We start from the raw sequence: 56,823 nt of genomic DNA on the forward strand, positions 1-56,823 counted from the left end.
TCACCACCACGCTAGGCCGGGTCACGACGCCCGACGCGGCGAAGGTCCGTCGACAGCCCGCGGGACGGGCGGACCCGGGCACGGGGGGCGGCGTCAGGCCGGTGGGTGCAGCACGTCCGCGAGGTGCGTGAGGTGCTCGCGGACGGCGACGGCGCCGCGCACCTGGACGTCGGCGAGGTACGCGGTGTGCTCGGCGACGAGCCCGGCGACGTCGTAGCGGGGCCGTGCGTGCAGCAGCAGCAGCGCGACCTCGGCACCCAGCGACGCGTACGCGTCGGTCAGGCGGGGCGACCCGGCCGCGGCGACGAGCGCGAGGTGCACGGCCGCGTGCGCGCCCTGCACGGCCGCCCAGTCGGCGGGGTCGGTGCCGGCGAGCTCGGCGACGGCCGCGCGTGCCGGCGCCAGCACGTGGTCGGGCCACGGCGCGCGGTGCCGGGCGGCGACCAGGTGCACCGCCTCGCACTCCAGCGCCGCGCGCAGGTGCTGCAACGACCTGACCTCGTCGTCGTCGAGGCGTGCGACGCGCACGCCGCGGTACTCCTGCGCGGTGACGAGCCGCTCGGCGGCGAGCGCCGCGAGCGCGGTGCGCACGGTGTGCCGCGAGACGCCGTGCTCGGCCGCGAGCGCCTCCTCGCGCAGGGGCGCACCGGGGGCGAGCGCGCCGCTGAGCACCTGGGCCCGCAGCGCGGCCGTGAGCGCGCGGGCGGCGGTGGGGCCGGTGGCGGTCGACCGGGCGCGCGGCGTCGCGGCGTCGCGCACGGACGGCCGCGGGTTCACGCGGGCACCTCGACGGGTCGGCGCGCGCGGGCGCCGAGCGCGAGCACGCCGAGCCCCGCGGCGAGCACGACGAGCCCGAGCGCGCCGACGGGCGGGATCCGCTCCCCCAGCACCGCGAGCCCGAGGACGGTGGCGGTGAGCGGTTCGGCGAGCGTGAGCGTCGCGACGGTGGGGGCGCCGAGCCGCGCGAGCCCGTACCCGAACAGCACGTACGCGAGCGTCGTCGTGACGAGCCCGAGCCACAGCACGGTGGCGACGCCCGCGGGTGACGCGAGGCCGGCGGCGCCGCGCACCGCGAGGACGACGACGGCGGCGGCACCGGCCACGCCGAACAGCACGCCCATGCTCGTGGTGGACGACCAGCCGGCGTCGATCAGCGCGGCGCCCGCGAGCGTGTAGAGCGCGTACGCGGCGCCCGCTCCGAGCGAGGCGAGCACGCCGAGCGCGTCGACCCCGCCGGTCGGCCCGCCGCCGGGGGCGAGGCCGAGCACGGCCACGCCGGTGGTGGCCAGGGCCGTGGCGAGCAGCCAGGAGGTCGGGGGGCGACGGCGGCGCACGGCCCACGCGAGCAGGCCCGTGACGACGGGCGCGGAGCCGAGCGCGACGACGGTGCCGACGGCGACGCCGTTGCGCGTCGTGCCGGCGAAGAACGCGGGCTGGTAGGCCAGCACGCCGAGCGCGCCGAGGGCGACGGCCCCGGCCGCGCGCCGCCGGCCGCCGGCGCCCGCGGTGCGTGGTGGCCGCCCGGCGCCCGCGGTGCGTGGTGCCGTCGCGCGCGGCGCGGCGCGGCGCGCGACGGCGGCCGCGACGGCCGCGAGCGCGAGGCCGCCGACGGCGATGCGGGCGGCGCCGAGCACGAGGGGGTCGGTGGTGGGGCCGAGCGCCTGCGCGGTGCCGGTGGTGCCGAAGCAGACGGCGGCGAGGAGGACGGCGAGGACGGCACGCACCCGCGGATTGTTACACAATCACCGGAATGGCGTCGCGGCGACGACGCAGCCCCCGGTAGCGTCGCCGCGCATGACCCCCGACGCACACCTGCGCCAGGTGGCCGACGACGCGATCGCGTCCGCCACGACCGACCCCGACGACGACACCGACGCCCTCGCCGGCGTCGTCGCCCGCGTGACCCGCACCGCGCCGGGCGCACCGCCCGACCCCGCGACGTCCGAGGTGCTGCTCGACGCCGCGTGGGGCGCCGCCGACCGGCGGACCCGCGCACCCCTGACGCCCGCGCACCGCGTGGCCATGGCGTCGGGGTCGAAGGGCCTCACCGCGCTCGCGACCCTCGCGCTCGTCGCCGACGGCACGCTGGCCCTCACCACCACCGCGCGGTCGCTGCTCGGCGACGACCTCCCGCTCGTCGCCGACGACGTCACGGTCGAGCACCTGCTCGCCCACCGCTCCGGCATCGGCGACTACCTCGACGACGACGCCGACCTCACCGAGCACCTCATGCCCGTGCCCGTGCACCGGCTCGTCGACCCCGAGGACTACCTGCCGATCCTCGACGGCCACCCGACGCTGTTCCCCGCGGGCAGCGACTTCGCGTACTGCAACGGCGGGTTCGTGCTGCTCGCGCTGCTCGCGCAGCGCGCCTCGGGCGTGCCGTTCCACGAGCTGGTGCGCACGCGCGTGCTCGAGCCCGCGGGCATGGCGTCGACCGGCTACCCGCGGTCCGACGCGCTGCCCGCCGACGCGGCGACCGGGTACGTGCTCGTCGACGGCGAGTGGCGCAGCAACGTGCACCACCTGCCCGTCGTGGGCGGCGGCGACGGCGGCGCGTACACCACGACGGCCGACGTCGAGCGGCTGTGGGGCGCGCTGCTGTCCGGGCGGATCGTGCCCGCGGACCTCGTCGCCCGGATGCGGGAGGTGCGCAGCGACACCGACGACGGCCGCTACGGGCTGGGCCTGTGGCTGCCCGAGCCGGACGGTGCGGTCTCGCTCGAGGGTCAGGACACGGGCGTGTCGTTCTGGTCGCAGCACGACCCGACGACGGGCCTGACGATCACGGTGGCCGGCACGACGGCCGACGCGGCCTGGCCGGTCGCCCGCGCGCTGCGGGAGGCGCTGGACGCCTGACCGTCCGGCCGACGCCGTCCGCGGGTGGGACGCCCGCGGGATACTCGTGCGACCGCGTCGAGAGGACCCCCATGACCACGCTGCGCTCGATCCTGCTGTTCGTGGCCGCCGCCGGGCTCGAGATCGGCGGGGCGTGGCTCGTGTGGCAGGGGCTGCGCGAGCACAAGGGCTGGGTGTGGGTCGGTGCGGGCGTCATCGCTCTGGGGCTGTACGGCGCCGTGGCGACGCTGCAGCCCGACGCGCACTTCGGGCGGATCCTCGCGGCGTACGGCGGCGTGTTCGTGGCCGGGTCGCTCGCGTGGGGCATGGTGGTCGACGGCTTCCGGCCCGACCGGTGGGACGTCGCGGGCGCGCTCGTGTGCCTGGTCGGCGTCGCGCTCATCATGTACGGGCCGCGCGCGGCCGCCTGACCCGGCGCCGGGCGCCCGGCGCGGGGCCGCCGCCCCGGCACGCGTGCGACCTGCGGCGTCGTGACGTTTGTGCGCGCGGGCGGCCGTGCACCAGGCTGGGCCCGACGGTCCGGGACGCACCGGCCGCGCGACGGCGGGAGCGGACATGGGCAAGCCCAGGCGGGTCGGGATCCTCACCGCGGGCGGCGACAGCCCCGGCCTCAACGCGGCGATCCGCGGGTTCGGCAAGACCGCCATCGCGCACTACGGCATGGAGCTGTTCGGGTTCCGCGACGGCGTCACGGGCCTGGTCGAGAACCGGTACGTCGAGCTCGACGGCAAGGCGCTGTCGGGGATCCTCACGGTCGGCGGCACGATCCTCGGCACGAGCCGCGACAAGGTGCACCGGTACGTCGTGGACGGCGAGCCGCAGGACATGGTGCCGCGCGTCGTCGAGAACTACCGCGCGCTCGGCCTGGACGCGCTCATCATGCTCGGCGGCGGCGGGACCGCGAAGAACGCGATGCGCCTGGTCGACGCGGGGCTCAACGTCGTGCACCTGCCGAAGACCATCGACAACGACATCGCCGAGACCGACACGACGTTCGGGTTCGCGACCGCCACCGAGATCGCCACCGAGGCGGTGGACCGCGTGCACTCGACCGCGCACAGCCACCACCGGATCATCCTCACCGAGATCATGGGGCACCGGGCGGGCTGGCTGACGCTCGCGGCGGGCATCGCCGGCGGCGCCGACATCATCCTCATCCCCGAGATCCCCTACACGATCGAGTCGGTCGCGGAGACGATCAAGCAGCGCACCGCGCGCGGCTCGTCGTTCTCCGTCGTCGCCGTCGCGGAGGGCGCGCGCGACGTCGACGACACCGCCGACTACGAGGCGGCGCAGCTGCTCGTGAAGTCCGCGAAGACCCCCGAGGCACGGCGCGCCGCGAAGACGCACCTCAAGCACGTCGAGGACGCGCAGCGCGAGCACTCGTTCAAGCTGGCCCGCGAGCTCGAGGCAGCGACGGGCCTGGAGTCGCGCGTGACGATCCTCGGGTACGTGCAGCGCGGCGGGGCGCCGTGCGCCGCCGACCGGCTGCTCGCGACGCGCCTCGGGGCGGCCGCGGCCGACCTCGTGCAGCGCGGCGAGTTCGGCGTCATGGTCGCGGCGCGCGGCGACGAGGCCGTGCCCGTGCCGCTCGCGGACGTCGCGGGCAAGGTCAAGCTCGTGCCCACCGACCACGCGTGGATCGCCGCCGCGCGGCAGGTGGGCACGGGCCTGGGCGACTGAGCGTCAGCCCGCGAGCTCGGCCACGAGCCGCTCGGCCACCGCGCGCGCGGCCGCGAGCGCGAACTCGTCCGCGTCGACCGCGGGGAACCCCTGCGGCAGGCCCGCGAGGACCTCGTGCAGCAGCGCGCGCCGCCGGGGTGCGCGCTGCGGCACGGGCAGGGTCTGCAGCGCGGCCGCGAGCCGGTCCAGCAGCGCGGCGGGCAGCAGCGCGTCCCACCGGTCGCGCTCGGCACCGCGCCCCCACGTGGTCGCCGCGCGCGGGGCGTCGCGCAGCGCCGCGGTCGCCGCGGCGTCGACCTGCCCGTCGACGACCGCCACGCCGTAGTCGCGGCGCGCGGCCTCGACCGACACGAGCCCGGAGACGACGTCCGCCAGCACGGCCGCGACGTCCCGCTCGAACGGGTCGCCGTAGCCGCCCGCACCGGCCGTGCGCAGCACCACGCGGTCACCGGGCGCGAGGGGCACCGTGTCGACCACGACGAGCCGCCGCTCGTCGGGGCGCCCGGGGTTGACCAGCAGCTCGGTGGCCGCGCCCGCGCCGCCGCCCGCGTAGCCCCACGGCCGGAACCGCGTGCGCTCGAGGCCGCGCGCCAGGAGCGACCCGTGCTCGAGCGCCTCGATCTCGAGCTCGAGGCCGCAGCCGCCGCGCCACCGCCCGGGACCCGCCGAGTCGGGGCGCACGTGGTAGCGCAGGACGCGCACGCCGACCGTGGCCTCGACCACCTCGACCGGGTTGTTGGCGAGGTTGGAGATGCCGCTGTCGCGCCCGTCGACGCCGTCGGCGCCCGCACGCCCGCCGGTGCCGCCGACCATCGGCTCGACGACCTGCACGGTCCCGCCCGCGGCCGACGCGAACACCACGGGCACGACCAGGCCGCTGGACGCCGCGGGCAGCACGTCGGGTGCGGCCTGCACGAGCGCACCGGACACGACGTCGTTGACGCGGGACACGGTCGCGTGGCGCACGCCCACCGCGGCGGGCTCGCGCGCGTTGAGCAGCGTGCCGTCGGGCGCGTGCAGGTCGACGACGTCCATGAGCCCGCCGTTGAGCGGCACGTCGGGGTCGAGCGTGCCGACGAGGGCGAACACCCGCGTGAGGACCCACGAGTGCGCGCGCCCCTGCGTGACCATGTTGAGCGCGGCCTCGACCTGCGGGTCGGTGCCGGTGAAGTCGAGGCGCAGGTGCCCGCCGCGCACGGTCGCCCGGAGCGCGACCCGCAGCGGCAGGTCGCTCACGGCGTCGTTGTCGAGGTAGTCGTCGAAGACGTACTCGCCGTCGGCGAGGCGGGACAGCGCGCGCCGGGCCCGCGCGGCCGTCTGCTCGCGCGCGTGCGCACCGATCTGCGCGAGCCCGTCCCCCGGGTGCGCGGCGACGAGGTCCGCGACGCGCGTGCGGCCGCGGTCGAGCGCCGCGAGCATCGCGTGCAGGTCGCCGTCGTTCTGCTCGGGCGTGCGGGAGTTGGCGCGCAGGAACGCGTCGACGGCGGGCACGACGCGGCCGCCCGCGACGTACTTCACGGGCGGGATGCGCAGCCCCTCGGCGTGCACGGTGTCGTTGCGCACGCTCACCGACGACGGCACGCGCCCCCCGATGTCGGACACGTGGATGAACGTCCAGCCGTACCCGACGACCTCGTCGCCGACGAAGTACGGCGCGATCGCGTGCACGTCCGGCAGGTGCGTGGACAGCGCCCCCGAGGTGTACGGGTCGTTGGTGAGCACGACGTCGCCGGGCGCGAGGCCCTCGCGCTCGGCGACCGTGCGGACCGCGTGGGACACGTCGAGACCGAGGAACCCGGAGACGCCGATGCCCTGCGGGTAGGCGACGAACCGGCCCGAGGTGTCGGCGATCGCGCACGCGAAGTCCGCGGTCTCGCGCACGTACAGGCTGCGGCTCGCGCGCTGCAGCGTGAGCGACATCTCCTCGGTCGCGGCGACCAGACGCGTCTGGCCGAGCTCGCGCTCAAGCACCGTGAGCACTGCGGTCCCCTCCCTGCGTGGTGGCCGTGCGGGTGAGCACGAGGTCGGCGGCGCCGTCGAGCGTGACGGTCCAGCCGGGCGGCACGACGACGCTCGTGTCGCCCTTCTCGACCACCGCCGGCCCGGGCACGGCGTCGGTCGTGCCGTCGGGCGCGGGGGCGAGCACGGCGGCGTCGTGCCAGCGGCCGTCGACCCGCAGCCGCCGGTGCGCGACCGTGCGCAGGCCGTCGCGGGCCCCGGTGCGCACGACCGGCGCCTGCGCGCCGCGCACGGCCACGCGGACGGCCTCGACGACGACCGGCACGCTCGGGTCGGCGAAGCCGTGGTAGCGCGTGTGCGCCTGCGCGAACAGGTCGGCGACGTCCGCGGCGCGCAGCGGCGGGAGCCCGGCGCGCACGTCCGGCGTGCCGACGTGCGCGACGTCGACGGTGAGCGTGGTCGGCTGCGCGTCGTAGCGGGCGTCGACCGCGACCGTGAGCTCGCCCTCCGTGCCGACGCCCTGCTCCTGCAGCCAGTCCACCGCGGTCGCGGCGAGCGCGCGCGCGACCGCGTCGACCTCGCGCGTGCCCGCGTCGTCGGCGCGCGCGTGGACCGAGCGCACGAGGTCGCGCCGCACGGGTGCGAGCGCCGCGCCCAGCGCGCAGAACGTCGCGGCCGCGGCGGGCACGACGACCCGCCGGACCCCGAGCTCGTGCGCGAGCAGCGCGGTGTGCGTGCCGCCCGCACCGCCGAACGCCACGAACGTGAACGCGTCCGGGACCTCGCCGTGGCGCGCGAGCACGGTGCGGACCCGGGTGGACATGCCGGCGGTCGCGGTGCGCAGCACGGCGTCGGTGACGCCCGTCGCGTCGTCCGTGCCGGGGTCCGCGAGCGCGGCGCCGAGCGCGTCGAGCGCCGCGGTCGCGGCGGCCGCGTCGAGCCGCATGCGGCCCTGCAGGAACGCGCCGTCGGCGATCGCGCCGGCGTGCACGTACGCGTCGGTGAGCGCGGGGTGCTGCCCGCCCTGGCCGTACGCGACGGGCCCGGGCACGGCGCCGACGCTGCGGGGGCCGACGCGCAGCGCGACGACCGCGCCCGACCCGTCGGCCCACGCGACGGACCCGCCGCCGGCCCCGATCGCCTCGACGTCGACCACGGGCATCGTGAGCGGGTGGTCGCCGATCGACGTCGTCGTGGTGACCGCGGGGTGCCCGGACCGCACGACGCCGATGTCGCTGCTGGTGCCGCCCATGTCGAGGGTCACGACGTCACGGTCGGGCCACAGCAGCCCCGCGGCCGACACGCCCGCGGCGGGGCCGGACAGCACGGTGGTGACGGGGCGCTCGAGCGCGGCGGCGAGCGACACCGAACCGCCGTTGGACGTCGAGATGAACAGGGGGGCGGTGAGGCCGAGCTGCGCGACCCGGTCGCGCAGCGACGTGAGGTACGCGGTCATGAGCGGCCGGACCTGCGCGTCGAGGACCGCGAGGACCGTGCGCTCGTACTCGCCGGACTCGGGCCACAGCGCGCCCGCGGACGTGACGGGCACCCCGAGGTCGGCGGTGAGCCGCGCGGCGAGGGCGGCCTCGGCGGCGGGTGCCGCGTACCCGCCCACCAGGCAGACCGCGACCGCCGCGGCGGTCGTCGCCGCGAGCGTGTCCCGGGCCGCGGCGTACGCGGGCTCGTCCAGCGTCGCGACGGGGACGCCGTCGGCGCCGAAGCGCAGGTCGACCTCGACGACACGGTCGCGCGGCACGAGCGGTGCGGGCGGCACCGCGTGCAGGTCGAACGAGCGGGGCAGCCGCGCGCGGCCGATCTGCACGAGGTCGCGGTGCCCGCGGGACGTGAGCACCGCGACGCGCGCGCCCCGGCGCTGCAGGATCGCGTTGAGGCCGATGGTCGTGCCGTGGGTGACCGACGCGACGTTCGCGAAGGCCACGCCGCGCTCGGCGAGGCCGCGCAGCCCCTCCTCGACCGCGGCGGCCGGGTCGTGGGGCGTGCTGGCGACCTTGTGCGCGACGAGGCGGGACAGGTCGTGGCCGGTGCGGTGCGTGGGCACGGCGACGAGGTCGGTGAACGTGCCGCCGACGTCGACGCCGACGCGCCACCGGGGTGCTGCGGTCATGGTGGGGTCCTAGAGGAAGCGGGAGATGCGCAGGGTGCGGTCGAGGACCGCGATCACCGCGACGGCGGCGACGAGCATGAGCGTGGAGATCGCGGCGACCGACGGCTCCATCTGCACCTGCACGGCGGAGTAGACGCGCACGGGGACGGTCACGGTGCGGGCGCCGGACACGAACACCGACACCGCGACCTCGCCGAGCGAGATGACGGCGGCGAGGAACGCGCCCGCGACGATCCCGGGCCGCAGCAGCGGCACGGTGACCGTGAGGAACGCGCGCAGCGGGGACGCGCCGAGGTCCTGCGCGGCGCGCACGAGGCGCGCGTCGAGCGCGGCGGCGCTCACGGCCACGACCCGCACGCAGAACGGGAACGTGACGACGACGTGCGCGAGCACGAGCCCCACGGCGGAGCCGACGAGGCCCGCGACCTGCAGCTGGTGCAGCAGCGCGAGCCCGAGCATCACGGACGGCACCATGATCGGCGACACGAACAGCAGCGAGAGCGCACGCCGGCCGCGGAAGTCCCCCGCGCCGACCGCGTACCCGCCGAGGGTCCCCAGCAGCACGACCACGGGCACGACGACGAGCAGGAGCCGCGCCGAGACCGCGAGCGACGACACCCACGCGGGGTTGCCGAGGACCTCGCCGTACCACCGCAGCGAGAAGCCCTCGGGCGGGAACCGGAAGCTGTTCTGCGCCGCGAACGAGCTGACGACGACGACCACGAGCGGCAGCAGCAGGAACGCGCACACCAGGGCGACGGGGACCGCGGCCGCGACGCGGCCGGCCGTGCGCCGGTGCGTGCGCGACCGGTCAGGCACGGGTCCCCCGTTCGGCGAGGCGCCCGACGGCGGTGACGACCGCGCACACGACGAGCGTCACGAGCAGCAGCACGAAGCTCAGCGCGGCCGCGCGGGGCTGGTTGAACGTCACCATCGCCTCGCTCTGCACGCGCAGGCCCGCGAGCGGCTGGTTCGCCCCGCCGACGAGCAGCGGGGTCACGTAGATCCCCATGGTGAGCGAGAAGACGATGACGGCGCCCGCGACCAGGCCGGGCGCGGACAGCGGCAGCACGACCCGCCGGAACGTCTGCGCGGCGGACGCGCCGAGGTCGGCCGACGCGCGCAGCACGGCGTCGTCGATGGCCCCGAGCGAGGCCGTCAGGGCGATGACCGCGAACGGCAGCAGCACGTGGACGACCGCGAGGAACACGGTCCACGGCGAGCGCAGCAGCGGCAGCGACGCGTCGGTGAGGCCGAGCGCCTGCAGCGTGCGGTTCACGGGCCCCTCGCCGGCCATGACGATGCGCCAGCCGAAGGACCGCACGACCTCGGACGCGAGCAGCGGCGAGAGCGTCACCGTGAACACGAGGGTCTTGCGCCACCCGTGCGCGGCGCGCGCGAGGTACCACGCGACCGGGTACGCCAGGACGAGGCAGGTCACGCTGACGCGCACCGCGAGCGACAGACTCTCCAGCAGCGAGCGGTACAGGTAGGGCGTGGTGAGCACCTCGCGGTACTGCCGCAGGCTGAACCCGGGCAGCGCGAAGTTGAACGCGTCGGTGGGTCGCAGCGACAGCACCAGGAGGCCCGCGAGCGGCAGCAGGAACGCGACGAGCACGAACACGGTCGGGAGCACGGCGGGCACGACGCCCGGGCGCACGCGGGGCCACCGCCGTGCGCGGGGCGCCGCCGCGACCGCGCTCACGCGGCGCCGTCCTCGTCGGCGAGCGGCACGACGGCTCCGGGCTCCCAGTGCAGCGCGACCGACGTCCCGACGGGGTGCGGCGCGGTGTCGGCGGGGGGCGAGACCAGCAGCGTCCGTCCGTCCGCCGTGCGCACGCGGTAGTCGTACCGCTCGCCGCCGAAGCCGACGGACACGACCGTGACGACGGAGCCCTCCGGGTCGGTGCCGGTCACGGCCCGCAGCCGCAGCACCTCGGGCCGCAGCGCGACGCGCGCCGGCGCGGGCGCGGCGACGTCGTAGGGACGCCCCAGCACCCGGGGCTCGCCGCCGGGCCCGGTCCGCACGTCGAGGACGTTCGCCGCGCCCACGAAGTCCGCGACGAACGCGGTGCGCGGGCGGCGGTACAGGTCCTCGGGGGTGCCGACCTGCTCGAGCCGGCCGCCCGCGAGCAGCACGACCCGGTCGGACGTCGCGAGCGCCTCCGACTGGTCGTGCGTGACGAACACCATGGTGGTGCCGACCTGCTGCTGCAGCTCGCGCAGCTCGTGCCGCATGTACCGGCGCAGCTTGGCGTCGAGGTTCGACAGCGGCTCGTCGAGCAGCAGCACGCGCGGGCGGGTGACCAGCGAGCGCGCGATCGCGACGCGCTGCTGCTGCCCGCCGGACAGCTGCCGGGGGTACCGGCCGGCGAAGTCCTCGAGGCCGACGAGCGCGAGCGCCTCGGCGACGCGCGCGTCGCGCTCGGCGCGCGGGACCTTGCGGGCGCGCAGCCCGTACTCGAGGTTCCGGCGCACGGTCAGGTGGGGGAACAGCGCGTAGCTCTGGAAGACCATGCCGGTCTCGCGGCGGTGCGGCGGGACGTGCGTGACGTCCTCGCCGTCGATGTGCACCGTGCCGGCCATGGGCTCGACGAAGCCCGCGAGCGCGGACAGCAGCGTGGACTTCCCGCACCCGGAGGGTCCGAGCACGGAGACGAACTCGCCCGGCTCGACGGTGAGCTCGTCCAGCGCGAGGACGAGCTCACCGTGGTAGCCGAGCCGCAGGTCACGGACCTCGACGCGTCCCGACGTCATCAGCCGAAGATCTCCTGCCAGCGCGCCTGCAGGTCGGCCAGCTGCGGCGTGATCGCCTCGTAGTCGACCCACACGAAGTCGTCGTACGCGCCGGGGCCGCTGGTGATCTGCTCGGCGAACTTCTCGGGGTAGACGTTGGTGTCGTTCGACGCCGCGTACCAGGTGCCCTCGGAGAAGACCGGCTGGTGCTCGGGCGACGCGAGGTAGTCGAGGAACGCGTACGCGAGGTCCTCGTGCGTGGTGCCCTCGGTGACGAAGAACGAGGTCAGCGCGCCGACGGAGCCCGACGCGGGGTACGCGTAGCCGATGGGCAGGCCCTGGTTCTGCTGGACGAACGCGCGGCCGTCCCAGTGCGCGGAGATCCACGCGTCGCCGTTGGCGAGCGCCGTCTCGACGGACGTGCCGTCCGCCGGGAACGCGGACGCGCAGTCGGCGAGGTCCTGGAGCCGGTCGAACGCGGCGTCGACGTCGGCCGGGTCGGTGAGGGAGCCGCCGGCCTCGTTGACGAGACCGGCGAGGAACTCGACGCCCGTGTTGAAGGTGAGCGGCGAGACGCCGACGTGGCCGCACAGCTCGGGCCGGAACACGTCCGACCAGTCGGTGGGCGGGTCGGTGACGAGGTCGGTGCGGTAGGCCAGGCCGGTCGACCCGACGGTGAGCGGCAGCCCGTACTGCACGTCGCCGACGTTGCTCTGCGCGACGAGCGTCGTGTTGAGGTCGGCCCAGTCGGCGACGCGGTCGGTGTCGAGGGGCTGCACGACGCGCGCGGCGACGGCGCTCGGGATGACGTTCGGCGTGAACGCGACGAGGTCGTAGGCGGGCTCGCCGCCGGACGACGAGCGCAGCGCGGTGAGCCACTCGGCGGGACCGCCGGGGACCAGCTCGACGGTCGCGCCGGTGGCCTCCTCGAACGGCTCGACGAACGCCTTGGTGAACGACTCGCCCCACGAGCCGGCGTACGCGGCGACGGTGAGGGTCTGGCCGGACAGGTCGCCGTCGGCGGTGGCGTCGCCGGACGTGCCGGTGCCGCCGTCGGTCGAGGCGCCGCAGGCGGTGAGGGTGAGCGCGGCGACGGACAGCACGGCGCCGGTGCGCAGCGCGGTGAGAGAGGTGGCGCGGGAGGTGGTGAGGGAGGTGGTGCGGGGGGACATGGCGACGTGCTCCTGGGGTGGGTCGACGGGTCAGCGGGGCGCGACGGACGGACATCGGTCCGTCCAGCGCAGCTGCTCCTCGAGGTCCCGGCCGACCTGCAGCAGCAGGCCGTCGCCGCGCTGACGCCCGACCAGCTGGACGCCCAGCGGCAGCCCGTCGTCGTCGACGTGCGTCGGCAGCGACAGCGCGGGCGAGCCGATGACGCTGGGCACGGTCGTGAAGGCGAGCGTGCGCTCGTAGACGGCGCAGGTGCGCGACGTCGGGCCCCCGGCGGCGAGGAGCTCGGCGCGGACCTCGCCGACCGCGGGGACGCGCGTCGCGGTCGTGGGGGTCACGAGCAGGTCGAGGTCGTCGAACAGGTCCGCGACGATCTGCCGCGCGAGCTCCTGGAAGCGCAGGACCTCGCGCACGTAGGTGGTCGCGTCGATCCCGGCGGCGTGCGCGAGGTGCCGCTGCACGTGCGCGGGCAGCAGCTCGGGCCGCGGCGGCGGGTCGAGCGCGAGCCACGTCGGGATGATCGTGCGCGGGTAGATGTCCATGACCTCGGCGGTGGCCGCGCTCGGGTGGACGTCGACGACGTCGTGGCCCGCGGCCCGGAGCCGGTCCGCGACGCCGCGCGCGGCCGCGGCGCACGCGGGGTCGACGTCGATCGCGGGGTCGAACGCCTCGGTGAGCAGGCCGACGCGGAGCGCGGGCGTGGGGCGCTCGAGCGCGGCGACGAGGTCGGGCGCGGGCCCGCCGCGCAGCGTCCACGCGTGCCGGTCGTCGCGCGCGAGGTGCGTGTGGACGTAGGCGCTGTCGCGCACGGTCCGCGTGATGGCGCCCTCGACCGCACCGCCGGCCCAGCCCTGCACGCGCGTGGGCAGCAGGCCGCGGGACGGCTTGAGGCCGACGACGCCGCAGAAGGCGGCGGGCACGCGGATCGAGCCGCCGCCGTCGCTCGCGAGCGAGACGGGCACGATCCCGGCGGCGACGGACGCCGCGGAGCCGCCGCTGGACCCGCCGGGCGACCGGTCGAGGTCCCACGGGTTGCGGGTCACGCCCCAGCGGTCGCTCTCGCCCGACGTGGTCATGCCGAGCTCGGGCGCGGCGGCGCGCCCGACCTGCACGAGGCCCGCGTCGACGGCGGCGTCGACGAGCAGCGCCGAGCGGGGTGCGGGGTCGTCGTCGTACGCGAGCGACGCACGGCCCTGGGGCTGACCGGCGACGGCGAAGAGGTCCTTGACCGTCATCGGCACGCCCGCGAGCGGGGGGACGTCGCGGCCGTCGGCGACGAGCGCGTCGAGGCGGGCGGCGCGCGCGAGCGCGGCGTCGTCGTCGCGCCAGACGACGCTGCGGACGTCCTGGTCGAGCCGGTCGATCGCGTCGAGCGCGCGCTCGACGACCGCCACGGCGCTCAGGGCGCCCGAGCGCACGCGCTCGGCGATCCCCGTCACCGAGTTATCTAGCGGATGATTTCCCGACACATTTGGTGAAGATAGTGGAGACCTGGTCGGGCGTCCATCGGCCTCACGCGACTCTCACCTGCTGAGATCGCCCCGGGCCGCAGCGGCACGAGCGCCACGGGGTCGCGAGCCCGTGCGCACGGACGGCCTCGCACGCGGCACCGGGGTACCGCTATGTTCTCGGATGTTATGGCCCAGGGACCGACGCGCCAGGGGGCGCCACGCGAGGACGTCACCGACCTCCTGCTCACCGACGTGCAGGGGCTGCCGCCGCGCGCGCTCACCGAGCTGCTCGTCAGCCGCATCACCGACGGCTCGCTGCCGCCGGGCACCCGGCTGCCCACCATCAAGGACCTCGCCGCCGCGAGCGGCGCGAGCACGTCCTCGATCGCCGCCGTGTGGGCGCGCCTCGTCGAGAAGGGCCTCGTGCGCACGCGCCGCCGCGGCGGCACCGTCGTCGTCGGCGCCGACGCGTGGCCGCAGGCCGCCGCCCCCCGCGAGTTCGACGGCTGGGCGTCCGTCGACCTCACGAGCGCGCACCCCGCCGCCGAGGACCTGCCCGACCTGCGCCGCGCGTTCGAGCTCAGCCTCGCCGAGCCCCGCACCCACTCGCTCGCGCGCGAGCACATCACCGACCTGCTGCGCACCGCCGTCGAGGGCGAGTGGCCGTTCCCCGCGCAGGAGTGGAGCACCGTCTCCGGCTCGGGCGAGGCCGCGCTGCTGACCTGCGAGGCCGCGACCCCGCCCGGCGGGACCGTCGCCGTGCAGGAGCCCACGACCCCGGGCACCGTCGCCAACCTGCGCTCGCTCGGCTACCGCGTCGTGCCCGTGACGTCGGACGAGCGCGGGCCCGAGCCCGGCTCGCTCGCGGCCGCGCTCGCCGCCGGCGCGACGACCTTCTTGCTGCAGCCCGAGGGCACGCTCACGGTCGACAGCGTGCTCGACCCGCACCGCGCCGCCGAGCTCGCGGACGTCCTGCGCACCCGGGCGCCGCACGCCTGGGTCGTCGAGGAGGACGTCCTCGGCACGCTGCACCCCGGTGGCACCCACACGCTCGGCACGCTCCTGCCCGACCGGGTCGTCCGGCTCGCGTCGTACTGCCGCGCGTTCGGCCTCGACCTGCGCACCACCGTCGTCGGCGGCGCGCGCGAGCTCGTCGAGCGCATCCGCCTGCTGCGCAGCCACGGGATCCTCGCGCAGAGCCGCATCCTGCAGAACGCGCTCGCGCACATGCTGCTCGACCCCGCCGCGCGCGCGTTCGCCGACGCGGCGGCCCGCGACTACCTCACGACCGCGCAGAACCTCGTCGCCGCGCTCGCGGACCTCGGCACCGACGCCGTCGTGTCCCCCGGCGGCCTGCTGGTCTGGCTGCCCGCGCACGACGAGGCGCAGGCCCTCGCCGAGCTCTCCGGCCACGGCATCACGCTCGTCGCGTCGGGCCGGACGTTCGTCGGCGCACCCGCGCGGCCCCTGCTGCGGGTCGCGAGCCCGCAGCTGCCCGCCGACGCGCACCTCGCCGAGCTCGCGCGGCTGCTGGCCGACGCCGCACGCTCCCAGGTCGCGGCCACGTGACCCCCGCCGAGCGCGTCCGCGCGACCCTCGCGGGCGAGCGACCCGACCGCCCCGCCGTGACCGTGTGGCGGCACTGGCCCGGCGCCGACCAGGACGCCGCCGCGCACGTCGACGCCGAGGTCCGGCACCGCGACGCGCTGGACCTCGACGTCCTCAAGCTCACGCCGTCCGCGGCCTACCTCGCCGAGGGCTGGGGCGCCCGGACCGTCGACCGCGGGGACCCCCTGGGCGTCCGCGACTACCTGCACCGGCCCGTGAGCGAGCCCGCGCACTGGCACGCGCTGCCCGAGCTCGTGCCGGCCGACGTCGTGAGCCTCGCGCGCGAGATCACGACCGTGCGCCTCGCGCGCGCACGCGTCGGCCCCGACGTGCCGGTGCTCCCGACCGTGTTCAGCCCGCTGTCCGTCGCCCGGTACCTCGCGGGCGAGGACGTGCTGCTGACGCACCTGCGCGACGACCGCGCGGCCGTCGTCGCGGGCCTCGCGACCATCACGCGGACGCTCGTCGCGCTCGTCGAGGCGCTCGTCGACGCCGGGGCCGACGGCGTCTACCTCTCGCTGTTCCCCGCCTCGCACCGCCTGGTCGACGCCGGCACGTACCGCGAGGTCGCGCTCGACGGCGACCGGCAGGTCCTCGAGGCCGCCTCCGCAACCTGGCTGCGCGTCGTGCACTTCCACCTCCCCGAGCCGCTGCTCGAGGTCGCGCCCGCGCTGCCCGCCGAGCTCGTCAGCTGGGAGCACACCGGACCCGGCCCCGCGCTGGCCGAGGGCATGCGCCTGACGGGACGCCCGGTCCTCGGCGGCGTCGACCAGGTCAGCGTGCTGCGCGACGGCACGCCGGCGGACGTCCGCGCGGCCGTCCGCGCGGCGTGGGCGGCCACCGGCGGGCGCCTGGTCGTGGCACCGGCCTGCTCGTACCCGCTCGCCGTGCCGCCCGCCCACCTGCGGGCCCTCGTCGAGGAGACCCGGGCCCTCGGGGGCTAGGGTCACGGCACGGGAGGTGGTGTCGTGAGCTGGGTCGAGCACGTGATCTGGTGGCACGTGTACCCGCTGGGTGCGGTCGGCGCTCCGGTCCGTGAGCCCGACGACGCGCACGAGCCGCACCGCCTCGACCGGCTCCTCCCCTGGCTCGACCACGTGGTCGAGCTCGGTGCGAACGGCCTGCTGCTGGGCCCGGTGTTCGCGTCGTCGACGCACGGCTACGACACGACGGACCACTACCGCGTCGACCCGCGCCTGGGCACCGACCAGGACCTCGACCGGCTCGTCGAGCAGGCCCACGCGCGCGGGCTGCGCGTCGTTCTCGACGGCGTCTTCAACCACGTCGGCGCCGAGCACCCGGTGGTGACGCAGGTCCTCGCCGAGGGCCGCGACGGCCCGCGCGCGGGGTTCGTGCGCGTCGACTGGGACCACCCCGACGGCCCCCGCACGGCGGACTTCGAGGGGCACCGCGCGCTCGTCGCGCTGAACCACGACGACCCGGCGGTGGCCGCGTACGTCACCGACGTCATGACGCACTGGCTGGACCGCGGCGTGGACGGCTGGCGGCTCGACGCCGCGTACGCGGTGCCGCCCGCGTTCTGGGCGCGCGTGCTGCCGGCGGTGCGCGAGCGGCACCCCGACGCGTGGGTGGTCGGCGAGGTCATCCACGGCGACTACGCGGGGGTCGTGGCGGCGTCCGGCATGGACTCCGTGACGCAGTACGAGCTGTGGAAGGCCGTCTGGAGCAGCCTGCTCGACCGGAACTTCTGGGAGCTCGACCACGCGCTCGGGCGGCACGCGGAGTTCCTCGAGGCGTTCGTGCCGCAGACGTTCGTCGGCAACCACGACGTCACGCGGATCGCGACGCAGGTGGGGCCCGAGGCGGCCGTGCTCGCGCTCGTCGTGCTCATGACCGTGGGCGGCGTTCCGTCCCTGTACTACGGCGACGAGCTCGGCTGGACGGGGCTGAAGGAGGAGCGCGAGGGCGGCGACGACGCGATCCGACCCGCGCTGCCGGCGTCGCCCGCCGACGTCGACGCGCACGCCCACGACGTGCTGGCCGTGCACCGCGAGCTCGTCGCGCTGCGCCGCCGGCACGCGTGGCTGCACACCGCCCGGACCACCGCCGACGAGCTGTCGAACACGCGGTACCGGTACACCGCGACGTCGGCCGACGGCGCGCACCGCCTGCACGTCGAGCTCGACGTCACCGACGCACCGCACGCGACGGTGCGGGACGCCGACGGCACGGTGCTGTTCGCGCGCTGAGCGCGAGCTCCGCCCGGTCGCGCGGCGCACCGACGTCAGACGCGGACGACGACCTTGCCGCGCACGTGCCCGCCGGCCACGAGGTCGTGCGCCGCGGCGGCGTCCGCGAGGTCGAAGACCTGCGCGACGTCAACCTTCACGGCGCCGTCCTCGATGAGCGCGGTGAGCGCGTCCAGGTCGGCCGTGCTGGGCCGCACCCACACGTAGTGGCCGCCGAGCTCGGTGCGCGCGTCGGCCGAGACGATCGACGCGACCGTGCCGCCGTCGGCGAGCACCGCGCGCGTGGTGGCGACGAGGTCGTCGCTGCCGTAGTCGAGCACGACGTCGACGCCCTGCGGCGCGAGCGCGCGCACGCGGTCGACCAGGCCCTCGCCGTACGTCACGGGCTCGGCGCCCAGCGCGCGCAGGTGGTCGTGGTTGCGCTCGGACGCCGTGCCGATGACGCGCACGCCCCGGGCCCGCAGGATCTGCACCGCGAACTGCCCCACGCCGCCGGCGGCGGCGTGCACGAGCGCGGTCTGCCCCGCGGCGACGCCCGCGCGCTCGATCGTCTGGAAGGCCGTGAGCCCGGCCAGCGGCACGGCCGACGCCTCCTCGAAGCTCAGCGACGCGGGCTTGCGCGCGAGCGTCCGCACGGGTGCGGCCACGTACTCGGCGAACGTGCCGCCGTGCAGCCAGTCGCGGCGCACGTACCCGTAGACCTCGTCACCCACGGACAGCTCCGGGGTGTCGAGGCCGACGCGCTCGACGACGCCCGCGACGTCCCAGCCCGGCACGGCCGGGAACTGGATGTCCATGATCGGGTCGAGGTACCCCTGGCGGACCTTGAAGTCGACGGGGTTCACGGACGCGGCGCGCACCCGCACGAGCACGCTGTCGGGGCCGACCTTCGGCTCCGGGAGGTCGGTGAGCTGCAGGACGTCGGAGCCGCCGAAGCGGTCGTAGGTGATGGCACGCATACCGAGGGCAACCACGCCCCGGGGCCGTCGTGTTCCCGCTCCCCGCGCGCCGTCAGGGCGACGTGGGCCACTCGCGCGCGAGCACCGCGTACCGGTAGGCGTCGTGCCACACGGGCGTGCCGTCGGGCGCCGTGCGGAACGTCGCCGTGGCAGACCGCGACGAACCGCGGGTCGTCGGCCCGCTCGGCGGCCTGCCGGTCGCACACCGCACGGTCCTGCGGGCCGGAGGGCTCGAACCGCACGACGTCGGGGTCGCCGAGGTACGCGTGCAGCACCGCACCGTCGTCGGGGCGGAAGTCGCGCAGGGTCAGGCGCTCGGTCGTGATCGGGTCCACCCCGGCAGCGTCCCGTCCACCGCACCGGCCGCCGCGGGACGTCCGTCCCCACCGCCACCCGCCGCAGCCCCCACCGCCGCCGCACCCACCCCGCCCCCATCCCCCGCGCGTCCGCCCCCCGTACCCCCGCGCTCCCGCACCGCCCACGGACAGCGGCACGGACGACAGACAGCGGCACGCGGGTGTCCGTCGTGCCGTGCCGCTGCCCGTCGAGGAGGACCGGGCGAGGTGGGGCTCGGCGCGGGGGTCACGCGAGCAGGTCGAGGACGAGGGTCGTCGCGATGGTCGCCATCACCGCAGCGATCACGGCGTCGAGGACGCGCCACGCGGCGGGGCGCGCGAACACGGGGCGCAGCAGCGCGGCGCCGTACCCGAGCGCGGTGAACCAGACGACGCTGCCGACGCACGCCCCGGCGGCGAACCACCACCGGGCGTCCCCGTGCCCGGCGGCCACGGACCCGAGCAGCACCACGGTGTCGAGGTACACGTGCGGGTTGAGCCACGTGAGCGCGAGGGTCGTCGCGACGACCGCGCCGAGCCGCACGCGTCCGCCCGGCCGCGCGCCGGTGGCCGTCGTCCCGGTCCCGCCGTCACCACCCCGTTCGCGCGCGGCCCGGCCGTCACCGGTCGCGGCCGGGAGCGCCGCGCCTGCGTCGACCGCCGCCTCGGCCGCCAGGTCACCGCCCCCCGCCCCGACGGCGACGAGCGGCGCACCGCCGGGTGCCGCACCGGCCGCGACCGGCACCGGCTCGACCACGAGCGTCTCGCCGCCGCGCACCGCGCGCCGGGCCGCGAGCGCGCCGTAGGTGAGCAGCACCCCGGCGCCCAGCACGGTCATGACGACCGTGAGCGCGCGGCTGGCGGCGATGGTGCCACCGACGCCCGCGGTGCCGACGACGATCAGCACGACGTCGGACGCGGCGCACACCGCGACGACGGCGCCGACGCGCTCGCGCCGCAGGCCCTGGCGCAGCACGTGCGCGTTCTGCGCGCCGATGGCGACGATGAGCGCGAGGCCGAACCCGAGGCCGGCGAGGGCGGACGTCCACATGCGGACGACGCTAGGCACCGCGCGACCACCAGTACAGCGAAAGTTCTGCACGGACCGTTAGCGTGGCTGCATGGCCGACTGGGACCTGGGGCAGCTGCGCGCGCTCGCCGCCGCGGTGGACCTCGGCACGTTCGACGCCGCCGCCCGCGCGCTGCACGTGACGCCGTCGGCGGTCAGCCAGCGCATCAAGGCGCTCGAGCAGCGGGCCGGCGCGGTGCTGCTGCGCCGCGACCGGCCCGTGCGCCCGACGGCCGCGGGCGAGCCGCTCGTGCGCCTCGCGCGCCAGCTCGACGCCCTCACGGCCGACGCGACCCGCCACCTCGCGGGCGACGCGACGGTCCCGCACGTGACGCTCGCGGTCAACGGCGACTCGCTGGCCACGTGGGCGCTGCCCGCGCTCGCACCGCTGGCCGGGGACGTCGCGCTGCGGCTGGTCCGCGAGGACCAGGAGCGGTCGGCCGACCTGCTGCGCGACGGGTCCGTGATGGGCGCGGTCACGTCGCAGGCCGTCGCGGTGCAGGGGTGCACGGTCGAGCCGCTGGGCGTCATGCGCTACCGGCCGATGGCCGCGCCCGCGTTCGTCGACCGCTGGTTCCCCGACGGCCCGCGCGCGGCCGCGCTCGCCGTGGCCCCCGTGGTCGTGTTCGACGCCGCCGACCGCCTGCAGGACCGCTGGCTGCGCGCGCGGCGCGTCGACCCCGCGCGTCCGCCGCGCCACCTCGTGCCCGCGTCGGCGGACTTCGCCGCCGCGGTCCGGCTCGGGTTCGGCTGGGGCATGCTCCCGGCGCAGCAGTCCGACGCCGACGAGCGCGCCGGCCGCCTGGTGCCGCTGACCGACGACGCGGTGGACGTGCCGCTGCACTGGCAGCAGTGGTCGCTGCGCACGGCGGCGCTCGACGCGGTCGCGGACGCGCTGCGGGCCGGGGCCCGGGCCGCGCTGGCGACGCCCGTCTGACCGACCGCCCGAGCGCCCGTCCGAGCGCCCGCCTGCCCGACCGTCAGGGTCGGCGGGCGAGCAGCCGCCGCATCGCGTCGCGCACGACCTCGACGTCCGCCCCGCCCTCGACGAGCGCGCTCGCGCGGTGCACCACCGCGGTGACGAGCTCGGCGACGACCTCGGGCGCGTCGAGGTCCGCGTCGCGCAGCGCGTCGAGCAGCGGGTCCATGAGCCGCCCGTGCATGTCGGCGACCCACGGGTCGCTGAACGCACGGGGGTGGAACGTCGCGAGCGACGAGATCACCGCGTGCTCGCCGTCCGCGACGAGCGTGAGGTTCGCGTCGGCGTAGGCGACGACCTTGTCGAGGGGCGTCCCGGCGGCGTCGGTCGCCGCGGTGACGGCCTCGCGCCACCGCGGCAGGGCGTCGACCACGACCGCCCGGAACAGGTCCTCGCGGGACGGGAAGTAGTGGTAGATGCTCGAGCGCCCCAGGCCGGCCCGCGCCGCGACGTCCGCGAACGTGGGCTCGACGTCGGGGCGCTCGGTGAGCAGCGCGCGCGTGGCGTCGAGGATCGCCCGGCGTTGCGCCTCGCGGTGCTCCGGGACCGATGCTGCGGTGATCCGGGGCACGCGTCCTCCTCGTGTCAGGCGGGCGACAGGCGCCCGTCCACCATCTCCAGCACGCGGTCGCAGTGCTCGAGCACGTCGTGGTCGTGGGTGACCATCACCGTAGCGAACCCGCGGTCGTGCGTCTGGCGTGCGAGCAGCTCGACGATCTCGTGGCTGCGGCGGCGGTCGAGCGCGGCGGTCGGCTCGTCGACCAGCAGGACCGACGGCGACGCGACGAGCGCGCGGGCGATGCCGACGCGCTGGCGCTCGCCGCCCGACAGCCGCCCGGGGCGCCGGTGCGCGTGCGGGGTCATGCCGACGGCCTCGAGCAGCTCGGCGGGCGGGGTCGCGGCCGGGCGGCCGGTGATCTTCTCGACGAGGCGCAGCTGGTCGATCGCCGTGAGCGCGGGCACGAGGTTGCCGGACTGGAAGACGAAGCCGAGGTGGTCGCGGCGGAACCGGGCCAGCGCGCGGCCCGAGAGCTGCGTGAGCGCGGCGTCGTCGACCGTGACGCGGCCCGAGGTGGGGCGCGTCAGGCCGCCGGCGACCGCGAGCAGGCTGGACTTGCCGGCGCCGGACGGGCCGACGACGGCGACGATCTCGCCCGGGGCGACCGCGAGGTCGACGTGGTCGAGCGCGGCGACCTGCGTGTCGCCGTCCCCGAAGGTCAGCGTGACGTCGTGGAGGCCGAGGCCGGTGCGGGTGGTGGAGGTGGTGGTGGTCATCGGTTCTCTCCCAGCGCGGTGACCGGGTCGACCCGGGCGATGCGGACGGTGGCGACGCCGGCCCCGGCCAGGCCGAGGCCCAGCAGCAGGACCGCGCCGGTGACGATCGGGCCCGTCTCGAGCGCGAACGGCATGCCGGTGCCGGTGACGAGCGCACCCAGGCCGAGGCCGATGCCGAGCCCGACGCCGACGGACGCGACGAGCAGGATCGCGGCCTGCGCGAGGCCGTCGGTGACGAGGTAGCGCGTGGACGCGCCGATGGCGCGCATGACGGCGAGCTCACGCGTGCGCTGCACGGTCCAGAGCGTGAAGAACGCGCCGACGACGAGCGCGGAGATCGCGTACAGGAACCCCTGGATGAGCTGCATGGTCATGATCTCGGCGCTGTAGCCGGGCGAGGAGTCGAACGCGTCCTCGACGGTGCGGGCCGCGGTGCCGGCGGCGGCGTCCCCCGCGGCGAGGTCGGGCAGGGCGCCGTCGACGCCGCGCAGCGCGACGACCGAGGCGGTGTCGTACGTGTCGGCGGGCAGCGGGCCGCCGTCGGGCACGCCGGCGTGCACCTCCTGCCAGGTGCGCAGGTCGAGGAAGCCGATGTCGACGTGCCCGAAGGTGCGCTGGTCGGTCGTGAAGCCGACGACCTCGAGCTCCGTGCCGACGCGGTCGACGGTGAGCACGTCGCCGATCTCGACGCCCTCGTCGCGCGCGGACGACGAGAGGACGACCTCGCCCTCGCCCGCGAGCGCGCGGCCCTCGCCGGTGGCGGGCTCGACGAAGCCGCCGCGCTCGACGCCGAAGAGCGTGAGGTCGACGGGCGTGCCGTCGTTGTTGCGGGCGTTGACGATGGCCGTGCCGAGCAGCTCGGCGTCGGCGACGTCGTCGCGCGCGGCCCACGCGTCGCGCTCGGCGGAGGTCACGAGGCTGCGGGTGAAGGCGGAGTCGGTGCGGGTGCCGTCGGCGAACGCGACGGCGGTGATGGGGCTGCGCAGCAGGCCCGAGACGCCGTCGACGACGAGGCCGGAGGACAGCCCGGACAGCAGGACCATGAGGACGGAGATGAGCGCGACGACGGCGCCCATGAGTCCGAAGCGGGTACGCGCGAACGCGAGCTCGCGCAGGGCGAGGAACACGGTGAGACCTCTCGACGTGGTGGCACGCGCCTTTTGTCGACGCTCTGTCGATATCTTATCGACGCGATGTCGACAAACCCCCGGCGCACCGCGTGGCCGTGATCACACCCCGCACGCGGGCCCCCGACGTCCGGGACGACGCCGGAGGCGGCGGACCGACCGCCCGCCCGGAAGGCGGCCGACCGGGCGCGGACCTACCGTCGCGACATGAGCGACGACGACACCCCCGCCCTCGACACCACGATCACCGAGCCCCCGCTCGACGCGGGCGAGGTCGACCACCTGCTCTTCATGCTCGAACGCTCGCGCGCGACGTTCGCCTGGAAGGTCGGCGGCCTCGACGCCGCCGCGCTGCACCGCGCGTTCCCGCCGTCCGCCATGACCCTCGCGGGGCTCGTCAAGCACCTCACGCTCGTCGAGGACGACGTCGTCGCGACCCGGCTGGGCGCCGGGCCGTGGGTCGAGCCGTGGACGGGCACGACGCCCGACGACTGGCCCGGGTGGGACTGGCGCTCCGCCGCCGACGACTCCCCCGCCGAGCTCTACCGCGGCTGGCAGGCCGCGGTCGCGCGGTCGCGCGAGGCGTGGGCGCGCATCACCGCCGACGGCGGCCTCGACGCGCCCGCGGACGTCGAGTGGCCGGACGGCCGGCCCAGCCGCCGCCGCGTGCTGATCGACCTCAACGCCGAGTACGCGCGGCACCTCGGCCACGCCGACCTGTTCCGCGAGGCCGTCGACGGGCTCGTCGGCGAGGACCCGCCGCAGCCCTGACCCGCGCTCCCGCCACCCGCACGCCGTGCGGCACCGCGGGACCCGCAGCACACTCGAGGAGGGGGCGCGACTGCCGGCCGTGCGCCCCGGCAGTGCTCATCCGCGGGAGCCACCGCGCACGGTGCGGGCCCGCGGCCCCACGCGCAGCGAGGACACGCCATGAGCGGCACCACGCACCCCCCGACCGACGCGGGCGCACCGGAGCTCGTGCTGTCCCGCGGCACGGTCTACGTCATCTTCAGCGCGCTGCTGGCGGCGATGTTCCTGTCCGCCCTCGACCAGTCCGTCGTCAGCACCGCGCTGCCCACGATCGTGGGCGACCTGGGGGCGGCCGACCGCGAGGGCTGGATCGTCACGGCGTACCTGCTGGCCATCGCGGTCGTCATGCCCGTGTACGGCAAGGTCGGCGACCTGTGGGGGCGGCGCACGCCGTTCCTCGTCGCGCTCGTGCTGTTCCTCGTCGGCTCGACCGGCTCTGCGCTGTCCGGGTCGTTCGCGGAGCTCGTGGTGTGGCGGTCGGCGCAGGGCCTGGGCGCCGGCGGCCTGGTCATCCTCAGCCAGGCGATCATCGCCGACATCGTCTCCGCGCGTGACCGGGGCAAGTTCATGGGGCCGATCGGTGCGGTGTTCGGCGTGGCCACGGTCATCGGCCCGCTGCTGGGCGGCTGGTTCACGGACGGCCCAGGCTGGCGCTGGTGCTTCTGGCTCAACGTGCCCGTCGCCGTGGTGGCGCTCGGCATCGCGTGGTTCCGGCTGCGGCTGCCCACGCGCCGCGCGCCGGCGCGCCTCGACGTCCTCGGCGCCGTGCTGCTGACCCTGACCACCTCGGGGGTCGTCTTCCTCACGAGCTGGAGCACGATCACCTCCGAGCGCCGGTACGACTGGGGCGACCCGGCGTTGTGGGCGCTCGTGGCGGGGACGGTCGTCGCGCTGGTCGCGTTCCTGGTCGCGGAGTCGCGCGCGGCCGACCCGCTGATCCCCCTGCACCTGTTCCGCAGCCGCACGTTCACCGTCTCGGTGACCATCGCGCTGCTGTTCGGCACGACGATGTTCGCGGCGCTGTCGTTCCTGCCGACGTTCCTGCAGATGGCGCGCGGCTCCACCGCGACCGACGCCGGCCTCATGATGCTGCCGATGACCCTCGGCCTGATGATCACGGCGCTCGGCTCGGGTCTGCTCATCACGCGCACCGGGCGCTACAAGCCCTACCCTATCGTGGGCATGGGCGTCGCGACGGTCGGGCTGGCCTGGCTCACGCGGCTCACGCCGGACATCTCGACGGTGACGTTCGGCGCGATGATCTTCGTCCTCGGGCTCGGCCTCGGGTTCGTCATGCAGACGATCGTCATCGCGGTGCAGAACTCGGTGACCCCCGACCTCGTGGGCGTCGCGACGTCGACCAACAACTTCCTGCGGGAGATCGGCGCAGCCGTCGGCACGAGCGTGTTCTCGACCGTCTTCACCGCGCGCCTGGTCACGCAGCTGGGGGACGCGCTGCGCGACGCGCCCGCGGGGGACGTGCCGCGGGGGTTCGGCGCGCAGTCCCTGACGCCCGACGCCGTGCGCACGCTGCCGGGCGCGCTGCGCGACGTCGTCGTCGACGCGTACGCCCACGCCCTCGCGCCCGCGTTCTGGTACCTCGTGCCGCTCGCCGTGCTGGGTCTCGTCGTCGCGTTCTTCATGAAGGAGGTGGCCCTGTCCGACAGGTCCGGGCTGGAGGCCCGCGGGATCGCCCGGGTCGAGTAGCGGGCGCGAGGGCGCGGCCGGCCCACGGCTCAGAGCAGCAGCGCACCGCCCGCGAGCAGGCCCGGCGCGACCGCGAGCGCACCCATCCGCACGCTCCGCCCGGCTGCGCACGCCGCGACGAACGCACCGCCGCGCATCCGCGAGGAGCCCGCGCACACCGTGACCGCGAGCAGCGGGGGCAGCCCCACGGCACCGCTCAGCACGACCACGAGCGGTGCCGCCGGCCGTCCCATGGCACGGGCCGTCCACCGCTGCACGGGCCCGACCCACGCCGCGGTCCGGGCCGCGAGCCCCGACCACCACGCGTCGGCGCCCCCCGCCTGCCCCTGCGCGCCGCGCGCCACCGCGACCCGCACCGCCCGCACCGGCGCCCACCGCGGCGCCGCGCGGACCGACGCGAGCACGGCCGCCTTGCCGAGGGTCTGACCCACGACCACGGCGCCCGCGACCGCGAGCGCGACGGGTGGCGGCTGCGCGAGCGCGACGCCCACGACGTACGCCTCCGCGGCGAACACCGGCGCGAACGACCCGACCAGGCTCATGAGCAGCCCCGTCACGACGAGCCCGACCACGAGCCCCGTCATCAGTCGTCCCGGCGCGCGCCCGGCCGCACCAGCCCCGCCTCGTAGGCCGCGATGACGAGCTGCACGCGGTCGCGGCAGCCGAGCTTGCGCAGCGCCTCCGACACGTGGGACTTCACGGTCGGCTCGGTGATGAACAGCTCGGCACCGACCTCGGCGTTCGACAGCCCGCGCGCGACGGCCGCGACGACCTCGGTCTCGCGCGGCGTCAGCACCGCCAGCGACCGCGCGTCACCGCGCGCGGCGAAGTCCTCGACGAGCCGCCGGGTGACGCTCGCACCGAGCAGCATCGAGCCGTCGGCCACCGCGCGCACGGCCTCGACGAGCCGCGAGGCCGGCACGTCCTTGAGCAGGAACCCCGACGCGCCGGCGCGCAGCGCGTCGAACACGTACTCGTCGAGGTCGAACGTCGTGAGGACGAGCACGCGCGTGCCGGGGTGCGCGGCGGCGATCGCGCGCGTCGCCTCGATGCCGTCCATCACGGGCATGCGCACGTCGACCACCGCGACGTCGGGGCGCGGCGCGGCGACGACGTCGAGCAGCACGGCCCCGTCGCCCGCGTCCCCGACGACGTCCACGTCGGGCGCGGCCGCGAGGATCGCCGCGAAGCCGGCCCGGACCACGGCCTGGTCGTCGGCCACGACCACGCGGATCACGGCGCCACCGCCACGGGCAGGCGGACGTCCACGACGAACCGCGACGCGGTCGCGTCGGCGCGCAGCTCGCCGCCCAGCGCGTCGACGCGCTCGCGCATGCCGACGAGCCCGCGACCGGGACGCACGGGCTCCGCCGGTCCGGTCAGCGGCTGCGACACGCGCAGCCCCACCTCGCCGGCGCGCTGCACGAGCTCGACGTCGACCGGCGCGCCGGGCGCGTGCCGGCGCGCGTTGGTCAGCGCCTCCTGCAGCGCCCGGAACAGCACGTACCCCGCGGCGTCGGGCACGTGCGACCACTCCCCCACGACCCGCACGTCCTGACCCGCGGCGCGCGCGTCCGCGACCAGCCCGTCGACGTCGTGCGCGGTGGGCTGCGGACGACGCGCGACGGACGCGTCGTCGTCGGTGCGGCGCAGCACGTTGAGGGCCTCGCGCAGCTCGCCGAGCGCCTCGCGCGCGTCGCGCGCGACGTCGGCGAGCACGGCGCGCGCGTCGGCGTCGAGGTCGGGGTACTGGTACGGCGCGCTCTCGGCGCGCACCGCGATGAGCGACACGTGGTGCGCGACGACGTCGTGCAGGTCGCGCGCCATGCGGGCCCGCTCGCGCGCGAGGGCGTCGGTGGTGAGCGCGCGCTCCTCCTGCTGCTGCGCGAGCGCCTCGCGCCGGCGGGTCCGCTGCCGGGCGCCGAACGCGAGCGCGACCAGCACGGCACCCGTGACCCACACGACGTACAGCGCGAACGTCAGCCACCGGAACGGCGGGCCGCTCCCGGACGTGACGGCACCGATCGGCGTGAACCCCACGAGGTTGCCGCCGCAGTACACGGCCGCCAGGCCCAGCGCGGCCGCGTACGGCGGCAGCGCCGCGCGCCACGTGCGCAGCGCCGCGACCAGCGCGACGCCGACCAACGCGAGGTACCAGCCGACCATGAACCACCCGGTCCACGGCAGGAACGCGAACGGTGCGGCGGCCACGACGGTCGCGAGCACGGGCCGCCACACCGCGAGGACGACCGCGGCGACGACCACCACCCCCGCGACGCCGGCGACGGCTCGCGCGTCCGCCCCCGGCGTCAGGTCCACGACCCCCGACCACGAGTACCCCATGATCGGCGTGGCCAGCTGGAAGGCCGCGACCAGCACGGCGAGCACGACGGCGGTGCCGAGGCGTTGCCGGTCCGCGCGCACGCGGGGTGCCGCGGCGGTCGGGGCCGAGGCGAGCGGGGTCGACGGGTCGGGCATGTCCCGATCCTCGCGGGCCGCCCACCGGACCTTCCACCGCCCTGGGACGGAGACGACCCGCGACGACCGGACGACGCGCGTCGACCCGGCGCCGCGGGTTCCGCGCGTGGGCGGCGAGGGCTAGCGTCCGGAGCACGGGTGGGCGCCCGCCCACCGACGGGTCGAGGGGGACGGTCATGGCGCACGGCGACATCACGCACGTCGACATCCCGGTCGCGGACACGGCGGCCGCGACGCGGTTCTACGAGGGGCTGTTCGGCTGGCAGATCCGGGAGATCCCGGGCTTCGAGGGGTACCCCATGTGGTCGGCGCCGAACGGCGTGAGCGGCGGCGGGCTCGCGCCGCGCTCGGAGGGCTTCACGCAGCCGCGCAGCTACGTCGAGGTCGACTCGATCGACGACGTCCTGGGCCGTGTCGCCGACCTGGGCGGTCGCGTGCTGCACGGCAAGGAGCCGATCGACGCGACGAGCTGGTGGGCGGTCGTCGCCGACGCGGACGGCAACCACGTGGGGCTGTTCGAGGGCCGCACGGGCGGCGAGGGCTGAAGGTCACGCGCCGCGCACCCCGCCGGCCCGGCGCCGCGGGCGCGCGCCGGCGGGGTACGACGGTCAGCCGCGCAGCGGCAGCACGAGCCGCGTGACGTTGGCCGCGGGGTCGCCGCCGGGCTCGGGGTCGGTGACGTACTCCTCCCAGAAGTCGCCGCGCCCGTCGACGCCGAGCGCGACGCGGTCGCCCTCGACGCGCGCCCACGCGTCGGGCAGCGCGTCGTACGGGCCGGTGTGCGTGAGCACGAGCGCGTCGCCGCCCGGCTGCTCGACGACCGTCACGTCGCCCGAGGTCGCCCCCGCCGCGGCACCCTCGACCGCGAACCCCGCCGCCAGGTCGACCGTGTCGGTCGGCATGCCGTGGTACCAGCCGACCGCCGGGCCGGTGATCGTCCACCCCTCACGCGCGGCGGCGTCGGCGACCTGCCGGTAGGCGGCGTCGTAGAACGCGGGCAGCCCGGCCGTCGGCACGGTGCCGCGCACGGCGGCGAGCGTGACGGTCGGGAGGGTGGTGCGGGTGCTGTCCATCGGGGCCTCTCCTCGCAGGTCCGGCGCCCGGGCGGGCGGCGGTGGCGGTACCGACCGTGCGGGGCGCCCGGACTCACCGGCCACCGTCCCAGGGGACCGTCCCGCCGACCGCCGCGCGGGTGTCGTCCGGCGTCCGTACCGTGGGTCCGTGAGCCTCGCCGCCCCCGTCCGCCAGTGGCGCGCCCGCGCCGGCAGCGCGCTGTTCCTGCGCGTCGCCGGGCCGCACGGGCACCGCTCCCGCGAGCGCATCCACCACCGCGAGGGGCCGCGCTGGTTCGGGCCCGACGCGGCGGTGCGGGTCGTGCACGGGGACGCGTCGATGTTCGTCGGCGGGATCCGGTCGCTGCTGCTGCAGTCGCTGCACCCGGCCGCGATGGCGGGCGTCGCGGGGCACTCGGCGTTCCGCGAGGACCCGTGGGGGCGGCTCGCGCAGACCAGCACGTTCCTCGCGACGACCGTGTTCGGCACGGCCGACGACGCGCAGGCCGCGATCGACGCGGTCCGCACGATCCACGCGCGCGTGCGCGGCGTGAGCCCCGAGGGCATCCCCTACGCGGCGGACGACCCGGACCTGCTGCGCTGGGTGCACGTCGCGGAGATCGAGTCGTTCCTCGACGCGCACACGCGCTACGGCCAGCACCCGCTGAGCCCGGCGCGGGCCGACGAGTACGTCGCGCAGACCGCGCGGATCGGCCGCGCGCTGGGCGCCGTCGACGTGCCGGAGACGGTCGCCGACCTACGCGCGGCGCTCGAGGGCTACCGGCCCGTGCTGCGTGCGACGCCCGCGGCGCTCGACGCCGCGACGTTCCTGCTGCGCGAGCCGCCCGTGCCGTGGACGCTGCGGCCGGGGTACACGGCCCTCACGGCGGCGGCCGTCGAGTCGCTGCCCGCGTGGGCGGCCGACGGCCTGGGTCTGCGGCGGCGCGGCCGCGTCGGGACGGCGCTCGCGCGCGGCGGCGGGCACGTCGCGACCCGCACGGTCCGCTGGCTGCTCGCGGGCCAGCCCGACGGCTGACGCGCGACCGCCGTCCCAGAGCGTGAGGGGTTGCCGCCGGGAGACGGCGGCAACCCCTCACGACCCGTGCGTCGCCGGTCAGCCCAGCGTGACCCGGCGTGCGGCGAGCCAGCCCGCGAGACGGTCCGGCCGGTCGGTGATGATCTCGTCGACCCCCACCTCGACCGCCGCAGCCCAGTGCGCGGGCTCGTCGAGCGTCCACACCGCGACCCGCAGCCCGGCGGCGTGCAGCCGGTCCACGAGGTCGGGGTGCTGCAGGAGCAGCAGCCCGTGCGGGTTGGCCATCGTCACGTCGAGCGCGGCGCACGTCTCGAGCAGGTCGTCGCCGACCTCCGCGAGCAGCAGCCCGCGCCGCATCTGCGGGTCGGCGACGCGCAGCGCCTCGACCGTGCCCGGCCAGAAGCTCTGCACGACCGTGCGGTCCGCGAGCCCCGCGTCCCGCAGCGGCCCCGTGACGCGCGCGACCTCGTCGGCCGTCCACTCGCCCTTGACCTCGCACAGCAGGTCGAGCGACGGGTGCCGGTCGAGCAGCTCGACCACCTCGGCCAGCAGCGGGACCCGCTGCCCGGCGTACGCGGGCGCGAACCACGCCCCGGCGTCGAGCTCGCGGACGGCCGCGAGCGGCGTGTCCTTGAGCCAGCCCGTGCCGGAGGTCGTCGCGTCGAGCGTGTCGTCGTGGATCACCACGACGTGCCCGTCGGACGTCAGCTGCACGTCGAGCTCGATCGAGTCGGCGCCCGCGCGGGCGGCCGCCTCGAACGCGGCGAGCGTGTTCTGCGGTGCGACGGCCGAGTTGCCCCGGTGCGCGACGACCCTGGTCACAGGTACGGCTCCACGTTCTCACGGTAGGCGGTGTCGAGCTTGGGCGCGATCGACGACCACGCCTTCTGCGGGTCCTCGCCGCGCAGCACGATCTGCTCGATGCCCTCGGTGAGGACCTGGTCGGCACCCGGCACGAACACCCGGATCCAGTCCTGCGAGCGGGCCTTGTCGGCGAGCTGGTCGACAGCGGTGCGGAACTGCGGCGTGGACGCGTAGACGGCCTTCATCGCGTCGGACTCGACGGCCGACGTGCGGACCGGCATGTACCCGGTGTTCTGCGAGAAGTACGCGGTCTGGTCGGTGTCGGTGAGGAACTGCAGGAACATCGCCGCGGCGAGCTGCTGCTCGGGCGACTTCGCCTTCGGGATCGCCAGACCCGTGCCGCCCGTCGGCGTGCCGCCGCCCTGCGGGCCGTCCGGCAGGTACGCCGTGCCGACGTCGAACGTGGCCGCGTCGAGGATGCCCTTGAGCGAGCCCGTCGACCCGATGGTCGCCGCGACGACGCCGGACGAGAAGTCGACGGCCGAGTCCTCCGAGACGGTCGCGTAGGCCTCGTCGCCGTGGAAGAGGTCCTGGAGGAACGTGCCGCCCGCGACCGCCTCGGGCGTGTCGAGCGTCGTCGTCCACTCGTCGGAGTACTGCCCGCCCTGGCCCCAGATCATGTTCTCGAACCACCACGCGGCCCACGACGGGCCGGTCGACAGGCCGAGCGGCTTCGAGTCCGCCGGAACCTGGCCGGCGAGCTTCGTCGACCACTCCTGCATCTCGGCCCACGTCTCGGGTCCGCGGTCGGGCAGGCCCGCGGCCGCCCACTTCTCCTTGTTGTAGTAGAAGAGCGGCGTCGAGCGCGCGTACGGCGCGGCCCAGTGCTGGCCGTCGTACTCGTAGTCGCCGTACAGCGCGGGCACGAAGTCGTCGGCGTCGGCGTCCAGGTGCTCGAACACGTCGTCGAGCGGCATGATCTGGTCGTTCAGGTGGTACCGGAACCACCAGACGTCGGACGAGATGACGAGGTCCGGCAGCTCGGACGTCTGCGACGCCGCCTGGAACCGCTGCGCGACCTCGTCGTAGTTGGCGCCCGCCGTGACGAGCGTGACCTTGATGTCGGGGTGCTCGGCCTCGAAGCGCTTGATCAGCTCCTCCTCGACCGGCTTCGACGCGCCCGGGTGGTTGCTCCACCACGTGATCTCGGACGCGGGGGTCACGGTCGACCAGTCGACGGCGTCGGTCGCGGCGGGCTCCGCGGCCTGGCCGGTGGCGATCGTCGGGGTGGTGCAGGCCGTCAGGCCCAGGGCGCCGACGGCGGCCAGGGCGAGCGCCGCGAGGCCGCGGCGGGTCGGGGCGGCACGGTGGGACACGGGGTCTCCTCGGTGTCGGGGGGCGCACGCCACCGGTCGGTGGGCGTGCCGGGGGCCGGGTCCGCGGGGGCGGGTCCGGTGGTCGAGTGGGTGGTGCGGTGCGGGTCAGCCGGTGACGGCGCCCGCGGTGAGGCCGGCCACGAGCCGGCGCTGCAGCACGAGGAACACGGCCAGCACGGGCAGCGTCACGACCGTCGTCGCGGCCAGCAGGACCCCCCAGTTCGTCATGCCGTCGACGTTCTGCAGCAGCGTCAGACCCACGGGCAGGGTCATCTTGCGGGGGTCGTCGACCACGAGGAACGGCCACAGGTAGTCGTTCCACTCGGTGACGACCGCGACGAGCCCCACGGCCGCGACGGTCGGCAACGACATCGGCACGACGAACCGCCACAGCCGCCGCCAGTGACCGGCGCCGTCGAGCTGCGCGGCCTCGAGCACCGAGGTCGGCAGCGACAGGAAGTGCTGGCGGAACAGGAACGTGCCGAACGCGCTGGCCAGGCCCGGCACGAGGATCCCCTGGTAGGTGTTGAGCCACCCCAGGCTCGCGACGAACGTGTAGTTGGGGATGATCGTGATCTGCGGCGGGATCATGAGCGCCGCGAGCACGACCACGAACACGGTCCGCCGGAACGGCACGTCGAGGAACACCAGCGCGTACGCGCAGCACAGGCCGAGCACGACCTTGAGGCCAGCGCCCGCGACCGTGAGGCCGACGCTGTTGGCGAAGAGCGTGCCGAGCGGGACGGTCTGCGCGGCCTGCGCGTAGTTGCCCAGGTCGAGGCCCTGCGGGAGCCACTGCAGCGGCACCGCGTACAGCTCGTCGGGGCGCTTGAGGCTCGCGAGCAGCATCCACAGCAGCGGTGCGCCGAGCACGAGGGTCGCGGCGACGAGCGTCGTGACGCCGGCCGCGTCGAGCACGAGCGCGCGGGGCGGACGGCGGCGCCGACGCGCCGCAGGAGCCGGCGCGTCCGGTGCGGCGGGCGGCTGGGACGCCGGGGCGGGGGTGGACGGGCGGGCGACCCCGGGCGCGCTCATGCGTAGTGCACCTTCCGCTCGACGAACCGCAGCTGCACGGCCGTCACGGCCAGCAGCAGCAGGAAGAGGATCGTCGCGCCGGCCGACGCGTAGCCCGCGCGGCCGTTGACGAAGCCCTCGACGTAGATCTGGTACATCAGCGTGGTCGTCGAGCCGAGCGGGCCGCCCTGCGTCATCGACCGGATGATGTCGAACGACTGCAGCGACGCGAGCAGCATCGTCACGAGCAGGAAGAACGTGGTGGGCGCGAGCAGCGGCAGCACGATCGAGCGCAGCGTCCGCGCGGGGCTCGCGCCGTCGAGCGCGGCGGCGTCGCGCAGGTCCTGAGGCACGGCCTGCAGGCCCGCGAGGTAGATGAGCGCGACGTACCCGAGGTGCTTCCACAGGTAGACGACCACGACCATGACGAGCGGCCAGGGCTCGGCCGTGTACCACTGCGGCGACGTGGCGCCGAACCAGCCGAGCACGGTGGACATGAGCCCGTAGCGCGGGTCGAAGATGAACAGCCACAGGATGCCGACCGCGTACCCGGACAGCACGTAGGGCGCGAACGCGACCGTGCGGGCCAGGCCGCGGCCGGGCAGGCGGCGGTCGAGCAGCAGCGCGAGCGCGAGGCCGAGGACGAGCGCCCCGCCGACGGTCGTCAGGGTGAACACGGCCGTGGTCGTCAGGACCCGGGCCGTCGAGTCGGCCGTGAACCACTCGACGTAGTTGCCGAGGCCGACGAACCGCGCGACGGGCGACCCGAGGTTCCACTGCATGGTCGACAGGTAGAGGCTCTCGAGCAGCGGCTTGTAGACGAACAGCGCCAGCAGCGCGACGTTCGGGCCCGCGAGCAGCGCGAACCAGCCGAGCGCGCGGCGGCGGCGTGCGCGGGCGGCGGCGCCGGGCCGCGCGGCGGCGGGCCGTGACGGGCGCGTGGCCGGTGGCGCGGCGGACGGGCCCGCGCCGGGCGGCGGGGCGAGGACGGCGGTCATGGTGCTCCGGGCGGTCGGGCGCGTCCGGGGGGACGTCGGCGCGGCGGCGACGACGGTGGTCCGTCGTCGTCGGCCCCGGGGTGGGGCCGGACCGTGCTCGAAACTAGGCCGCCCGGTCCGGGCGAATCGCCCACGCGCGGCACCGTTGCCGGAGCGTTCGGCGAGTGTTCACGCAGGTCACCGCCCCGCCACCGGCCGTCCCCCACCTGCCGCCCGGACGTTCACCCACCGTCCGCCACCCGTTCCCCACCCACCGCCGCCACCCGTCACACCCCGGACGCCGAACGCGGACCTCTGCCGGTCATGGAGCTGCAGAACCGGCATAACTCCGCGTTCAGCGGTGCGCGGTCGACTCCCGGGGGACGCATGCCGAACGCGGACCTCGGCCGGTCGTGGAGCTGGAGAACCGGCAGAGGTCCGCGTTCGGCGGCCTGACGTCCGAGGGGGTGGGTGTCAGGCGAGGGTGAGCGTGAGCGTCACGTAGGAGTGCGAGGGCACCTCGACCTCGAGGCCGCGCGCGTGCGGGCGGGCGCCCTCGAACGCCGTCGGCGCGACCGCGTCGGGCTGGTCGGGCGTGTTGTGCGCGTGCAGCGTCCCCGCGGTGAGCACGCGGCCCGCCACGTCGGTGACCTCACGCCCGCGCAGGTCGAGCACGAGCGTCGTCGGGGTCTCGGCGTCCATGTTCGACAGGGACACGAGTGCCGTGCCGTCCTTGGTCGACGCGGACACCGACAGGGTCGCCAGCGCGGAGCCGTCGACCGTGCGCGTGGGCAGGTCGCCCTTGAAGCGGACGTCGAGCGAGCCGGCGTCGTGGTGGCCCGTGTTCATCTCGAACACGTGGTACGTCGGCGTGAGCACGAGCGCGCCCGAGTCGGGGTCGGTGAGGATCATCGCCTGCAGCACGTTGACGGTCTGCGCGATGTTCGCCATCGAGATGCGGCGCGCGTACCGGTGGAAGGTGTCGAAGTGCGTCGAGGCGACGAGCGCGTCGCGCAGCGTGTTCTGCTGGTACAGGAACCCCGGGTTGGTGCCCTCCTCGACGTTCCACCACGTGCCCCACTCGTCGACGACGAGGCCGATGCGCGCGTCGGGGTCGTAGGCGTCCATGACGTTGGCGTGCCCGCGCACGAGCTCCTCGATGCGGCGCGCGCGCTTCATCGTGAGGTACCACTCGTCGGTCGTGAACGACGTCGCGGCGCCCTTGTCGGCCCAGTCGCCGCTCATCGTGTAGTAGTGCATCGACACGTGCTGGAAGAAGCCGCGCGGGTCGCAGCCGCAGCCCAGCTTGGCCGAGACCTTCATGAGCGCCTCGGTCCACGCGTAGTCGTCGGCGTTGGCGCCGGCGGCGATCTTGTCGACCGTGTGGCCACCGTGGTTGCGGATGTACGTCGCGTACTGGCGCGCGAGGTCGGTGTAGTGCTCGGCGGACATGTTGCCGCCGCAGCCCCACGGCTCGTTGCCGATGCCGAAGAACGGCACCTTCCACGGCTCGTCGCGCCCGTTCGCGCGGCGCAGGGACGACATGGGCGAGTCGTCGCCGCGCGTGAGGTACTCGACCCACTCGCTCATCTCGCGCACGGTGCCCGAGCCGACGTTGCCGTTGACGTACGGCTCGGCACCGAGCAGCTCGCACAGGTCCATGAACTCGTGGGTGCCGAAGGAGTTGTCCTCGACGACGTCGCCCCAGTGGCTGTTCACCATGCGCGGCCGCTGGTCGCGCGGGCCGATGCCGTCGCGCCAGTGGTAGTCGTCCGCGAAGCAGCCACCGGGCCAGCGCAGGTTGGGGATCGAGATCGCGCGCAGCGCGTCGACGACGTCCGAGCGGATGCCGCGGACGTTCGGGATCGGCGAGTCCTCGCCGACCCAGAAGCCGCCGTAGATGCAGCGGCCCAGGTGCTCGGCGAAGTGGCCGTAGACGTGGCGGCTGATCGTGGCGCCGGGCAGGTCGAGGTCGATGACGGCGGTCAGCTGGTCGGACACGGGGCTCCTCGGGTGGTCGGTGCGGTGCGCCGACGCGCGTGCCGCCCGGCCCTCGGGTCCGGTTTATCGATACACGCCGTGGTGCAGGGTCGAATATGCTCGGTCGCGCGCCGCACGTCAAGGAGCGGCGCGCCGCCCGACGACGCGAGGAGGGGTCCATGCGACCCGCTGGCGCCCCGACGCTCAAGGACGTCGCGCGCGCCGCCGGCGTCTCGGTCATGACCGTCTCGAACGTCGTCAACGACCGGCCGCGCGTCGGGCCCGAGACCCGCGCCCGCGTGCTCGACGCCATCGCGGACCTCGGCTACGAGGTCAACCTCACCGCGCGTCGCCTGCGCGCCGGCCGCTCCGGCACGGTCGCGTTCGTCGTGCCGCGCGTCGACCACCCGTACTTCGGCCAGCTCGGCGCACAGCTCACCACCGCGCTGCGCGCGAGCGACCGGCACCTCGTCATCGAGCAGACCAACGCCAGCAAGGAGGGCGAGCTCGGCGCGCTGTCCCAGGCCCGGCTCCAGATGTACGACGGCGTGCTGCTGTCCGTCGTCGGCCTCGCGCCGGACGACGTCGACCGCCTGCAGACCCAGCTCCCCCTGGTGCTGCTGGGCGAGCGCCCCATGCCGCCACGGTTCGACCACGTCATGCTCGGCAACGTCGACGGCGCACGCCTCGCCACGGCGCACCTGCTCGCGCGCGGTGCGCGGCGCGTCGCGATCGTCGGCGGCACGCTCGACGACGACCCCGGCGTCTCCGGCTCCCGCACCCAGGGCTGGCGCGAGGCGCACGCCGCGGCCGGCGTCCCCGTCGACGAGCGGCTCGTGCTGCCCGCGCCGTGGCTCGAGGCCGCGCAGGGGCGGCAGGCCGTCGACGACGCGCTCGCGCGCGGGCTCGACCTCGACGGCGTCTTCGCCGTCACCGACCAGGTCGCGATCGGCGCGATGGCCGCGCTGCAGGACCACGGCCGCACGATCCCCGGCGACGTGCAGGTCGTCGGGTTCGACGCGCTCGCGCTCGGCGAGCACGTGTGGCCCGGGCTGACGACCGTCGACCCGCACCACGAGCTGCTCGTCGAGCACGCCGTGCGCCTGCTCGACCTGCGCACCGCGGGCGAGGACGCGCCGCCCGAGCAGATCGTGCTGCCCGTGAGCCTGCTGGAGCGCGGCACGACCCGCTGACCGCGCCCCGCGTCAGGCCCGTGCGGCGTTGCGGCGCCCCCGCCGCCGGAAGGCCACGCACCGTGCCGCGACCCCGGGCGGTCGGCGCGTCGAATCGCTTCACCCGGTGCGGGCGCGACGCGCGGGACGGTAGCAAGACGGGGTCGCCCGTCCCGGTGCGACGACGTCCGTCGAGAGGATCCCCGCGTGCGCCCGTCGCGTGCCACCGTCGTCGCCGCCGCGGTCGCGGCCTGCGTCGCCCTGCTGCCCGTCGCCGCGGCCGCCACCCCCGGCGCCGCACCCCCGCTCGCACCGTCCGGAACCGCCGCGGCGACCTCGCTCGCCGACACCGTCCGCACCGCCGGGCGCGTGCTCCCCGTCGCCGGCACGTGGCAGCACGCGTGGCCCGGCGTGTACTTCGAGGGGCGGTTCCGCGGCACGGGCGTCGGCATCGTGCTCGACGACGCGACGGGCGACTACGACGTCCAGGTCGACGGCCGCACGGTCGAGACGCTCGTGGCCCCCGGCGCGACGACGCACGTGGTCGACGGCCTGCCCGCGGGCGAGCACGACGTGCGCGTCGTCAAGCGCAGCGAGGCCCCGTGGGCGACCAGCACGTTCGGCGGGTTCGTGCCGCACGACGGCAGCGTCGTGCTGCCCGCGCCCGCACCGCGCGGCCTGCAGATCGAGTACGTCGGCGACTCGTACACCGTGGGGTACGGCAACACGTCGACCAGCCGCACCTGCACGGGCGACCAGGTCACCCGCACGACCGACGCGGACCTGAGCTTCGGCGCCCTCACGGCGCGCGCGCTGGGCGCCGACTACCAGCTCAACGCGTTCTCGGGACGCGGCATGGTGCGCAACTACGCCGGCTCCGACGCGGGCACGAGCTACCGCACGTACTACGACCGCGTGCTGCCGTTCGTCCCCGGCACCGCCGGCGGGCCGGCCGCCGGGTGGGACCCCGACGCGGTCGTCATCGGCCTGGGCATCAACGACTTCTCGACCGCGCTCGGCTCGGGCGAGGCGTGGGCGACGCCCGCCGCGCTGCGCGAGGCGTGGGTCGCGGCGTACCACGGGTTCCTCGACGACCTGCGCGACCGCTACGGCGACGACACCTGGCTCGTCGTCTCCGCGACGTCCGTGCACACCGGCACCGACCTGAAGGACCTCGCGCAGCGCGTGGTCGACGAGCGGCGCGCGGCCGGCGACGACCGCGTCGTGTCCTGGTACTACGGCAGCGAGGGCCTCGACTACGGCGGCTGCGACTGGCACCCGTCCGTCCGGGACCACCAGGTGATCGCGGCGCAGCTCACCGACCTGCTCGAGGGCCTGGGGCTCGGCGGCGGGCCGACGCCGTCCCCGACCCCGACGGTCTCCCCCACCCCCACCCCGACGGTCTCCCCCTCCCCGACGCCGACCGCGTCCCCGACGCCCACGCCGAGCCCCACGAGCACGTCCGCGGCCGCGTGCCGCGCGACGCTCACGGTCGGCAGCACGTGGCCCGGCGGCTACCAGGCGACGGTCGACGTGACCGCCGGGACGGCCCCGCTCACGCGCTGGACGACGACGTTCACGCTGCCGGGAGGCGGCGCGGTGACGCAGTCGTGGTCGGCAGCGGTCGCGACGACGGGCTCGACGGTCACCGCGACGAACGCGGCCTGGAACGGTTCGCTCGCGGCGGGCGCGACGACCGCCTTCGGGTTCGTCGGCTCGGGCACGCCACCGACGTCCGGCCCGGTCCCCTGCTCGACGTGACCCGGTCACGACGGGTGTGAGGGGTTACCGCCGCGAGCCGACGGCAACCCCTCACACCCCCGCGCCCGTCGCGCCGGGGCGGCGGCACGTGGCCGGCAGATCAGAGCCCGACCGTCACCGCCCCGGTCGACCCGTCGGCGTACGTGACGTCGAGCTCGACGCCCTGCGCGTTGGCGTCCCGCAGCTCGTCGCCCGGGAACCACAGCACGAACCGGCCGTCGCGCACGCTCGCGTCGACGTCCCCGACGCCCGCGGTCCGCAGCCGCACGCCCGTGACCTCGTCACCGACGCTCCCGGCGACGAGCGACAGGTCGCCGGCCGACGTCGAGCCCGTGCCCAGGTCGGTCACGACGACCCCGCGCGCGGACGGCGCCGGGACGGCGGCGACGCCCGCCGAGCCGAACATCGAGTCGAACAGCCCCGCGGACCCGTCGTCGACGCAGAGCCCGCCGAACCCGCCGTCACCCGCGAGCACGACCGTGGTCCAGGTGCCGCGCTGCTCCGCGACCGCGACCGACGCGCCCGCGAGCGCGTCGGCGTCGGTGGGGGCGATCGACCGGGCGAGCGCGTCACGGCACGCCTCTCCGGCGTCGGCGCGCTGCACGACGGTCGCCTCGGCGGGGGTCGCGGTCCACGTCGCGTACGCGGCGTCGCCGCCGCCCACGAGCGACGGCACCACCACGGCGCCCGCGGCGAGGGCGGCCACGGCGCCGGCGGCGAGCGCGAGCCGTCGCGCGCGGGGCCGGGCGGTGCGGACGTCGGGCCGGGCGTCCGGGTCGGTCTGCACGATGCGCTGCATCGCGGCGCGGGCGCGCGGCGAGCGGGGGTCGACGTGCGGGTCGGCGACGTCGAGCGTGCGCAGCAGGGTGTCGGTGTCGGTGCGGTTCACGGTGCGGGGGTCCTCTCGCGCGGTGTCGTCGCGGGGGACGACGCGGGCAGGTGGTCGAGGTGGGCGCGCAGCGCACGGCGCGCGCGGGACAGCCGCAGGCGGTACGCCACGGCCGAGATGCCGAGCACGCGCGCGGCCCGGGGTGCGTCGAGGCCGTCGAAGACGGTCAGCGCGAGCGTCTCCTGGTGCGCGGCCGACAGCCGCTGCCAGGCACGCCCCAGGTCGACGCGGTGCGCGACGAGGTCGACGTCCTCGTCGGTGACGAGCGGCGGCCCGAGCTGCGCGACGCGCACGGCGAGCGCGGTGCGTCGCTCGTCGCCGCGGCGGTGGTTGAGCATGACGTGGCGGGCGATGCCGAACAGCCATGCACGGGCGTCGTCGGTGTCGGCGGGCAGCTCGTCGAGGCGCCGCCACGCGACGAGGAACGCGTCGGCCGCGACGTCCTCGGCGTGCGTGCCGGCACGGCGCTGCGCGAACCGGACGACGTCGCCGTAGGCGCGTGCGTAGAGGTCGACGAACACGGGGGCTCGGGGGTGGCTCATGCTGCGTTCCTGTCCGGCAGGGGCGCGGGTGTGTCGCCGTGGGTCCAGGATCTCCCGGCGGCGCGCGGGGACGCGTGAGGGGGCGTCGCCGACGCGCGGCGACGCCCCCTCACGGACGTGCTGGTGGTGCGGGTCAGGCGAACGCCTCGGGCAGCGCGGCGCGCACCTTGGCCGGCGTGTCCTCCCAGCCCTCGACGGCCACGCACGGGACGCCGGTCGAGATCACGGGGTAGTCGTTGCCACCCTCGTCGAGCCGGTCGCCGAAGAACACGGCCTGCGCCGGCTCGAGACCCAGGCGCGCGAGCAGCCGGTTGACGCCGTACGCCTTGTCGATGCCCTTGCGGGTGATGTCGACGGACGTCGAGCCGCCCGAGCGGACCTCGAGGTCGGGGAGCTGCTCGGCGACGGCCGCCCGCAGCTTCTCCTTCTTGGCGCCGTCGGGGTCCCACGCGGCCTTGGCGTCGACGGGGGCCTCCTGGCCGAGCGCCGAGAAGGTCACCTGGCTGCCGCGCAGCTCGATGCGGTCGCCCCAGGTGTGCTCCTCCCACAGGCCGAGCTCGCGGGCGGACTCCTCGACGGCGCGCGCGGCGCGCTGGGACTCGTCGTCGGTCAGCGGCTCGCTGTAGACCTCGGACCACTCGCCGCCGTCGTGCACGAGGTAGCGCGTGCCGCACGTCGGCAGCACGTGCAGCCGCGCGAGGGCCGCGGTGTCGTCGATCGACGACAGCAGCTGGGAGTCGAACTGCTCGAAGCGGCCGCCCGAGATGATGCCGACCTGCGCGACGCGCGTGAGCGCGACGATCATGTCCACGATCTCGGGGTGCACCTTGCTCTTCGACGGCGCGAGGGTGTCGTCGAGGTCGAACAGCGCGAGCTCGTAGGTCATGGATCCTCCGTGGGGCGGGCGGTGGCGCGCGCCGCCGGACCGCGGCGCGGCCGCGGTGCGTCGGCGCGGCCGGTGGCGGCGAGGCCCGGGTCGGGCTCGCGTCGGATCACGGTACCCGGTGGGGACCGCGTGCCCGGGGCGGACGACGGGGCGTCGGGTGCCGGGCCTCAGCCGTCGCCCGTGCCGAACAGGACGCGCGACGCCGCCTGCCACTCGGCGACCAGGTCGACGTTCTCGGGGTCGCGCAGCCAGCGCAGCTGCACGCCGTCCATGGTCGCGAGCACGAGGCGCGCGCGGGCGTGCGGCTCGAGGTCGAGGTCGCAGCGGGCCGACGCGTACGTGCGGATGGCTCGCTGCTCGCGCTCGTAGAAGTAGTCGTGCACGGGGTGCACGGGCTGCAGCGCCTCGGCGCTGAGCAGCGCGTAGAGCCGCACGATCTCGGGCTGTGCGGCGTTGCGGGCGACCATCGCGTCGCAGACGTCGGCGAGCAGCATGCCGGGGATCGCGTCGTACAGGTCGTCGCGGGCGACGCCGAGCCGGTCGGCGAGCGCGACGCGGTCGGTCTCGTCGCGGTGCTGGACGACCGCGAGCAGGAGCTTCTCCTTGCTGCCGAAGTGGTGCAGCACCGCGGTGTCGGAGATCCCGCAGCGTCCGGCGATGTCCTGCAGCGAGACGCCCCAGTACCCGCGCTCGGCGATGAGCCGCGACGCGACGTCGATGATCTGCGCCTTGCGCTCGTCGCCGCGCAGCCGCCGCGTGCCTGTCCCCTGCGTGCTCACGTCTTCCTCCGGTCCGTCCGACGGCGCCCGTGACGCTATCACCGGGGCGCTCCGCCCAGCGGGCGGGTGAACGGCTTGACGCGCGGCCCGAGGGGTCTCTATCTTCCCGTTAACTTGGTGGTTGCCAAGCACTAAGTTACTCAACGACGAGGAGGCTCCGGTGAGCCACGCCACCGACCGCACCGCCACCGCGGACAGCACCCACGGAACCACGCCGACGCCGTTCGACGCAGCCGTCGCCCGCGTCCGCGCCGGGGCGGACCCGCAGGCCGAGGCGCGCGGGCTGCACGCCGACCTCACGCCCGCCGAGCAGCTCGCGCTGCTGCACGGCGACACCCCCTTCTGGACCGGGCGTGCCGGGATCATGGAGCACGGCTACAACCACGTGCCGTACCCGATGGGCTCCAACGCGCGGCTCGGCGTCCCCGGCATCCGGTTCATCGACGGCCCGCGCGGCTGCGTGGTCGGCCACGGCACCGCGTTCCCCGTCTCGATGGCACGCGGTGCGTCGTGGGACGTCGAGCTCGAGGAGCAGGTCGGCCGCGCCATCGGCGCCGAGGTGCGCGCCTCGGGCGGCAACCTGTTCGGCGGCGTGTGCATCAACCTGCCGCGGCACCCCGGCTGGGGACGCGTCCAGGAGACGTACTCCGACCAGCCCGTCCTGCTGGGCGAGATGGGCGCCGCCCTCGTGCGCGGCACGCGCGTCCACACCATGCCGTGCGTCAAGCACTACGCGCTCAACTCCATGGAGAACGCCCGGTTCGACGTCGACGTCGAGTGCGCCGACGAGCCCCTGCACGAGGACTACCTCCCGCACTTCGAGCGCGCGATCGGCGCCGGGGCCGCAGCGGTGATGTGCGCGTACAACAAGGTCAACGGGGACTGGTCGAGCGCGAGCAGGTACCTGCTGACGGACGTCCTGCGCGACGCGTGGGGCTTCGAGGGGTTCGTGCTCAGCGACTTCATCTGGGCGATCCGCGACGCGTCCGCGTCGCTCGCCGCGGGCCTCGACCTCGAGGCGCCGTTCGCACAGCTGCGCGCCGACCGCCTGCCGGGCGAGCTGAGCGAGGGCACCGCGAGCTGGGACGACGTGCGCACCTCCGGCGTCCGGCTGCTCGCGACGCAGCTGCGCCACCACGCGACGCGCGAGCAGGCCGAGCCCGACGCCTCGGTCGTCGGGTCGGACGCGCACGTCGCGCTCGCCCGGCGCACCGCGGCCCGCTCCATGGTCCTGCTCCGCAACGAGCACGTCGACGGGCGCCCCGCGCTACCGCTCGACGCGCCCGCGCTCGGGTCCGTGGCCGTCGTCGGCCGCCTCGCCGACGTCCCGAACACCGGCGACCACGGCTCGTCGAACGTGCACGCGACGCACGTCGTGACCCCCCTCGAGGGCCTGCGGACGGCCTTGCCGGGTGTGCGCGTCGACCACCACGACGGTGCCGACGTCGCGGCGGCGGCCACGCTCGCCGCCGGCGCCGACGCCGCGGTGGTCGTCGTCGGCTACACCGCCGCCGAGGAGGGCGAGTGGGTCAACGGGCGCGTCTACGCGCGTGACGACCTCATGGCCCTGTACCCCGAGCCGCGGGACGACTCCGAGCGCGCCGTGCTCGCGACGATGCTCGAACGCGTCGCCGCGTCCGCGGGCAGGCCCGAGGCCGGCGGCGACCGCCGCGACCTGCACCTGCTCGACTCGGACGTCGCGCTCGTGCGTGCGGTCGCCGCGGCCAACCCGCGCACCGTCGTGGTCGTCGAGACCGCGGGCGCCGTGCTCGTCAGCGAGTGGCACGACGCCGTCCCCGCGCTCGTGCTCGCCTGGTACCCCGGGACGGCCGGCGGGCACGCGCTGGCCGACCTCCTGCTGGGCCACGAGGACTTCACGGGTCGTCTGCCGTACGCGATGGCCGCCGACGCCGCGCACCTGCCGCCGTTCGACGTCGACGCGACCCGCGTCACGTACGACCGCTGGTACGGCCAGCGTCTGCTGCAGCGCGACGGGCACGAGGCCGCGTACCCGCTCGGCTTCGGGCTGTCGTACGCGACGTCCACGATCGAGGACGTCGCGGTCGTCGACCGCGACGAGGACGCGCTGACCGTCCACGTCGCCGTGCTCGGCACCGGCGACCGTCCTGCGCGCGTCAACGTCCAGGTCTACGGCACCCGCACCGACGGCGACCGCGCCGGCGAGCGCGAGCTGCTCGGCTTCGGCCTCGTCGACGTCGCCCCCGGTGAGCGCACGACCGCCGTGCTCACCGCCCCCCTGCAGCCGCTCGCCCGGTGGGACCGCGCCACGCGCACGTTCCACGTCCCGCCCGGCGGGCTGCTCGTCGAGGCCGCCCGCCACTGGGGCGCCCCCGACGCCGTCACCACCAGCGTCACCCTCTGACCCCGCCACCCTCTAGCCTCGGAGAACGACCATGTCCGCGCAACGAAGCACCACGGACCCGCAGCCCACCACCTGGACCGGTTCCACGACCGACGCCGACCAGCCGCGCTTCCCCGTCCGCCTGGCCGTCGGCCTCGCCGTCGGCGCGTTCTGCTGGATCGTCGCCTACCTGGGTGCGGTCGGCGTGCTGCTGCCCGCACGCGTCGCCGAGATCGCCCCCGACGACAAGGCCGCGATCATCGCGCTCAACTCGACGGTGTCGATGATCGTCGCGACGCTCGCCAACATCACGATCGGCGCGTCGTCCGACCTGACGCGCTCCCGGTTCGGGCGCCGCACGCCGTGGATCTGGGTGGGCGCGATCGGCTCGCTCGGCTCCCTGTTCGTCCTGGGCCGCGTCACCACCGCCGGGACGCTCATCGCCGCGTGGGCCGTCTACCAGGTGTTCCTCAACGCGATCATCGCGCCGCTGCTCGGCACGCTGTCGGACCGCGTCGCACCCCGCTACCGCGGCACCGCCGCGTCGGCGTACGCGCTCGGCATCGGGGTCGGCACCGGCCTCGGCCAGGTGATCGGCGCGCAGTTCCTCGGCAGCACGGCGACGGGCTTCCTGGTCCTCGGCGTCCTGACGTTCGTCGCCGGGCCGGCCGCCGCGCTGTTCTTCCGCGAGGCGTCGAGCATCCCCATGCCCGCCAAGCCGTTCACCAAGGACCTCGTCCTCGACAACTTCGTCTTCGCCCGCCGTGACGCCCGCGACTACTACCTCGCGCTGTTCGGCAAGTTCTTCATCATGCTGGCGAAGTTCTCGATCCAGGGCTACATGCTCTACATCCTCACGGACTACATGCTCCTGGAGAAGGCGGACGCCGCCCGCTACATCTCGCTGACGGCGACGATCATCATGGTCGCCGGCATCACGATGGCGTTCGTCGCGGGCCCGCTGGCCGACCGGCTCGGCCGCATCAAGCTCCCCGTGGTGATCTCGTCGCTGCTCATCGGTGCGGGCGTCCTCGTGCCGTTCTTCTCGCCCAGCCCGTCGACGATCGTCGCGTACGCGGTGCTCGCCGGCATCGGGTTCGGCGCGTTCAACGCGGTCGACCAGGCGCTGAACATCTCGGTGCTGCCCAACCCGGCGACGGCCGCCAAGGACCTCGGCATCCTCAACCTGTCGAACACCGGCGGGCAGATCGCGGGCCCGCTGCTCGCGGCCGCGGTCATCACCGCCTCGGGCGGGTACCGGCTGCTCTTCGTTCTCGCCGCCGGCTCGGCGCTCGTCGGCGCCGCGCTCTTCACGGCCGTGCGCCGGGTGCGCTGACGCCCGTGCTCCTGCTGGTCCTCGCGTCGGTGCTCGCCGGCGCCACGCTGCAGCGCGTGTCCGGGATCGGGTTCGCCATGGTGGTGGCCCCGTTCACGGTCATCGCGCTCGGCCCGGCCCAGGGCGTCGTCCTGGTCCAGGTGTGCGGCGTGGCGTCGGCGGCGCTGGTGCTCAGCCGCGTCGTGCGGGACACCGACTGGGCGACGTTCGCGCGGCTGCTGCCCGGCAGCGCGCTCGGCGTGGTCGCCGGCGCGCTGCTGGCCGGGCGGGTGCCCGACGGCCCCGCGCAGGTGCTCAGCGCGGTCGTCATGCTGGTGACGCTCGCGGCCTCCGTGCTCGTGGGGCGGCTGCGCGAGCTGCCCCGCAGCCCGGTCGTGCTCACCGCGGCCGGCGGCACGGCCGGCCTCATGACCGTGCTGGCCGGCGTCGGCGGCGTCGCGCTCACGGCGCTCCAGCAGGCCACCCGGTGGGAGCACCGGGTGTTCCTGGCGACGCTGCAGCCCTACCTGATCGCGCTGTCGACCGGCACCGTCGTCGCACGCGTCGTCGTGTCACCCGCGGCGTGGCCGTCCCTGTCGCCGGCCGCGTGGGCGGGCGTGGCGGCGGCCCTCGCCGTCGGCATCCTGGCGGGCGGGCGGGCCGCCCGCTGGCTGAGCGGCCCCGCGGCCGCCCGCGTCACGCTCGCGCTGTCGCTCGCGGGTGCCGTCGTCGCCCTGGTGGACGGCCTCGTCGGCCCCTGAGCCTCACGGCGTGACGCGGGCGGCAGGTCAGGCGCCGCCGCGCGTGCAGAGCACGCGCTCGCGCATGACGTCGACCGCGGCGCCCCACGTGTGGACCGCGCTCACGGCGCCCCGCCACGACGACGCGCCGTCGGGCGTGCCGCCGACCCGGAACGGCCCCGACGCGGCCGGCGCCGACGCGAGACCGACGGGCGTGCCCGTCTGCGGAGCCATGGAGCCCGGCTCGTCGGCCGTGCCGATCTCGCAGACGTCGACCCGGACCGTGCCGGTGGCGGCGTCACGGACGCCGAACACGCCGTACCAGGACCCGGGGGTCACCGGGATGGTCGCGGTCGCGACCGCCGTGCCGCCCGTCGCGTCCTGCACCTCGAACTCCCAGCAGAGCGCGGCGCTGTCGGCGCACGCCGTCGCACCGGTGCCGAGCGTGAAGCCGCTCGCGGTGCCGCCGTCCTGGCTGAGGACGGCGCCGGGCGCCGAGCCGTCGGCTCGCACGAAGGCGGCGACCGTGAAGCTGCCGGTGGTGTCCACGACGGGGCCCGGCGCGGCGGCGCCGTCGCCGTCCTCGTCGAGCAGCAGCGCGCTGTCCTCGTCGAGCCATCCCAGGTCGGCGAGCACGCCGCCCGTCCAGGTGGTCGACGGCGTCAGCGCGAGGTCGGGGCCGCCGAGCGCGTCGGCGGCGGTCCCGCCCTCGCCCTCGTCGAGGAGCCACTGCGCGTTGCCGACGGGGGCGCTGCTCGCGGACGCGACCGTGAACCGGTAGAGCCGCTCGGGCCCGACGTTGCCCGCACGGTCCACCGCGGCGGCGACGAGCGCGACCGGTCCGGCCGTGGCGGGCGTGAACGTCACCGTCGCGGCCGTCGTGCCCGGCTCGACCGCGACCGTGGCCTGACCACCGTCGAACCCGTACCGGAACGCCACGACGTCCGCGTCGGCCGCCTCGAGCCGGAACGCGCCGGCGACGCCGACGCCGCCGGACGTCGCGTCCTCGCCGTACACGGCGCCCGCGCCGGGGACCGCCGTCACGGACGTCTCGCCGGGCGCCGTCACGTCGACGACGACGCGGCACCGCACGGTCGGGCTCTTGCGGCCGTGCTCGTCCTTGGCCTGCACGCGCCACTCGTAGGTCCGGCCGTCGACGAGCAGGCCTGCGGGAACCTCGACGGCGTGCTCGGCGCCCGACGCCTGCGGGGCCGTGGCGGGCGGCGACCAGAGCTTGCGCCCGCTCGTCCCGTCACGCAGCGTGAACGTGGCCCGCACGGCGTCGCCGTCCGCGTCGACCAGCGTCGCCCGCAGCGTCGGGGTGAGCGAGCGGACCACGGGCAGCACCGCGCCGGTCGTGCACGCCGCACCCGGAGGGCTCGTGGTGAGCGCCGCCGGGCGGTCCGGCGCGTGGTTGCGGCCGTGGGCCTGCGCGGCTCCGGGGACGAGCGCGAGACCGACCGTCAGCGCGGTGACGGCGGCCAGGCGCAGCGCGCCGGCTGGACGGGGGAACGACACGGGACCCTGCTCTCCGCACCGTCGTGCGTGGGCCGGCGCTCGCCGGTCGTCACGGTGCGTCCGGACGCTAGCGAAGCCCGCCGACAGCCGGGACCGGTTCGGCGCAGAACCGCCCGATCGCCGCGCCGCGCACAACGTGGGAGCGTCAGACCTCGCCCGCCGCCAGCGGCCGGTCCATGCCGACGACGCCCAGCTCGACGCGTGCGATCCCGTCGAGCGGCAGCGCCGACGACGCGCCCAGGCCCGACGCCTCGCGCTCGCCCGTGCTGGTCCAGGTGGCGACGACGGTCCGCTCGCCGTCGTCGCCGACGAGCACCATCTCGTAGACCCCGACGGGCAGCTCGGCGGCCTCGTACGCGCACGACCAGTCGAGGCGCGTGCCCCAGCCCGCGGGGACCAGCGTGAGGTCGGCCGTGACGCCCGACCCGCCGACGGGGGTCAGTGCGACCGTACGCGCGTCGGCGGCGACCGCCGCGGGCCGGGGCGCGGTCGCCGACGTCACCGCGGACCCCGCGACGCCGCCCAGCACGACGAGCGCCGCGGCCGCACCCACGAGCGCGAACCGGCGGCGCGCCCTGCGGTGCCGGGCCGCGGCCGCGACGCGTGCGAGCGGCACGACCTGCGCACCGGCGCCGGCGTCCGCGGCGGGCGACCCGTCGTCGCCGCCGACGGACGAGGCACGGGCCCCGGGGGCGGCGGACGCGCCCGCCGGCTCGCCGGGCAGCGCGAGCGCGACGTCCGGCGGCACCATCGCGAGCAGCCCGGGGACCCCGGCGAGCTCGCCGACGGCCGCGCGGCACTGCGCGCACCCGGCGAGGTGCGCCTCGAAGTCGCGCCGCTCCGCGGGCGCGAGGGCGCCCAGCACGTACGCGGCGTCCCACTCCCGGTACGGGTCGGCGGTCATGACGTCACTCCCCTCTCCTGCAGCGCCAGCCGCAGCGCGCGCAGCCCGTAGTGCAGCCGCGACTTCACGGTGCCGGGCGGCACGCCGTGCTCGGCGGCGAGCTCGGCGACGGACCGGCCGCCGTAGTACGCGCCGACGACGACCGCGCGGTGGTCGTCGGACAGCGCGCCGAGCGCGTCGGCGACGAGCCACCGGTCGAGCGCCTCCTGCGTGCCGTCGGCCGTCGCGGCGTCCGGCACGGCGTCGGTGGGCAGCTCGCGCCGCCGGGCGGCCGACCGCGCGTCGTCGACCACGAGGTTGCGGGCGACCGTGAACAGCCAGGCCCGCACCGACGGCTCGGGCCGGGTCAGCACGTCGGGGTGCCGCCACGCGCGCAGGAGCGTCTCCTGCACGACGTCCTGCGCGCGGGCGGCGTCGGTGAGGCGCGCGACGTACCGGTGCAGCGCGTCGGCGTGCGCGTCGTGCACGGCGCGCAGCAGCTCGTCGGCGTCCGGCGTCACGTCACCCCTCCCCTCGGTCGTGCCTGCTGACGTCTCGGCCCGTCAGGACTGCGCGAGGCGCAGGTCGAACTCCACGGCACCGGTCTTCTCGACCGTCACGAAGCCCAGGTCGGGCGCCTCGACGCCGAAGTCCGCGAACGTGATCGGCACCGAGCCCACCACCTGCACGGTGTCACCGCTGGCCGCGACCTGCGCGTCGACGGTCACCTGCTTCTTCTCGCCGCGGATCGTGAGGTCGCCCGTGAGCGTCGCGGACGTGACGCCGTCGCCCAGCGCGACCGGCTCGGTGAGCGTGAACGTCGCGGTCGGGAAGGTCCCGGTCTGCAGCGCGGTGTCGCGGAAGTAGGAGTCGCGCGGCGGCTCGTCGGTCGCGATGCTCGCCATGTCGACGTCGACCTCCGCGGCCGTGAGGCTGCCGTCGGCGACCGTGACGGTGCCGGTGACCTTCTCGGTGCGGCCCGTGACGGTGACGTCCTTGCCCTGCAGCACCTCGTCGACCCGGTAGCCCGCGAACGAGCCCGCGCCGACGGTCCACGTGCCGTCCGTCGGGGTCACGGGGTCGGCGGCCGCGCTCGTGGCGATCGTCGGCGCCGCGTCGGCGTTGCTGTTGACCCAGTCCGCGTACAACCCGGGCCCGACCGCGAGCGCGACGCCCCCGAGCACCACGACCCCGACGCCCACGCCGGCCCACACCTTCGTCCGCTTCCGCATGTCCCTCGCCTCTCTCGCCCCCGCGGCCCGTCCGGCCCCTCCACCCCTACGACGAGACGGCGGGCCGGTCGGTTCACCGCGTGCGCGAAGTTCTCGGCCGGTCGCGGTGGCGGGTCAGGCGGCGGGCGGCACCGGCCGCTGCATCAGCACGACCGCGAACCCGGGCCGGTCCGTCTCGGCGACGGCCTCGAAGCCCCACGACCGGTAGACGTCGTCGAGGTGCGGGTTGGACGCGCGGTGGTCGAGCCGCAGCCACGGGCGCCCGGCGTCCCGCGCGCGGGCGTGCGCCCACTCGACGAGCGCGCGCCCCAGCCCGGTGCCGCTCGCGCGCCGCGCGACCATCAGCCCGTGCAGGTAGAGCGCGGGCGTGTCGTCCTCGCCCCAGAACTCGGGGTCGGTGTCGAGCACGCGCAGCGTGCCGCGCACGCCGTCGGCGTCCCGCACGACCCACCACTCGCCGCGCGCCACCTGGGCGGCGACGCGGTCGGCGGGCAGCGAGCCGACGGGCCACTGGTCGATGGCGCGTTCCGCCATCCAGTCCTCGAGGGTCCGGCGCAGCGCGTGGATCGCGGGTGCGTCGGCGGGGGCGGCGGGCTCGGGTCGCAGGTCCACGACCTCCGACCCTAAGCCCGTTGCCGCCCGCGCGGCGGTGCGCTCAGCCGCAGGTGTCGCAGACGCCCGTGGCGGGCAGGGTCATGAAGCACGTGGGGCACACGGGGGCGGGCGTCTCCTCCGGTGCGGCGGCACGGCGGGTGGTCGGTGCGGCGGCGGCGCGCGGCGCGCGGGGCGCCCGCGGGGCCTTGGGTGCCGCGGTCCGGGTCGAGGTGCGCGCCGCGGGCGCGCCGCCCGGCTGGGTCACGTCGAAGCCGCGCTTGCGCAGGATCCCCGCGGCGATCGCGAGCGCGCCGGCGATGTCGTCGGCCGTCGCGATGCGCCCGGTCGCGAACCGGTGCGCGACGCCGACGACGGCGGGCAGGTCGTACGAGCGACCCTCGTGCTGGATGCTCCACGCACCCTGCGGGGCGAAGCCGTAGACGGCGAGGAAGGCGTCCTCACCGCGCTGGTCGTACTCCTCGATCGCCTGGAGGACGTGCTGACGGGACAGGGAGGAGAGGGTCGCCACGAGGTCCAAGGGTACGTCGGGCGCCGCGCCGGACCCCCGCCGCGAGGGCCGGTGTGACGACCGTCGCGCCCGCGGGCGGCGGGGCTACCACCGTCCGCGGGCGCGGGGACGTCAGATGGTCCGGGGTGCCCGGGCGAGGTTGGCGACGAGCTCGTCGCGGTCCTGCCGCACGACGTACGCGGGCCGGTCGCGCTCGACGCGCCACGACTCGCTCAGGGGCGACACGTCGACGGCGTCGAAGCCGAGCGCGTCGTACAGCGCGACGACGTGCTCGACGGCCTCGGGGAAGTCGCTGGACGTCGCGAGCGCGCGCCGCTGCGGCGACCCGGCGGGGAAGCCGTCGGTCGTGATGTCGGCGGCCATGATGTGGTTGAACGCCTTGACGACCTTCGACGTCGGCAGGTGCTCCTGGAGCATGCCGGACACCGTGGTCTCGCCGCGGTCGAGCGCCTCGACGCGGCCGTCGCGCTCCCAGTAGTAGTTGTTGGTGTCGAGCACGATCTTGCCGGCGAGCGGCTCGACGGGGATCGTCGGGATCGCCTGCAGCGGCACGGTGACGACCGCGACCTCGGCGGCCTCGGCGGCCTCCTGCGCGGTGGCGGCGCGGGCGCGGGGCCCGAGCTCGGCGACGAGCTCCGTGAGGGTCTGCGGCCCTCGGGAGTTCGCGATGACGACGTCGTGGCCCTGGCCGATGACGGCGCGGGCGACCTGGCTGCCGATGTGTCCGGCCCCGATGATTCCGTAGGTGGTCATTGACGCCACAACCGACCGGGCGGCGGACGTGTTCCCCCGACTGGATCTACAACGTTGCAGAAGACGCCTGGCGACGGCTACGGTCGCTGCAGACCTACAACGTTGGAGAAGCCGTGACGCACATCCCGAACCCGATCGTCCTGCAGCGCGCCGACCCGTGCGTCCTGCGCCACGACGGGCAGTACTACTTCACCGGCTCCCACCCCGCCTACGACCGCGTGGTGCTGCGCCGCGCCGAGCGGCTGGCGGACCTGCAGGCCGCCGACGAGGTGACGATCTGGGAGCGTCACGCCGACGGGCCGCAGTCGCACCTGATCTGGGCGCCCGAGCTCCACCGCGTCGGCGACGCCTGGTACGTCTACTACGCCGCCGCGTCCGAAGCGGGCGTCCGCGCCGACGCCCCCGGCGCCGCCGAGACGTTCAACCACCGCGTCTACGTGCTCGAGAACCGCAGCGCCGACCCGTTCGCGCCCACGTGGGTCGAGCGCGGCCAGGTCGACACCGGCTGGGAGTCGTTCGCGCTCGACGCGACGTCGTTCGTGCTCGACGGCACGCAGTACCTGGTCTGGGCGCAGCAGGACGTCACGATCCGCGGCAACTCCAACCTCTACATCGCCCCCATGGCGAACCCCTGGACGCTCGCCGGCCCGGCCGTGCTGCTCACGCGCCCCGAGCACGACTGGGAGACCGCCGGGTTCTGGGTCAACGAGGGCCCGTCGGTCCTGGTCCGCGAGGGCCGCGTGCTGCTCACCTACTCGGGCGCCGCGACCGGCCCCGAGTACGCGATGGGCCTGCTCACCGCCTCGACGGACGCCGACCTGCTCGACCCCGCGTCGTGGACCAAGAGCCCCGACCCCGTGTTCGTCAGCCACCCCGACCACGGCCAGTACGGCCCGGGCCACAACTCGTTCACGACGACCCCCGAGGGCGACGTCGTGCTCGTCTACCACGCCCGCACGTACACGCAGATCGACGGCGACCCGCTGTGGGACCCCAACCGTCACGCGCGCGCCCAGGTCCTGCCGTTCGACGCCGACGGCACCCCCGTGTGGGGTGTGCCCGTCCCCGACGACCGCCCCGTGCCGACGACGACCGACGTGCTCCCGCCCTCCGGGCTGCCGACGCCCGGCGGCGACGACGCGTCCCCCGCCTCCTCGGTCGACACGCTCGCGGACGCGAGCGCCTAGGAGCCGGCAGGTCGGGTCGCGGGCGCACCCGGCGCTCACGTCACGCGCGCACGCCCCGACCCCACGGACGGACCTGTGGGAGGGTCCCCCTGTGAGCTCCGGGATGCCCGACGCGCTGCGCGCGTTCCTGTCTCTCTCGTGGCGGTGGTCGCTGCGCACGTGGCTGACGTACGTCGCCCTCACGATCGTCCCCGCGCTGACCCCGTGGCAGTCGACGCCGTCCAGCCCGGGCGTTGCCGACCAGGGGTACCTCCTCATGACGCTGGCCGCCTGGCTGGTCTTCATGGTCCCCGCGTTCGTCGTGATCGAACTCGCCTGGGCGGCGGCGGTCTGCCTCGCGCTCCGCGTCTCCCGCGGCGGCAGGCGCGCGAGCGCCGTCACCTCGGGGGTCGTCTGCGTCACGGTCGTCGTGGTGGGCTCCCTCGCCCTGTCCGACCCGCGGCCCGTGGACCTGGCGGCGTACGCGGCCGCGGGCGTCGCGCTCGGTGCCGCCGCTGCGTGGCTCACGTGGCGCGACACCGCGCGGATCGGACCGGTCGGCGACTGGGTCGACCGGCTGACCGCCGGACGATCGCGGCGAGAGCCGGCGCCGGACGCGCGGGGCTGAACCCGGTGCACGACGCACGACGACGGCGGGCGCCCTCCCCAGGTCGCCCGCCGTCGTCCGTCGCGCCCCTCCGGACGCCCGCCGTCAGGCCGGCGTCACCGACGCGACCGCCCACGCGGGCAGCTCGAGGTCGATGTCGAGCACGCCGTCGGCGTCGACGACCAGCTCGGTGCGCCACAGGTCGTCGGCCACCGCGCGCAGCCGCGCCGTCTGCTCGCGCGTCAGGTTGAGCGGCTCGCCCATCGCGTGCCACGCCTCGGCGACGTTGCCGTGCTCCCAGTCGACGCGCTCGACCGCGTACCGCGCGCCGGGCACCAGGCCGTCGACCGTGTGCCGCACGCGCCGCGCGGGGCCGACCTCGGCGAGCGAGCGCGTCTCGGCGTACGAGTCGGCCGAGCCGACGGGACGGCGACCCATGTCGGCCGGGTAGTTGAACAGCACGGCCGCGACGTCACCGCTCGTCGAGTCCCGCGTGACCACGCCGTGGTCCGTGTCGAGCAGCAGCGTGTCCCCCAGGCGCGCGAGCATCGCGAACGCGTGGAACGTCGGCTTGTGCAGACCCTGCTCGTTGACCAGGCCGAACCCGCCGTGGAACGGCCCGAGGCCCGCGCCGCCCTCCTCGAAGACGTCCGTGAACGTCCAGTACGCGAGCGAGTCCGTGAGGTCGGCGCTGCGCAGGAACGCACGCGTCACGTACGTCGCGGCGAACAGCGTGTCGTGCATGCGGTCCCGGCTCGACGGCGACGTCGACCACTCGGTGATGTGCAGCTCGGCGTCCGGGTACGGGCTCGCGGCGATGATCTTCTGCATCGTCGTGAGGTCGTCGGGCGTCGCGTCGACGTGCCGGCGGATGTGCCGCACCTCGCCGTTGGCGCCGAACGCGAAGTCCGTCGGGTACAGGTGCGTCGTGAGGAAGTCGACCGGCAGGTCGCGCTCGGCGCACCACGCGATGAACTCCTCGATCCAGACGGGCTGCCAGTCGAGCGCGTCGACGTCGGCCGCGGCGGCCGTGCCGTGCGTGCGCGTCGGGTCCTCGACCTCACCCTTGTAGCGGTCGTCGGGGACGAACACGCTGGTCGACGGCCCGCCGACCAGCAGCCGGTCGTCGACCGAGCGCACCGCGCGCACGGTCGCCTCGTACAGCTCGAAGTACTGCGTGCGCGTGCCGGTCCAGAAGTGCGGCACGAGGTTCGGCTCGTTCCACACCTCGAAGCGCCACTGCCGCACCTCGTCGACGCCGTAGCGGTCGACCCAGTGCTGCACGGTCGCGCGCACGAGCTCGGCCCACGCGCCCATGTCGTTGGGGGGGCTGCAGTGCGCCTTCCACCAGAACAGCGTCTCGGTCTGCGTCGCGAGCGCGCGCGGCATGAACCCCAGCTCGACGAACGGCCGCGCGCCGACGTCGAGGATGAAGTCGACGACCTTGTCGACGTAGCTGAACGTGATCACCGGCTCGGGCAGCACGTTGTCGGGGCCGAAGCCGCCGCCGTACGTCGCGCGGTACACGAACATGTCGTCGTGGAAGATGCCGTGGAACCGCACGGTGCGGGCCCCGAGCACCTCGACGGCCTCGCGGAAGTGCGCCTGCCAGTCGGCGCGCAGCGCCTCGTTGGCGCGGCCCGCGCCGAGGCACGCGTTCCACACGTGGCGCAGCGGGCGCTCCTGCGGCGTCGCGCCGTCGACGCGGTGGCGGGCGGGGGTCGGCGTGAGGTCGGTCATGCGGGGATCTCTCCTCGGGCGGGTGGTCCGGCGGGCGGTGCGGGTGGCGCGGGCGCGTCGGCGCCCCGGCGCCGGGCCGTCATCCCTTGACGGCGCCGAGCGCGAGGCCCGACTGCCAGTACCGCTGCAGCGACACGAAGGCGAGGATGAGCGGCACGATCGTCAGCAGCGACGACGTGATGACGAGATTCTGCAGCAGCTCGCCGTTGCCCGCGGTCGACGCGAGCTTGTTCCACTGGTTGATGCCGATGGTCAGCGGGTACCACGCGGGGTCCTTGAGCATGATCAAGGGCAGGAAGTAGTTGTTCCAGATCGACACGACCGAGAACAGCAGCACCGTGACGGTCGCGGGCCCGAGCAGGGGCACGCCGATCCGCCAGAACGTGCGGAACGGCCCGGCGCCGTCGATCTCGGCGGCCTCGAGCAGCCCGCCCGGCACGGCCTCGGCCGCGAACACCCACATGAGGTACAGCCCGAACGGGTTGAGGAACGACGGCAGCAGCACGGCCCACGGCGTGTTGGTCAGCCCGAGCTGCGCGAACAGCAGGAACTGCGGGATCGCGAGCGCGATGCCCG

Annotated in this window: 53 protein-coding genes and 1 pseudogene (1 of these 54 cut by a window edge); 18 read left to right on the forward strand and 36 right to left on the reverse strand. The window is 75.8% G+C overall.

Annotated features, from left to right (window positions below; translation table 11 throughout):
* Nucleotides 1-93 precede the first annotated feature (93 nt).
* The gene (locus tag E4A51_RS09205; RefSeq protein ID WP_134851554.1) at nt 94-777 is read right to left on the reverse strand and encodes a GntR family transcriptional regulator; all 684 of its coding nucleotides are present in this window, start codon (nt 775-777) and stop codon (nt 94-96) included.
* Nucleotides 774-1,724 (reverse strand): DMT family transporter, encoded by a 951-nt coding sequence (locus E4A51_RS09210; protein ID WP_134851555.1) that lies wholly within the window; start codon nt 1,722-1,724, stop codon nt 774-776. The genes E4A51_RS09205 and E4A51_RS09210 overlap by 4 nt, the downstream gene beginning before the upstream one ends.
* Nucleotides 1,725-1,794: 70 nt before the next feature.
* On the opposite strand from E4A51_RS09210, the gene E4A51_RS09215 reads away from it, so the two are divergent.
* The 3 genes from E4A51_RS09215 to E4A51_RS09225 all read left to right on the forward strand — a co-directional run bounded on the left by E4A51_RS09215 (nt 1,795) and on the right by E4A51_RS09225 (nt 4,542).
* Nucleotides 1,795-2,859, forward strand: a complete 1,065-nt coding sequence (locus E4A51_RS09215; protein WP_134851556.1) for a serine hydrolase — start codon at nt 1,795-1,797, stop codon at nt 2,857-2,859.
* A 71-nt stretch (nt 2,860-2,930) separates the two neighbouring features.
* Nucleotides 2,931-3,269 (forward strand): YnfA family protein, encoded by a 339-nt coding sequence (locus tag E4A51_RS09220; RefSeq protein WP_046529585.1) that lies wholly within the window; start codon nt 2,931-2,933, stop codon nt 3,267-3,269.
* A gap of 145 nt (nt 3,270-3,414) precedes the next feature.
* Nucleotides 3,415-4,542 (forward strand): 6-phosphofructokinase, encoded by a 1,128-nt coding sequence (locus tag E4A51_RS09225; protein ID WP_087510517.1) that lies wholly within the window; start codon nt 3,415-3,417, stop codon nt 4,540-4,542.
* Between the two features lie 3 nt (nt 4,543-4,545).
* Here E4A51_RS09225 and E4A51_RS09230 read toward each other — a convergent pair whose 3' ends face one another.
* The 7 genes from E4A51_RS09230 to E4A51_RS09260 are packed head-to-tail and all read right to left on the reverse strand — an operon-like array spanning nt 4,546 to nt 14,001.
* Nucleotides 4,546-6,522 carry a hydantoinase B/oxoprolinase family protein gene (locus tag E4A51_RS09230; RefSeq protein WP_134851557.1) on the reverse strand — a complete coding sequence of 659 codons (1,977 nt, stop codon included), beginning with the start codon at nt 6,520-6,522 and terminating at the stop codon, nt 4,546-4,548.
* The gene (locus E4A51_RS09235; protein ID WP_134851558.1) at nt 6,506-8,626 is read right to left on the reverse strand and encodes a hydantoinase/oxoprolinase family protein; all 2,121 of its coding nucleotides are present in this window, start codon (nt 8,624-8,626) and stop codon (nt 6,506-6,508) included. The genes E4A51_RS09230 and E4A51_RS09235 overlap by 17 nt, the downstream gene beginning before the upstream one ends.
* Nucleotides 8,627-8,635: 9 nt before the next feature.
* Nucleotides 8,636-9,445: an ABC transporter permease gene (locus E4A51_RS09240; protein ID WP_134851559.1), complete on the reverse strand. Its 810-nt coding sequence runs from the start codon at nt 9,443-9,445 to the stop codon at nt 8,636-8,638.
* Nucleotides 9,438-10,331, reverse strand: coding sequence for an ABC transporter permease (locus E4A51_RS09245; protein WP_206120014.1), 894 nt, complete (start codon nt 10,329-10,331; stop codon nt 9,438-9,440). Before E4A51_RS09245 ends, E4A51_RS09240 begins: the two co-directional genes overlap by 8 nt.
* Nucleotides 10,328-11,383 (reverse strand): ABC transporter ATP-binding protein, encoded by a 1,056-nt coding sequence (locus E4A51_RS09250; protein ID WP_070319893.1) that lies wholly within the window; start codon nt 11,381-11,383, stop codon nt 10,328-10,330. Before E4A51_RS09250 ends, E4A51_RS09245 begins: the two co-directional genes overlap by 4 nt.
* A complete protein-coding gene (locus E4A51_RS09255; protein ID WP_134851560.1) occupies nt 11,383-12,534 on the reverse strand; it encodes a PotD/PotF family extracellular solute-binding protein in 1,152 nt (383 codons plus the stop codon). The genes E4A51_RS09250 and E4A51_RS09255 overlap by 1 nt, the downstream gene beginning before the upstream one ends.
* Nucleotides 12,535-12,564: 30 nt before the next feature.
* Nucleotides 12,565-14,001: an amidase gene (locus tag E4A51_RS09260; RefSeq protein ID WP_082740070.1), complete on the reverse strand. Its 1,437-nt coding sequence runs from the start codon at nt 13,999-14,001 to the stop codon at nt 12,565-12,567.
* Nucleotides 14,002-14,169: 168 nt separating this feature from the next.
* On the opposite strand from E4A51_RS09260, the gene E4A51_RS09265 reads away from it, so the two are divergent.
* The 3 genes from E4A51_RS09265 to E4A51_RS09275 are packed head-to-tail and all read left to right on the forward strand — an operon-like array spanning nt 14,170 to nt 17,801.
* Complete coding sequence (locus E4A51_RS09265) at nt 14,170-15,552, forward strand: aminotransferase class I/II-fold pyridoxal phosphate-dependent enzyme (protein ID WP_070319896.1); 1,383 nt, start codon at nt 14,170-14,172, stop codon at nt 15,550-15,552.
* Nucleotides 15,549-16,535: a uroporphyrinogen decarboxylase family protein gene (locus E4A51_RS09270; RefSeq protein WP_167748882.1), complete on the forward strand. Its 987-nt coding sequence runs from the start codon at nt 15,549-15,551 to the stop codon at nt 16,533-16,535. Before E4A51_RS09265 ends, E4A51_RS09270 begins: the two co-directional genes overlap by 4 nt.
* Nucleotides 16,536-16,559: 24 nt before the next feature.
* Nucleotides 16,560-17,801, forward strand: a complete 1,242-nt coding sequence (locus tag E4A51_RS09275) for an alpha-amylase family protein (protein WP_134851561.1) — start codon at nt 16,560-16,562, stop codon at nt 17,799-17,801.
* A gap of 35 nt (nt 17,802-17,836) precedes the next feature.
* Here E4A51_RS09275 and E4A51_RS09280 read toward each other — a convergent pair whose 3' ends face one another.
* Nucleotides 17,837-18,760, reverse strand: coding sequence for an NADP-dependent oxidoreductase (locus tag E4A51_RS09280; RefSeq protein WP_070319899.1), 924 nt, complete (start codon nt 18,758-18,760; stop codon nt 17,837-17,839).
* A 582-nt stretch (nt 18,761-19,342) separates the two neighbouring features.
* Entirely contained in the window at nt 19,343-20,146 is an 804-nt protein-coding gene (locus E4A51_RS09285; protein ID WP_134851562.1) for a LysE/ArgO family amino acid transporter, read from the reverse strand.
* 70 nt (nt 20,147-20,216) lie between these two features.
* Between E4A51_RS09285 and E4A51_RS09290 the strand changes: the two genes are divergently transcribed.
* Entirely contained in the window at nt 20,217-21,101 is an 885-nt protein-coding gene (locus tag E4A51_RS09290; RefSeq protein ID WP_134851563.1) for a LysR family transcriptional regulator ArgP, read from the forward strand.
* Between the two features lie 43 nt (nt 21,102-21,144).
* Here the strand turns inward: E4A51_RS09290 and E4A51_RS09295 are convergent, their stop codons facing one another.
* From E4A51_RS09295 to E4A51_RS09305, 3 genes are read right to left on the reverse strand one after another with little or no spacing between them, the layout of a single operon-like run.
* Nucleotides 21,145-21,714, reverse strand: a complete 570-nt coding sequence (locus tag E4A51_RS09295; RefSeq protein ID WP_134851564.1) for a TetR/AcrR family transcriptional regulator — start codon at nt 21,712-21,714, stop codon at nt 21,145-21,147.
* A 14-nt stretch (nt 21,715-21,728) separates the two neighbouring features.
* Nucleotides 21,729-22,418 (reverse strand): ABC transporter ATP-binding protein, encoded by a 690-nt coding sequence (locus E4A51_RS09300; RefSeq protein WP_134851565.1) that lies wholly within the window; start codon nt 22,416-22,418, stop codon nt 21,729-21,731.
* Nucleotides 22,415-23,545: an FtsX-like permease family protein gene (locus tag E4A51_RS09305; RefSeq protein WP_206120015.1), complete on the reverse strand. Its 1,131-nt coding sequence runs from the start codon at nt 23,543-23,545 to the stop codon at nt 22,415-22,417. Before E4A51_RS09305 ends, E4A51_RS09300 begins: the two co-directional genes overlap by 4 nt.
* 207 nt (nt 23,546-23,752) lie before the next feature.
* Between E4A51_RS09305 and E4A51_RS09310 the strand changes: the two genes are divergently transcribed.
* Both E4A51_RS09310 and E4A51_RS09315 read left to right on the forward strand, forming a co-directional pair.
* A complete protein-coding gene (locus tag E4A51_RS09310; RefSeq protein ID WP_134851566.1) occupies nt 23,753-24,316 on the forward strand; it encodes a DUF664 domain-containing protein in 564 nt (187 codons plus the stop codon).
* 159 nt (nt 24,317-24,475) lie between these two features.
* Nucleotides 24,476-26,062: an MDR family MFS transporter gene (locus E4A51_RS09315; protein WP_134851567.1), complete on the forward strand. Its 1,587-nt coding sequence runs from the start codon at nt 24,476-24,478 to the stop codon at nt 26,060-26,062.
* A 29-nt stretch (nt 26,063-26,091) separates the two neighbouring features.
* Here E4A51_RS09315 and E4A51_RS09320 read toward each other — a convergent pair whose 3' ends face one another.
* From E4A51_RS09320 to E4A51_RS09330, 3 genes are read right to left on the reverse strand one after another with little or no spacing between them, the layout of a single operon-like run.
* Nucleotides 26,092-26,646, reverse strand: a complete 555-nt coding sequence (locus E4A51_RS09320) for a hypothetical protein (RefSeq protein ID WP_070319907.1) — start codon at nt 26,644-26,646, stop codon at nt 26,092-26,094.
* Entirely contained in the window at nt 26,646-27,299 is a 654-nt protein-coding gene (locus E4A51_RS09325; protein WP_134851568.1) for a response regulator transcription factor, read from the reverse strand. Before E4A51_RS09325 ends, E4A51_RS09320 begins: the two co-directional genes overlap by 1 nt.
* Nucleotides 27,296-28,540, reverse strand: a complete 1,245-nt coding sequence (locus E4A51_RS09330; protein WP_134851569.1) for a sensor histidine kinase — start codon at nt 28,538-28,540, stop codon at nt 27,296-27,298. Before E4A51_RS09330 ends, E4A51_RS09325 begins: the two co-directional genes overlap by 4 nt.
* Nucleotides 28,541-28,716: 176 nt before the next feature.
* Here E4A51_RS09330 and E4A51_RS09335 point away from each other — a divergent pair, with 176 nt between their 5' ends.
* Nucleotides 28,717-29,085 carry a VOC family protein gene (locus tag E4A51_RS09335; RefSeq protein WP_070319910.1) on the forward strand — a complete coding sequence of 123 codons (369 nt, stop codon included), beginning with the start codon at nt 28,717-28,719 and terminating at the stop codon, nt 29,083-29,085.
* A gap of 63 nt (nt 29,086-29,148) precedes the next feature.
* Here E4A51_RS09335 and E4A51_RS09340 read toward each other — a convergent pair whose 3' ends face one another.
* On the reverse strand, nt 29,149-29,613 hold the full coding sequence (locus E4A51_RS09340) for a GyrI-like domain-containing protein (protein WP_134851570.1): 465 nt from the start codon (nt 29,611-29,613) through the stop codon (nt 29,149-29,151).
* A gap of 148 nt (nt 29,614-29,761) precedes the next feature.
* Between E4A51_RS09340 and E4A51_RS09345 the strand changes: the two genes are divergently transcribed.
* Entirely contained in the window at nt 29,762-30,628 is an 867-nt protein-coding gene (locus E4A51_RS09345) for an oxygenase MpaB family protein (protein ID WP_070319912.1), read from the forward strand.
* Nucleotides 30,629-30,706: 78 nt separating this feature from the next.
* Here E4A51_RS09345 and E4A51_RS09350 read toward each other — a convergent pair whose 3' ends face one another.
* The 5 genes from E4A51_RS09350 to E4A51_RS09370 form a co-directional block, all read right to left on the reverse strand.
* Nucleotides 30,707-31,450 carry a glycerophosphodiester phosphodiesterase family protein gene (locus tag E4A51_RS09350; protein ID WP_070319913.1) on the reverse strand — a complete coding sequence of 248 codons (744 nt, stop codon included), beginning with the start codon at nt 31,448-31,450 and terminating at the stop codon, nt 30,707-30,709.
* Nucleotides 31,447-32,808: an ABC transporter substrate-binding protein gene (locus E4A51_RS09355; RefSeq protein WP_134851571.1), complete on the reverse strand. Its 1,362-nt coding sequence runs from the start codon at nt 32,806-32,808 to the stop codon at nt 31,447-31,449. Before E4A51_RS09355 ends, E4A51_RS09350 begins: the two co-directional genes overlap by 4 nt.
* Nucleotides 32,809-32,913: 105 nt before the next feature.
* The gene (locus E4A51_RS09360; protein WP_134851572.1) at nt 32,914-33,843 is read right to left on the reverse strand and encodes a carbohydrate ABC transporter permease; all 930 of its coding nucleotides are present in this window, start codon (nt 33,841-33,843) and stop codon (nt 32,914-32,916) included.
* Complete coding sequence (locus tag E4A51_RS09365; protein WP_134851573.1) at nt 33,840-34,820, reverse strand: carbohydrate ABC transporter permease; 981 nt, start codon at nt 34,818-34,820, stop codon at nt 33,840-33,842. Before E4A51_RS09365 ends, E4A51_RS09360 begins: the two co-directional genes overlap by 4 nt.
* 453 nt (nt 34,821-35,273) lie before the next feature.
* Nucleotides 35,274-36,800 carry an alpha-N-arabinofuranosidase gene (locus tag E4A51_RS09370; RefSeq protein ID WP_134851574.1) on the reverse strand — a complete coding sequence of 509 codons (1,527 nt, stop codon included), beginning with the start codon at nt 36,798-36,800 and terminating at the stop codon, nt 35,274-35,276.
* Nucleotides 36,801-36,958: 158 nt separating this feature from the next.
* Between E4A51_RS09370 and E4A51_RS09375 the strand changes: the two genes are divergently transcribed.
* Together E4A51_RS09375 and E4A51_RS09380 are read left to right on the forward strand one after the other, a co-directional pair.
* Nucleotides 36,959-37,972: a LacI family DNA-binding transcriptional regulator gene (locus E4A51_RS09375; RefSeq protein WP_046529609.1), complete on the forward strand. Its 1,014-nt coding sequence runs from the start codon at nt 36,959-36,961 to the stop codon at nt 37,970-37,972.
* A gap of 186 nt (nt 37,973-38,158) precedes the next feature.
* Nucleotides 38,159-39,712, forward strand: a complete 1,554-nt coding sequence (locus E4A51_RS09380; RefSeq protein ID WP_134851575.1) for a cellulose binding domain-containing protein — start codon at nt 38,159-38,161, stop codon at nt 39,710-39,712.
* Between the two features lie 100 nt (nt 39,713-39,812).
* On the opposite strand, the gene E4A51_RS09385 is transcribed toward E4A51_RS09380, so the two are convergent.
* From E4A51_RS09385 to E4A51_RS09400, 4 genes are all read right to left on the reverse strand, one after another.
* The gene (locus E4A51_RS09385) at nt 39,813-40,601 is read right to left on the reverse strand and encodes a hypothetical protein (protein WP_134851576.1); all 789 of its coding nucleotides are present in this window, start codon (nt 40,599-40,601) and stop codon (nt 39,813-39,815) included.
* A complete protein-coding gene (locus tag E4A51_RS09390; RefSeq protein WP_134851577.1) occupies nt 40,598-41,143 on the reverse strand; it encodes an RNA polymerase sigma factor in 546 nt (181 codons plus the stop codon). The genes E4A51_RS09385 and E4A51_RS09390 overlap by 4 nt, the downstream gene beginning before the upstream one ends.
* 133 nt (nt 41,144-41,276) lie before the next feature.
* On the reverse strand, nt 41,277-42,029 hold the full coding sequence (locus tag E4A51_RS09395) for an HAD-IIB family hydrolase (RefSeq protein ID WP_046529617.1): 753 nt from the start codon (nt 42,027-42,029) through the stop codon (nt 41,277-41,279).
* A 167-nt stretch (nt 42,030-42,196) separates the two neighbouring features.
* Nucleotides 42,197-42,808 carry a TetR/AcrR family transcriptional regulator gene (locus E4A51_RS09400; protein WP_134851578.1) on the reverse strand — a complete coding sequence of 204 codons (612 nt, stop codon included), beginning with the start codon at nt 42,806-42,808 and terminating at the stop codon, nt 42,197-42,199.
* 160 nt (nt 42,809-42,968) lie between these two features.
* Between E4A51_RS09400 and E4A51_RS09405 the strand changes: the two genes are divergently transcribed.
* Genes E4A51_RS09405 through E4A51_RS09415 form a run of 3 tightly spaced genes read left to right on the forward strand, consistent with a single transcriptional unit; the run spans nt 42,969 to nt 47,246 of the window.
* Nucleotides 42,969-45,191: a glycoside hydrolase family 3 C-terminal domain-containing protein gene (locus tag E4A51_RS09405; protein WP_134851579.1), complete on the forward strand. Its 2,223-nt coding sequence runs from the start codon at nt 42,969-42,971 to the stop codon at nt 45,189-45,191.
* A gap of 31 nt (nt 45,192-45,222) precedes the next feature.
* Entirely contained in the window at nt 45,223-46,506 is a 1,284-nt protein-coding gene (locus E4A51_RS09410; RefSeq protein ID WP_134851580.1) for an MFS transporter, read from the forward strand.
* Nucleotides 46,507-46,511: 5 nt separating this feature from the next.
* A complete protein-coding gene (locus E4A51_RS09415; protein ID WP_167748883.1) occupies nt 46,512-47,246 on the forward strand; it encodes a TSUP family transporter in 735 nt (244 codons plus the stop codon).
* Between the two features lie 27 nt (nt 47,247-47,273).
* Here E4A51_RS09415 and E4A51_RS09420 read toward each other — a convergent pair whose 3' ends face one another.
* The 7 genes and pseudogenes from E4A51_RS09420 to E4A51_RS09450 form a co-directional block, all read right to left on the reverse strand.
* Nucleotides 47,274-48,743, reverse strand: coding sequence for a LamG-like jellyroll fold domain-containing protein (locus E4A51_RS09420; RefSeq protein WP_070320038.1), 1,470 nt, complete (start codon nt 48,741-48,743; stop codon nt 47,274-47,276).
* 145 nt (nt 48,744-48,888) lie between these two features.
* Nucleotides 48,889-49,647: an anti-sigma factor gene (locus tag E4A51_RS09425; RefSeq protein WP_134851583.1), complete on the reverse strand. Its 759-nt coding sequence runs from the start codon at nt 49,645-49,647 to the stop codon at nt 48,889-48,891.
* Nucleotides 49,644-50,147 (reverse strand): sigma-70 family RNA polymerase sigma factor, encoded by a 504-nt coding sequence (locus tag E4A51_RS09430; RefSeq protein WP_070320040.1) that lies wholly within the window; start codon nt 50,145-50,147, stop codon nt 49,644-49,646. Before E4A51_RS09430 ends, E4A51_RS09425 begins: the two co-directional genes overlap by 4 nt.
* A gap of 42 nt (nt 50,148-50,189) precedes the next feature.
* Nucleotides 50,190-50,858 (reverse strand): YceI family protein, encoded by a 669-nt coding sequence (locus E4A51_RS09435; RefSeq protein ID WP_134851584.1) that lies wholly within the window; start codon nt 50,856-50,858, stop codon nt 50,190-50,192.
* Nucleotides 50,859-50,972: 114 nt separating this feature from the next.
* Nucleotides 50,973-51,470 (reverse strand): N-acetyltransferase, encoded by a 498-nt coding sequence (locus tag E4A51_RS09440; protein ID WP_070320042.1) that lies wholly within the window; start codon nt 51,468-51,470, stop codon nt 50,973-50,975.
* A gap of 43 nt (nt 51,471-51,513) precedes the next feature.
* Nucleotides 51,514-51,981, reverse strand: coding sequence for a hypothetical protein (locus tag E4A51_RS09445; RefSeq protein WP_070320043.1), 468 nt, complete (start codon nt 51,979-51,981; stop codon nt 51,514-51,516).
* Between the two features lie 111 nt (nt 51,982-52,092).
* A pseudogene (locus E4A51_RS09450) lies at nt 52,093-52,842 on the reverse strand (NADPH-dependent F420 reductase); the annotation flags it as partial.
* 5 nt (nt 52,843-52,847) lie between these two features.
* Between E4A51_RS09450 and E4A51_RS09455 the strand changes: the two are divergent.
* Nucleotides 52,848-53,921, forward strand: coding sequence for a family 43 glycosylhydrolase (locus tag E4A51_RS09455; protein WP_134851586.1), 1,074 nt, complete (start codon nt 52,848-52,850; stop codon nt 53,919-53,921).
* A 91-nt stretch (nt 53,922-54,012) separates the two neighbouring features.
* Nucleotides 54,013-54,528: a hypothetical protein gene (locus E4A51_RS09460; protein ID WP_134851587.1), complete on the forward strand. Its 516-nt coding sequence runs from the start codon at nt 54,013-54,015 to the stop codon at nt 54,526-54,528.
* A gap of 84 nt (nt 54,529-54,612) precedes the next feature.
* Here E4A51_RS09460 and E4A51_RS09465 read toward each other — a convergent pair whose 3' ends face one another.
* Complete coding sequence (locus E4A51_RS09465) at nt 54,613-56,247, reverse strand: beta-xylosidase (RefSeq protein ID WP_134851588.1); 1,635 nt, start codon at nt 56,245-56,247, stop codon at nt 54,613-54,615.
* Nucleotides 56,248-56,326: 79 nt separating this feature from the next.
* Nucleotides 56,327-56,823, reverse strand: partial view of a carbohydrate ABC transporter permease gene (locus E4A51_RS09470; RefSeq protein WP_070320052.1) — the 3' portion only. 403 nt of this gene lie beyond the right edge of the window; 497 of the gene's 900 nt are visible here — the last part of the coding sequence; its start codon lies beyond the right edge, outside the window — the gene reads right to left on this strand; the stop codon is at nt 56,327-56,329.

The organism is Cellulomonas sp. HD19AZ1 (assembly GCF_004535805.1).
GTDB lineage: Bacteria > Actinomycetota > Actinomycetes > Actinomycetales > Cellulomonadaceae > Cellulomonas > Cellulomonas iranensis.

What these genes read in the sequence shown, in the direction of transcription:
- E4A51_RS09315 (WP_134851567.1), top strand. Translation starts at nt 24,476, where the DNA reads ATGAGCGGCACCACGCACCCCCCGACCGACGCGGGCGCACCGGAGCTC.
- E4A51_RS09290 (WP_134851563.1), top strand. Translation starts at nt 20,217, where the DNA reads ATGGCCGACTGGGACCTGGGGCAGCTGCGCGCGCTCGCCGCCGCGGTG.
- E4A51_RS09225 (WP_087510517.1), top strand. Translation starts at nt 3,415, where the DNA reads ATGGGCAAGCCCAGGCGGGTCGGGATCCTCACCGCGGGCGGCGACAGC.
- E4A51_RS09330 (WP_134851569.1), bottom strand. Translation starts at nt 28,540, where the DNA reads ATGCCCGACCCGTCGACCCCGCTCGCCTCGGCCCCGACCGCCGCGGCA.
- E4A51_RS09435 (WP_134851584.1), bottom strand. Translation starts at nt 50,858, where the DNA reads ATGCGGAAGCGGACGAAGGTGTGGGCCGGCGTGGGCGTCGGGGTCGTG.
- E4A51_RS09375 (WP_046529609.1), top strand. Translation starts at nt 36,959, where the DNA reads ATGCGACCCGCTGGCGCCCCGACGCTCAAGGACGTCGCGCGCGCCGCC.
- E4A51_RS09235 (WP_134851558.1), bottom strand. Translation starts at nt 8,626, where the DNA reads ATGACCGCAGCACCCCGGTGGCGCGTCGGCGTCGACGTCGGCGGCACG.
- E4A51_RS09280 (WP_070319899.1), bottom strand. Translation starts at nt 18,760, where the DNA reads ATGCGTGCCATCACCTACGACCGCTTCGGCGGCTCCGACGTCCTGCAG.
- E4A51_RS09465 (WP_134851588.1), bottom strand. Translation starts at nt 56,247, where the DNA reads ATGACCGACCTCACGCCGACCCCCGCCCGCCACCGCGTCGACGGCGCG.
- E4A51_RS09395 (WP_046529617.1), bottom strand. Translation starts at nt 42,029, where the DNA reads ATGACCTACGAGCTCGCGCTGTTCGACCTCGACGACACCCTCGCGCCG.
- E4A51_RS09360 (WP_134851572.1), bottom strand. Translation starts at nt 33,843, where the DNA reads ATGAGCGCGCCCGGGGTCGCCCGCCCGTCCACCCCCGCCCCGGCGTCC.
- E4A51_RS09320 (WP_070319907.1), bottom strand. Translation starts at nt 26,646, where the DNA reads ATGACGGGGCTCGTGGTCGGGCTCGTCGTGACGGGGCTGCTCATGAGC.
- E4A51_RS09310 (WP_134851566.1), top strand. Translation starts at nt 23,753, where the DNA reads ATGAGCGACGACGACACCCCCGCCCTCGACACCACGATCACCGAGCCC.
- E4A51_RS09335 (WP_070319910.1), top strand. Translation starts at nt 28,717, where the DNA reads ATGGCGCACGGCGACATCACGCACGTCGACATCCCGGTCGCGGACACG.
- E4A51_RS09425 (WP_134851583.1), bottom strand. Translation starts at nt 49,647, where the DNA reads ATGACCGCCGACCCGTACCGGGAGTGGGACGCCGCGTACGTGCTGGGC.
- E4A51_RS09265 (WP_070319896.1), top strand. Translation starts at nt 14,170, where the DNA reads ATGGCCCAGGGACCGACGCGCCAGGGGGCGCCACGCGAGGACGTCACC.
- E4A51_RS09250 (WP_070319893.1), bottom strand. Translation starts at nt 11,383, where the DNA reads ATGACGTCGGGACGCGTCGAGGTCCGTGACCTGCGGCTCGGCTACCAC.
- E4A51_RS09410 (WP_134851580.1), top strand. Translation starts at nt 45,223, where the DNA reads ATGTCCGCGCAACGAAGCACCACGGACCCGCAGCCCACCACCTGGACC.
- E4A51_RS09220 (WP_046529585.1), top strand. Translation starts at nt 2,931, where the DNA reads ATGACCACGCTGCGCTCGATCCTGCTGTTCGTGGCCGCCGCCGGGCTC.
- E4A51_RS09365 (WP_134851573.1), bottom strand. Translation starts at nt 34,820, where the DNA reads ATGACCGCCGTCCTCGCCCCGCCGCCCGGCGCGGGCCCGTCCGCCGCG.
- E4A51_RS09255 (WP_134851560.1), bottom strand. Translation starts at nt 12,534, where the DNA reads ATGTCCCCCCGCACCACCTCCCTCACCACCTCCCGCGCCACCTCTCTC.
- E4A51_RS09390 (WP_134851577.1), bottom strand. Translation starts at nt 41,143, where the DNA reads ATGAGCCACCCCCGAGCCCCCGTGTTCGTCGACCTCTACGCACGCGCC.
- E4A51_RS09340 (WP_134851570.1), bottom strand. Translation starts at nt 29,613, where the DNA reads ATGGACAGCACCCGCACCACCCTCCCGACCGTCACGCTCGCCGCCGTG.
- E4A51_RS09300 (WP_134851565.1), bottom strand. Translation starts at nt 22,418, where the DNA reads ATGACCACCACCACCTCCACCACCCGCACCGGCCTCGGCCTCCACGAC.
- E4A51_RS09285 (WP_134851562.1), bottom strand. Translation starts at nt 20,146, where the DNA reads ATGTGGACGTCCGCCCTCGCCGGCCTCGGGTTCGGCCTCGCGCTCATC.
- E4A51_RS09215 (WP_134851556.1), top strand. Translation starts at nt 1,795, where the DNA reads ATGACCCCCGACGCACACCTGCGCCAGGTGGCCGACGACGCGATCGCG.